This window comes from [Clostridium] citroniae WAL-17108, from assembly GCF_000233455.1.
GTDB classification, from domain to species: domain Bacteria; phylum Bacillota; class Clostridia; order Lachnospirales; family Lachnospiraceae; genus Enterocloster; species Enterocloster citroniae.
In genome coordinates this window covers 1843119-1900789 of record NZ_JH376420.1, presented here as the reverse complement: position 1 = coordinate 1900789, position 57671 = coordinate 1843119, and the positions used below count along the sequence as shown (strand labels likewise).

General features: G+C 51.6%; 54 protein-coding genes (1 of these 54 only partly in view). 43 read left to right on the top strand and 11 right to left on the bottom strand.

Features of this window, described 5'->3' with window-relative positions; genetic code table 11:
- Nucleotides 1-165: 165 nt before the first annotated feature.
- Nucleotides 166-2379 (top strand): PTS sugar transporter subunit IIABC, encoded by a 2214-nt coding sequence (locus tag HMPREF9469_RS08565; protein WP_007861004.1) that lies wholly within the window; start codon nucleotides 166-168, stop codon nucleotides 2377-2379.
- Between the two features lie 113 nt (nucleotides 2380-2492).
- On the top strand, nucleotides 2493-3311 hold the full coding sequence (locus tag HMPREF9469_RS08560; protein ID WP_007861002.1) for a PRD domain-containing protein: 819 nt from the start codon (nucleotides 2493-2495) through the stop codon (nucleotides 3309-3311).
- 16 nt (nucleotides 3312-3327) lie between these two features.
- Here the strand turns inward: HMPREF9469_RS08560 and HMPREF9469_RS08555 are convergent, their stop codons facing one another.
- From HMPREF9469_RS08555 to HMPREF9469_RS08535, 5 genes are all read right to left on the bottom strand, one after another.
- Nucleotides 3328-4209, bottom strand: coding sequence for a DMT family transporter (locus HMPREF9469_RS08555; protein WP_007860999.1), 882 nt, complete (start codon nucleotides 4207-4209; stop codon nucleotides 3328-3330).
- Nucleotides 4199-5065, bottom strand: a complete 867-nt coding sequence (locus HMPREF9469_RS08550; protein ID WP_007860997.1) for an AraC family ligand binding domain-containing protein — start codon at nucleotides 5063-5065, stop codon at nucleotides 4199-4201. The genes HMPREF9469_RS08555 and HMPREF9469_RS08550 overlap by 11 nt, the downstream gene beginning before the upstream one ends.
- A 427-nt stretch (nucleotides 5066-5492) precedes the next feature.
- The gene (locus tag HMPREF9469_RS08545) at nucleotides 5493-6437 is read right to left on the bottom strand and encodes an ABC transporter substrate-binding protein (RefSeq protein ID WP_007860995.1); all 945 of its coding nucleotides are present in this window, start codon (nucleotides 6435-6437) and stop codon (nucleotides 5493-5495) included.
- Complete coding sequence (locus HMPREF9469_RS08540; RefSeq protein WP_007860993.1) at nucleotides 6434-7180, bottom strand: ATP-binding cassette domain-containing protein; 747 nt, start codon at nucleotides 7178-7180, stop codon at nucleotides 6434-6436. Before HMPREF9469_RS08540 ends, HMPREF9469_RS08545 begins: the two co-directional genes overlap by 4 nt.
- Nucleotides 7180-7881 carry a GTP-binding protein gene (locus HMPREF9469_RS08535; protein ID WP_007860991.1) on the bottom strand — a complete coding sequence of 234 codons (702 nt, stop codon included), beginning with the start codon at nucleotides 7879-7881 and terminating at the stop codon, nucleotides 7180-7182. Before HMPREF9469_RS08535 ends, HMPREF9469_RS08540 begins: the two co-directional genes overlap by 1 nt.
- 197 nt (nucleotides 7882-8078) lie before the next feature.
- Here HMPREF9469_RS08535 and HMPREF9469_RS08530 point away from each other — a divergent pair, with 197 nt between their 5' ends.
- The 19 genes from HMPREF9469_RS08530 (at nucleotide 8079) to HMPREF9469_RS08440 (ending at nucleotide 27857) form a co-directional block, all read left to right on the top strand.
- Complete coding sequence (locus HMPREF9469_RS08530; RefSeq protein ID WP_007860990.1) at nucleotides 8079-8741, top strand: Crp/Fnr family transcriptional regulator; 663 nt, start codon at nucleotides 8079-8081, stop codon at nucleotides 8739-8741.
- 46 nt (nucleotides 8742-8787) lie between these two features.
- Nucleotides 8788-9543 (top strand): nucleotide-binding protein, encoded by a 756-nt coding sequence (locus tag HMPREF9469_RS08525; RefSeq protein WP_007860988.1) that lies wholly within the window; start codon nucleotides 8788-8790, stop codon nucleotides 9541-9543.
- Entirely contained in the window at nucleotides 9540-10796 is a 1257-nt protein-coding gene (locus HMPREF9469_RS08520; RefSeq protein ID WP_007860986.1) for a nitrogenase component 1, read from the top strand. Before HMPREF9469_RS08525 ends, HMPREF9469_RS08520 begins: the two co-directional genes overlap by 4 nt.
- Nucleotide 10797: 1 nt before the next feature.
- Nucleotides 10798-12009 (top strand): nitrogenase component 1, encoded by a 1212-nt coding sequence (locus HMPREF9469_RS08515; protein WP_007860985.1) that lies wholly within the window; start codon nucleotides 10798-10800, stop codon nucleotides 12007-12009.
- A gap of 80 nt (nucleotides 12010-12089) precedes the next feature.
- Entirely contained in the window at nucleotides 12090-13259 is a 1170-nt protein-coding gene (locus HMPREF9469_RS08510) for an ABC transporter substrate-binding protein (protein ID WP_007860984.1), read from the top strand.
- 15 nt (nucleotides 13260-13274) lie between these two features.
- A complete protein-coding gene (locus HMPREF9469_RS08505) occupies nucleotides 13275-14288 on the top strand; it encodes a FecCD family ABC transporter permease (RefSeq protein WP_007860983.1) in 1014 nt (337 codons plus the stop codon).
- Nucleotides 14285-15094 (top strand): ABC transporter ATP-binding protein, encoded by an 810-nt coding sequence (locus tag HMPREF9469_RS08500; protein WP_007860982.1) that lies wholly within the window; start codon nucleotides 14285-14287, stop codon nucleotides 15092-15094. Before HMPREF9469_RS08505 ends, HMPREF9469_RS08500 begins: the two co-directional genes overlap by 4 nt.
- 95 nt (nucleotides 15095-15189) lie before the next feature.
- Nucleotides 15190-15951 carry an SDR family NAD(P)-dependent oxidoreductase gene (locus HMPREF9469_RS08495; protein WP_007860981.1) on the top strand — a complete coding sequence of 254 codons (762 nt, stop codon included), beginning with the start codon at nucleotides 15190-15192 and terminating at the stop codon, nucleotides 15949-15951.
- A 329-nt stretch (nucleotides 15952-16280) separates the two neighbouring features.
- The gene (locus HMPREF9469_RS08490; protein ID WP_007860980.1) at nucleotides 16281-17300 is read left to right on the top strand and encodes a zinc-dependent alcohol dehydrogenase; all 1020 of its coding nucleotides are present in this window, start codon (nucleotides 16281-16283) and stop codon (nucleotides 17298-17300) included.
- A gap of 25 nt (nucleotides 17301-17325) precedes the next feature.
- Nucleotides 17326-18279 carry a C-terminal binding protein gene (locus tag HMPREF9469_RS08485; protein WP_007860979.1) on the top strand — a complete coding sequence of 318 codons (954 nt, stop codon included), beginning with the start codon at nucleotides 17326-17328 and terminating at the stop codon, nucleotides 18277-18279.
- Between the two features lie 186 nt (nucleotides 18280-18465).
- Nucleotides 18466-19308, top strand: coding sequence for an IclR family transcriptional regulator (locus HMPREF9469_RS08480; RefSeq protein ID WP_007860977.1), 843 nt, complete (start codon nucleotides 18466-18468; stop codon nucleotides 19306-19308).
- Between the two features lie 71 nt (nucleotides 19309-19379).
- Nucleotides 19380-21587, top strand: coding sequence for a DNA topoisomerase III (locus HMPREF9469_RS08475; protein ID WP_007860969.1), 2208 nt, complete (start codon nucleotides 19380-19382; stop codon nucleotides 21585-21587).
- 242 nt (nucleotides 21588-21829) lie between these two features.
- Complete coding sequence (locus HMPREF9469_RS08470) at nucleotides 21830-22039, top strand: FeoA family protein (RefSeq protein ID WP_040415764.1); 210 nt, start codon at nucleotides 21830-21832, stop codon at nucleotides 22037-22039.
- A gap of 84 nt (nucleotides 22040-22123) precedes the next feature.
- Nucleotides 22124-24328, top strand: coding sequence for a ferrous iron transport protein B (feoB, locus tag HMPREF9469_RS08465; protein WP_007860965.1), 2205 nt, complete (start codon nucleotides 22124-22126; stop codon nucleotides 24326-24328).
- An 84-nt stretch (nucleotides 24329-24412) separates the two neighbouring features.
- Nucleotides 24413-24682, top strand: coding sequence for a Fur family transcriptional regulator (locus HMPREF9469_RS08460; protein WP_007860964.1), 270 nt, complete (start codon nucleotides 24413-24415; stop codon nucleotides 24680-24682).
- Nucleotides 24683-25034: 352 nt separating this feature from the next.
- Entirely contained in the window at nucleotides 25035-25499 is a 465-nt protein-coding gene (locus HMPREF9469_RS08455) for a hypothetical protein (RefSeq protein WP_007860963.1), read from the top strand.
- A 124-nt stretch (nucleotides 25500-25623) separates the two neighbouring features.
- On the top strand, nucleotides 25624-26289 hold the full coding sequence (locus HMPREF9469_RS08450; RefSeq protein ID WP_007860961.1) for a YkgJ family cysteine cluster protein: 666 nt from the start codon (nucleotides 25624-25626) through the stop codon (nucleotides 26287-26289).
- Nucleotides 26290-26367: 78 nt separating this feature from the next.
- Nucleotides 26368-26907: a nitroreductase family protein gene (locus HMPREF9469_RS08445; protein WP_007860958.1), complete on the top strand. Its 540-nt coding sequence runs from the start codon at nucleotides 26368-26370 to the stop codon at nucleotides 26905-26907.
- A gap of 20 nt (nucleotides 26908-26927) precedes the next feature.
- Nucleotides 26928-27857, top strand: coding sequence for a ketopantoate reductase family protein (locus tag HMPREF9469_RS08440; RefSeq protein ID WP_007860956.1), 930 nt, complete (start codon nucleotides 26928-26930; stop codon nucleotides 27855-27857).
- Between the two features lie 19 nt (nucleotides 27858-27876).
- On the opposite strand, the gene HMPREF9469_RS08435 is transcribed toward HMPREF9469_RS08440, so the two are convergent.
- Nucleotides 27877-28311 carry an SGNH/GDSL hydrolase family protein gene (locus HMPREF9469_RS08435; protein WP_007860951.1) on the bottom strand — a complete coding sequence of 145 codons (435 nt, stop codon included), beginning with the start codon at nucleotides 28309-28311 and terminating at the stop codon, nucleotides 27877-27879.
- A 335-nt stretch (nucleotides 28312-28646) separates the two neighbouring features.
- Between HMPREF9469_RS08435 and HMPREF9469_RS08430 the strand changes: the two genes are divergently transcribed.
- Complete coding sequence (locus tag HMPREF9469_RS08430; protein WP_007860949.1) at nucleotides 28647-29546, top strand: hypothetical protein; 900 nt, start codon at nucleotides 28647-28649, stop codon at nucleotides 29544-29546.
- 38 nt (nucleotides 29547-29584) lie between these two features.
- Entirely contained in the window at nucleotides 29585-29941 is a 357-nt protein-coding gene (locus tag HMPREF9469_RS08425) for an arsenate reductase family protein (protein WP_007860948.1), read from the top strand.
- 130 nt (nucleotides 29942-30071) lie between these two features.
- Here the strand turns inward: HMPREF9469_RS08425 and pdaA are convergent, their stop codons facing one another.
- The 4 genes from pdaA to HMPREF9469_RS08405 all read right to left on the bottom strand — a co-directional run bounded on the left by pdaA (nucleotide 30072) and on the right by HMPREF9469_RS08405 (nucleotide 33402).
- Complete coding sequence (pdaA, locus tag HMPREF9469_RS08420; protein ID WP_040415204.1) at nucleotides 30072-30929, bottom strand: delta-lactam-biosynthetic de-N-acetylase; 858 nt, start codon at nucleotides 30927-30929, stop codon at nucleotides 30072-30074.
- A gap of 99 nt (nucleotides 30930-31028) precedes the next feature.
- Complete coding sequence (locus tag HMPREF9469_RS08415) at nucleotides 31029-31574, bottom strand: GNAT family N-acetyltransferase (protein WP_007860946.1); 546 nt, start codon at nucleotides 31572-31574, stop codon at nucleotides 31029-31031.
- A gap of 61 nt (nucleotides 31575-31635) precedes the next feature.
- The gene (locus HMPREF9469_RS08410; RefSeq protein WP_007860938.1) at nucleotides 31636-32058 is read right to left on the bottom strand and encodes a DUF2000 domain-containing protein; all 423 of its coding nucleotides are present in this window, start codon (nucleotides 32056-32058) and stop codon (nucleotides 31636-31638) included.
- A gap of 318 nt (nucleotides 32059-32376) precedes the next feature.
- Entirely contained in the window at nucleotides 32377-33402 is a 1026-nt protein-coding gene (locus HMPREF9469_RS08405) for a LacI family DNA-binding transcriptional regulator (RefSeq protein WP_007860937.1), read from the bottom strand.
- Nucleotides 33403-33804: 402 nt separating this feature from the next.
- On the opposite strand from HMPREF9469_RS08405, the gene HMPREF9469_RS08400 reads away from it, so the two are divergent.
- The 13 genes from HMPREF9469_RS08400 (at nucleotide 33805) to HMPREF9469_RS08340 (ending at nucleotide 48853) form a co-directional block, all read left to right on the top strand.
- Entirely contained in the window at nucleotides 33805-35160 is a 1356-nt protein-coding gene (locus HMPREF9469_RS08400) for an ABC transporter substrate-binding protein (protein WP_007860934.1), read from the top strand.
- Nucleotides 35161-35271: 111 nt separating this feature from the next.
- Nucleotides 35272-36144 carry a carbohydrate ABC transporter permease gene (locus HMPREF9469_RS08395; protein ID WP_040415200.1) on the top strand — a complete coding sequence of 291 codons (873 nt, stop codon included), beginning with the start codon at nucleotides 35272-35274 and terminating at the stop codon, nucleotides 36142-36144.
- Between the two features lie 12 nt (nucleotides 36145-36156).
- On the top strand, nucleotides 36157-36984 hold the full coding sequence (locus HMPREF9469_RS08390; RefSeq protein ID WP_007860930.1) for a carbohydrate ABC transporter permease: 828 nt from the start codon (nucleotides 36157-36159) through the stop codon (nucleotides 36982-36984).
- A 73-nt stretch (nucleotides 36985-37057) separates the two neighbouring features.
- A complete protein-coding gene (locus tag HMPREF9469_RS08385; RefSeq protein WP_007860929.1) occupies nucleotides 37058-37963 on the top strand; it encodes a nucleoside hydrolase in 906 nt (301 codons plus the stop codon).
- 49 nt (nucleotides 37964-38012) lie between these two features.
- Entirely contained in the window at nucleotides 38013-39413 is a 1401-nt protein-coding gene (locus tag HMPREF9469_RS08380) for an L-fucose/L-arabinose isomerase family protein (protein WP_007860928.1), read from the top strand.
- 70 nt (nucleotides 39414-39483) lie between these two features.
- A complete protein-coding gene (locus HMPREF9469_RS08375) occupies nucleotides 39484-40317 on the top strand; it encodes a transketolase (protein WP_007860927.1) in 834 nt (277 codons plus the stop codon).
- Nucleotides 40314-41258, top strand: coding sequence for a transketolase family protein (locus HMPREF9469_RS08370; RefSeq protein WP_007860926.1), 945 nt, complete (start codon nucleotides 40314-40316; stop codon nucleotides 41256-41258). Before HMPREF9469_RS08375 ends, HMPREF9469_RS08370 begins: the two co-directional genes overlap by 4 nt.
- A 4-nt stretch (nucleotides 41259-41262) precedes the next feature.
- Nucleotides 41263-42762 carry an FGGY-family carbohydrate kinase gene (locus tag HMPREF9469_RS08365; protein ID WP_007860925.1) on the top strand — a complete coding sequence of 500 codons (1500 nt, stop codon included), beginning with the start codon at nucleotides 41263-41265 and terminating at the stop codon, nucleotides 42760-42762.
- 404 nt (nucleotides 42763-43166) lie between these two features.
- On the top strand, nucleotides 43167-44153 hold the full coding sequence (locus tag HMPREF9469_RS08360) for a LacI family DNA-binding transcriptional regulator (protein WP_007860924.1): 987 nt from the start codon (nucleotides 43167-43169) through the stop codon (nucleotides 44151-44153).
- Between the two features lie 72 nt (nucleotides 44154-44225).
- Nucleotides 44226-45620 carry an ABC transporter substrate-binding protein gene (locus tag HMPREF9469_RS08355; RefSeq protein ID WP_007860923.1) on the top strand — a complete coding sequence of 465 codons (1395 nt, stop codon included), beginning with the start codon at nucleotides 44226-44228 and terminating at the stop codon, nucleotides 45618-45620.
- A 78-nt stretch (nucleotides 45621-45698) separates the two neighbouring features.
- Nucleotides 45699-46577 carry a carbohydrate ABC transporter permease gene (locus HMPREF9469_RS08350; RefSeq protein ID WP_007860922.1) on the top strand — a complete coding sequence of 293 codons (879 nt, stop codon included), beginning with the start codon at nucleotides 45699-45701 and terminating at the stop codon, nucleotides 46575-46577.
- A 2-nt stretch (nucleotides 46578-46579) separates the two neighbouring features.
- Nucleotides 46580-47446, top strand: coding sequence for a carbohydrate ABC transporter permease (locus HMPREF9469_RS08345; RefSeq protein ID WP_007860920.1), 867 nt, complete (start codon nucleotides 46580-46582; stop codon nucleotides 47444-47446).
- Nucleotides 47447-47491: 45 nt separating this feature from the next.
- Nucleotides 47492-48853, top strand: coding sequence for a glycoside hydrolase family 32 protein (locus HMPREF9469_RS08340; RefSeq protein WP_007860918.1), 1362 nt, complete (start codon nucleotides 47492-47494; stop codon nucleotides 48851-48853).
- Nucleotides 48854-48899: 46 nt separating this feature from the next.
- Here HMPREF9469_RS08340 and HMPREF9469_RS08335 read toward each other — a convergent pair whose 3' ends face one another.
- The gene (locus tag HMPREF9469_RS08335) at nucleotides 48900-50837 is read right to left on the bottom strand and encodes a sigma 54-interacting transcriptional regulator (RefSeq protein ID WP_007860916.1); all 1938 of its coding nucleotides are present in this window, start codon (nucleotides 50835-50837) and stop codon (nucleotides 48900-48902) included.
- A gap of 213 nt (nucleotides 50838-51050) precedes the next feature.
- Here HMPREF9469_RS08335 and alr point away from each other — a divergent pair, with 213 nt between their 5' ends.
- From alr to HMPREF9469_RS08300, 7 genes are all read left to right on the top strand, one after another.
- Nucleotides 51051-52265: an alanine racemase gene (alr, locus tag HMPREF9469_RS08330; protein WP_007860914.1), complete on the top strand. Its 1215-nt coding sequence runs from the start codon at nucleotides 51051-51053 to the stop codon at nucleotides 52263-52265.
- A 5-nt stretch (nucleotides 52266-52270) separates the two neighbouring features.
- Nucleotides 52271-53500: a dicarboxylate/amino acid:cation symporter gene (locus HMPREF9469_RS08325; RefSeq protein ID WP_007860906.1), complete on the top strand. Its 1230-nt coding sequence runs from the start codon at nucleotides 52271-52273 to the stop codon at nucleotides 53498-53500.
- 252 nt (nucleotides 53501-53752) lie between these two features.
- Nucleotides 53753-54919: an aminotransferase class V-fold PLP-dependent enzyme gene (locus HMPREF9469_RS08320; protein WP_007860904.1), complete on the top strand. Its 1167-nt coding sequence runs from the start codon at nucleotides 53753-53755 to the stop codon at nucleotides 54917-54919.
- Nucleotides 54920-54925: 6 nt separating this feature from the next.
- Nucleotides 54926-55414 carry a RidA family protein gene (locus tag HMPREF9469_RS08315; RefSeq protein ID WP_007860903.1) on the top strand — a complete coding sequence of 163 codons (489 nt, stop codon included), beginning with the start codon at nucleotides 54926-54928 and terminating at the stop codon, nucleotides 55412-55414.
- Between the two features lie 114 nt (nucleotides 55415-55528).
- Nucleotides 55529-56755: a dicarboxylate/amino acid:cation symporter gene (locus HMPREF9469_RS08310; protein WP_007860902.1), complete on the top strand. Its 1227-nt coding sequence runs from the start codon at nucleotides 55529-55531 to the stop codon at nucleotides 56753-56755.
- Between the two features lie 65 nt (nucleotides 56756-56820).
- Nucleotides 56821-57495, top strand: a complete 675-nt coding sequence (locus HMPREF9469_RS08305; RefSeq protein WP_007860901.1) for a 4-carboxy-4-hydroxy-2-oxoadipate aldolase/oxaloacetate decarboxylase — start codon at nucleotides 56821-56823, stop codon at nucleotides 57493-57495.
- Nucleotides 57496-57504: 9 nt separating this feature from the next.
- On the top strand, nucleotides 57505-57671 hold the start of the coding sequence (locus HMPREF9469_RS08300; RefSeq protein ID WP_007860900.1) for an RraA family protein. 487 nt of this gene lie beyond the right edge of the window; 167 of the gene's 654 nt are visible here — the first part of the coding sequence; the start codon lies at nucleotides 57505-57507; the stop codon falls past the right edge of the window.

Sequence of the window (57671 nt, the reverse complement as noted above, 5' to 3'; positions counted from 1 at the left end):
TTTGCATGTGCGGATCATGTGATGTGTATGGGTAATGCTTTGTGTGGTCAATACTGTACATATCGGGTGCCGCCCATACTGCCGGCAGCAGGAAGGTTATGGCTGATGCCTGTATGATCAGGACACGGAATAAAGAAAGAATGAAAAAAGACAGGAGAATGGAAAATGAAAGACAGGATATTTGGTGTACTTCAGCGGGTGGGCCGCAGCTTTATGCTTCCCATTGCAGTACTGCCCGTGGCCGGGCTGCTTTTGGGGATCGGCAGTTCTTTTACCAATGAGACAACCATTGCAACCTATGGACTGCAGGGAATCTTGGGAAGCGGAACCATGTTAAACGCTCTTTTGGTTATTATGAGCAAGGCCGGAAGCGTTATTTTTGACAACCTGCCCATTATCTTTGCGGTGGGAGTTGCCATTGGTATGGCAAAGGCGGAGAAAGAGGTGGCAGCCCTTTCAGCCATGATCGCATTTCTGGTTATGCACGTATCCATCAATGGGGTGCTTACCATCACGGGCAAGGTATTGCCGGACGGAAGTGTTGCGGCGGATGTGCTGGAGGGAACGGTTGCCAGCGTGTTTGGGATGCAGACGCTCCAGATGGGGGTGTTCGGAGGCATTATCGTGGGCCTGGGTGTGGCGGCGCTTCACAACAGGTATCACAAGATCGTGCTCCCAAATGCACTTTCCTTCTTTGGCGGTTCCAGGTTCATACCCATTATCTCCACCGTGGTATATGTGGGAGTGGGAATCCTTATGTATTTTATATGGCCGGCCGTACAGAACGGGATCTATGCCCTGGGAGGCCTGGTAACGGGGACCGGTTATCTGGGAACCCTGATCTTCGGAATCGTCAAGCGCTCCCTGATCCCCTTTGGACTGCACCATGTGTTCTATATGCCCTTCTGGCAGACCGCCGTGGGGGGTACCATGGTGGTGGACGGGAATCTGATCCAGGGCGGGCAGAATATATTCTTTGCCCAGCTGGCATCCCCGGATGTGGTACATTTCAGTGCGGACGCAACACGGTACTTTTCCGGTGAGTTTATTTTTATGATATTCGGCCTGCCGGGCGCTGCCCTTGCCATGTACAGATGCGCAAAGCCGGAGCGGAAAAAGGCAGCGGGCGGGCTTCTGCTCTCAGCGGCCCTGACCTGTATGCTCACCGGTATCACGGAGCCCATTGAATTTTCTTTCCTGTTTGTAGCGCCCATGCTGTTTGTAGTGCAGGTGATCCTGGCCGGAAGCGCGTATATGATCGCCCATATCCTGAACATCGCGGTGGGGCTGACATTTTCAGGAGGCTTCCTGGACCTGCTCATATTCGGCATCCTTCAGGGAAATGCAAAGACCAGCTGGATAAGGATCCTGCCTGTGGGCGTGATCTATTTCCTTTTATATTATTTTATCTTCAGTTTCCTGATCAAGAAGTTTGACCTGAAGACACCGGGCAGGGAGGAAGAAGATGAGGAGACAAAGCTGTACACCAAAGCGGACGTCAATGCCAGAAAGTCTGCAGGTGCAGGGGATGGCGGCAAAGCCGGAGAGGATGAGGACCAGGCCAGCGCAGCCATTGCAAGAGGTCTGGGAGGAGCCGGTAATATCACTTCTGTGGACTGCTGTGCCACCCGTCTGCGGTGCTCTGTGGATACCCCGGAGCTGGTGAATGAGAAGCTGTTAAAGGCCACCGGAGCGGTGGGAGTAATCAAAAAGGGCCAGGGCATACAGGTGATCTACGGGCCTAACGTGACGGTGATCAAAGCCAATCTGGAGCATTATCTGGAGCATGCGCCAAAGATAAAGGAGACGGCTCTTTACGGCGGCAGTGAAAACAATGGCGGTAAGGACAGCGTGAAGCATGACGGGGAAGGCGGCAGCCCGGACCGGACGCCGGATGCAGGCCCTGATCAGGACAACATTCCACACACAGGCCGCCGCATTCTTCTTTCTCCATTTAACGGAACAGCGGCCCCCATTACGGAGGCTCCGGATGAGGCATTTGCCAGCAGGGCCATGGGGGATGGATACATGGTCATTCCCTCGGACGGCCAGGTGGTAGCCCCCGAGGACTGTGAGGTGGTGTTTGTGTTCCCGTCCAAGCATGCCATTGGCCTTAGGAATGCCCAGGGCATGGAGTATCTGATCCATGTGGGCGTGGATACGGTAAAACTTGACGGCAAGGGATTTGAAACCTTTGTCACGGACGGACAAAAGGTGGAAAAGGGCCATAAGCTGATGGAGTTTGACCTGGAATTTATCAGGAAACACGCGGCTTCAGACGCATGTATGACAGTGTTTACCGGCCTGAAGGAAGGGCAGGAGATCCACATGGAAAAAACTGGAGATGTAAAGGCACTGGAAGAAATCGCCTGGTACTGATGGCCAGATCATAAAAATCCTTCCTGCAAGTAGATGTTTTCATGGATTTTATGTATAATGGAAGCTGAGATGAGTACGAAATAAAAGGATCGGTCCTGTCAGGGAGGATTTTTATGTACCGAGTAATAAAGGTTTTAAATAATAATGGATTATTGGTTCTGGACGGGGAATCCGGCCGGGAAGTCATTCTTCTGGGAAACGGCATTGGATTTGGGCATAAGACCGGTGAGCGGATGGAATCTCCCGGGGAGGCGAAGCGGTATGAGCTGGTGAGCAGACAGGCATCGGCCCTGCAGCAGGTGAACAGCATAGACCCTGTGTTCATTGAGGCTGCGGGCAGGATCATTGAGGCGGCCGAGTCTGCCATGGGTCCTTTAAGCCACGATATCCTGATCCCCATGGCGGACCATATTGCCCTGGCCGTAAGCCGGGCAAGGGAGAACAGGGAGCTGCCCAATCCCTTTAAGTATGATATAAAGGCGCTCTTTGCCGGGGAATACCAGGCCGCCACGGAGGGAATCGGGATCATAAAGGAACTGGCAGGAGTCAGTATATCCGAGGATGAGGTGGGGTATATTACCCTGCACATCCACGCCGGGCTTTCCAGGGAGAATGTGGCAGCAGCCATGGAGGTCGCCAGGCTGGTGCAGGACAGCATCCGTTTGATTGAGAAAGAGATGGACTTCGGCCTGGCTTCGGACACCCTGGGATATAACCGGCTTGTGAGCCATATCCGCTATATGATAGCCCGGACAAGAAAAGGGGAGCGGGCCAATCTGGATATGGAGGACTATGCAAAGAAAAGTTTCCCCAGGACCTATGAGGCGGCAGACCATGTCTGCCAAAATATGGAACAGCGTCTGGGCGTTAAAGTGGCGCCGGAGGAGAGGGGATTTCTGGCCATACATATCCAGCGGGTCATGCAGGCGTAGAAGCTGACTGCGCGCTCTAGGACCTGCGCTCCGACAAAAAGAGTCCTGCCAGCGTGAGCAGGATGCCGCAGACAGCGGTTATGGTCACGGGCTCTTTTAATATGATGGCGGAGCTGACCGTGGTAATGACCGGAACCATGTAGATATACACGCTGGTCCTTACGGAACCCAGCAGCTTTACGGCCAGGTTCCAGGTGACAAAGCACAGGGCGGATGCGCCCAGCCCCAGGAACAAAAGGTTGCAGAGGTTCAGGGGATTTATGATCCGGTCCAGGGTAACATGAAAGTCCATGATTAGGATTGCGGGAACCATGAATAAAATTCCATAAAAGAATGTGCGCCTTGTGGTCTGTATCGTGCCGTAGCCAAGGGCGCTTATTTTTTTTGTCAGGGTGGAATAGACGGCCCATATGACAGCGGCAGCCACTGCCAGGACATCACCCACGGGGTTGATGGACAGGGCCGCGCTGCTTCCGAAGCTGATGAAGCAGATGCCTGCCATGGCCAGAAGAAAGCCTGTAAAAAAGCGCTTTCCCGGCCTGGATCCGCCCAGGAACAGGCAGTTGAGGATCGCTGTAAAAAAGGGTGCAATGCTGATGATGACGCCCACGTTGGATGCCAGTGTAAAGGTGAGGGCGATATTTTCCAGGAGATAGTACATGGTGATGCCGCACAGGCCTGCTGCTGCAAAGAGATATTCCTGTTTCCGGGAATCCAGGACAAGGTTTCCGGGACACACCATCCACAGGGCCAGGTATCCGATGATAAAACGGATAAACAGGATCTCCACAGGGGAAAAGGATCTTAAAAGCACCTTGGTGGAAATAAAGGTGGTCCCCCAGATCAGGATGGTGACAAATGCGGCCAGATGGCCGGCGGGTGTTTTTTCATAGTTCATGACGCGGCTCCTTTTCCGGCTTGGCCGGTTCTGATGGATCTGAAAATATTTTTTGATATTGTCTGGGTGTCAGCCCGATGAATTCCTTAAAAAAGTTGGTAAAGTGGCTCTGGTCCGAAAAGCCTGCCATGGCAGCAGCGTCCACGGGCGGGATCCCCTGCTCCAGGAAATGCTTGGCCTTGTCCAGGCGTATGGTCTGGAGATAACGGTAGGGGGAGACGCCCACCTGTTTGGTAAAAGACCGCAGCAGGTAGGATTTGCCGAAGGTAGTCATCTCAGTAAGCTCATCCAGGGAGATATTTTCTGAGAAATGCTCCTCCATATAAGTACACAGGGACTGGATCTGCGGGTTGGGACGGGATACGGCTTCCTCATCAAAGGGGGAGGCGTATTCCTGAAGGACCTGTTCCAGAAGAAAGAACATGGTCTCTTCCTTTTCAAACCTGGCCGCATGCCTGAGAATGGAATCATAAAGAGTGGCCACGGACCGGGCGATCTCGCTTCGGTAAACCACATTTTGTGTGAAATAAGGTTTAAAGTCTTTTCCGGTGATCTCCTTAACAAACCGCTCCATCACCTGGGGATTGATGTTCACGGCACGGTAATCCAGGGGCTCCCCGTCCAGCGGTCCGCAGCAGTGGTTGTCCCTGGGATTAAACAAAAGCAGATCCCCGGTACTCACATCATATTCCTGGTTCTTGCACCAGAGATGACGCTTTCCTCCCTCAATAAACCCAATGACGTAGAAATCATGAAAATGGTTGGGGAATTTCTGTACGATTCCGCTCAGCTGATAGGCTTCTATTTCCAAGTCGCGGTCATAGTGCACATGGCGCTGTTCTTGTTCCTGTAACATTTGATGTTCCTCCTGACGTAATCTGATCTGCTGTGAATACCGGCGCTATGGGCTATGATGAGTGTCCCGCAGCTTCAGGCAGTGTCCCGCGGCTATGACGGGGGGTATCATGGCTATGGCGGGCGTATCACGGCTACGGGTAAGTGTATCACGGTTTGGACGGGATTTCTTGTATGATATGACACTTGTATGTTGAATCCGCCTTGGCCGATGGGGGACAGCCCAGGCCGTTGGATTGTATAAAAAAGGGATGCCCGGGGCATCCGGGAATCCCTTTTTGTGGCTGCTGTTATGTTGACGATACCGTAGATCATGCACCAGAGCGTGGCTGAACATTGGGTTCTGACAGCTGTACCTTCCGCCATTGTTCCATTGTACCAGAATTTTCTGTATTATGCCAGCTTGGTCCCGGGCGGCGAAACTATCTTCAGGCCGATGTCGCTGTCTCCGTGCCCAGGCAGTTTCGATACAGCTCATAAAAGGATCCGGCGGTCAGGGTTTCCAGGAAGCCGGGAGAGGGAAGGCGCAGGAGACCTGAATCAGACATCCAGATATCCTTGGGACTTTGGGGACTGCAGCTGATCAGGCAGCCGTTATTCACATAGAAATGACTGATCTGTGGAGCCCGGAGCGCATTGATCACAGTTAAGGCGGCATCCTCCGGTATGGTCTTCCTGGCGCATATGTATGAGGGCACGGCCACGGCTCCGTCTGCGGGCCAGAATGCCTTTTTCTGCCTGCCGTCCGCACGGAGCGCATACACGGAGGGGACTAGTGCCAGGGCGGCTTCCCCTGTCCGCACACTCTGAAATGCCTGTATGGGCATGTGGGTCACGGTGCAGTTGGACAGAAAACGTCTGGCATTGTCCGGTCCGCAGGATTCCCAGATGGTCTTTACCACGGTCTTGGCCGCGGAATTTTCCACACCCCCAAAGGTCAGAGGGTATCCCTCCTTTACCAGCTGGTCCAGACAGATGGAATTGCTGCCTCCGAATTTACGGCTGTCCGCAAAAAACACCAGAGGGATTGCCAAATAGGGCAGGAGGCAGTCACTGCGGTGCAGCCGGCGGACACATTCCGCCTGTTTTACAGGCAGGCAGTTCGCCAGGGGGTGCAGGCCTGACTCTGCGAGACGGATGTAGATCCTCTGGTCCTCAAAGACCTCCAAATCAGCGGACACCACAATATCGGGAAGGATTGCTTCCGGCTCCATCAGGTATTCGGACATATGGTGGGAATATCCCAGACCAAAACAGCGGACATTGAGGTCAATCCCCTTTTGTCTGAGATCGGACCGGATCCGGTCTAAAAAAACAAGCTCCTGCCTGTGCAGGATACAGATATTATTCCAGTAGAGTTGGATCTTGATCATATAAGGGTTTCTCCTTTCCGCAGTCTGGACTGCAGGAGCATCTGCTCCTCATACACCTGGTCCAGACGGGCAAACAGCCGGGTCTCCTCAGGGGTGCGTGCAAGCACGGCCCGGACAGCCCCGTTATCCATAATGATCCTTTTGCGGGCCATCAGGGCCGTGTGCGGGTCATGGGTGACGATGAGCACCAGCTTTTTACTGTTTGTGAGCAGGTGCAGGGCTTTTTTCTTGTCGATCCCGGCATTTTCTATTTCATCGATCAGTATTACCGGACTGTCACACACCAGCGCAATGTCGGCAATCATCAGTGCCCGGCTCTGCCCCCCGCTGAGCAGGTTCAGGTGGTCAGAGGAAAACACAGGTTCCGGTGTGATGGTATTGGCCATGTCCAGAATTTGTTTGGGCATCAGGCCGGTTTGATCCCGGCAGCGGCAGTGAAGAGCCAGAAAGTCCATCACCGTCAGGTCCAGCACAAACCGCATACTCTGGGAGAGATGGGCCACAAGCCGGCCGGAGACGGACTGGCGGCTTCCAAATGGCACGGCTTTGCCGTCTAAGAGGATACGCCTTCCGGTTGGGGATTCCCCGTTTACCAGCTGTTCGATATCCTTGATCAGTCTGCTTTTGCCTGACCCCGTGTTGCCTGCCACCGCGCACAGATCTCCGGGTCCCAGGACCAAAGGGGCAAATGCTTCCGGCCTTTGATCCTTTCCGCGGCCGGGATGGATGGTTAACTGGTTCATCACAATACCTCCTGAAAGTCGATTTTCCCCACCACACCCTGCTGGAAGGAGCTGCCCACCCTCTGTTCCCCTACGCAGTAGGAGCAGACACCGGCCGGCATGGTGTGGCGCAGGCAGTCATGTTCAAAGCCCGCGCTGTCAGGAAGGGACAGCAGCCAGTCCCCCAGGAATTCTACACCGTAGCCTGCCAGTGCATCCACGGGAAAGATCCTGGCGCCTGGATTCAGCTCCTTCAGGTTCCAGTGTATGATCTCCAGTTCAGCCTGGGATACCATATCGGTTTTGGTTGGGACGATAAAATCCGCCTGAAGCAGCATGGGACCCAGCTGCCCGGGAGCGCGGCAGCTGGCCGTGCAGTCCAGGATGCAGCCTGCAATGGAATGAACCGTGGCAGGGGAGCACCGGTGGCAGAGACCGGCTGTCTCAATAAAGAGAAGACTGCAGTTTTGCCGGTCGGCATAATCCCACAGTTCCGGCAGATTGGACACCAGAAAGTGGTCGGGACAGATGTCCCGGCTGATTCCTGAGACTGCCGGGATCCCCATGCTTTGATAGAGCGCTGCATCCTCTGTCATCAGGCAGTCGATCTTGCAGACCATGGGGGATTCCCCTTTCTCCCGCATATAGGGAAGGAGGGTGCGGAGCACGGACGTCTTTCCCACAGCAGATGAGCCGGAGAAAAGAATGGTTTTCTGGGGCATGTCAGGTACCTTCTTTCATTTTTAATTGGAAAACAGCATACCAGAAGGCATGGATTCCGTCAGTATCAGGTGAGACCTTATAGAGAATTTTTTTTCTTGATATTTAAATGGCGGTATGTTACTATTTTGGTTAGTTTAAACTAATTAGAGTAAATCATAACTAACCCATATCGCACTCTATAAGGAGGGGAGGACCAATGTGCCAGGAAGAAATCCAGGAGGCGGTTTGTGCCTCTTCCCTGCTCCGTGACAGCGGGCTTTCCGCTGACTGTATGAAGGTGAGGAAATGTCACAAAGGGCAGATCATCAGTGACAGGCAGAAAGGGCAGGAAATTCTGGGACTCGTTGTTTCGGGCCGGGTGGATGTGTACAGCATTGCCCTGGACGGGCGCGAGATCCTGCTTTCGCAGTTAAAAAGAGGGGATTGCTTCGGGATCATCAACCTGTTTACGGATACGGAGCTTCCCACGGTCTTAAGATGCCGCAGCGACACCACGCTTTTGATGATCCCAAAATCAAAGCTGATCGAGGCAATGGAAGCCAACGGATCCCTGGCGATCCGCTATGCGGGCGTCTGTAATCGGAAAATGCAGTTCTTGATCCGCCGCATTGAATTTCTTACAATGCAGTCGGGCAGGAAAAAGCTGATTCAATACCTGCTGATGCAGCCGGAATGCCATGGGGAAGTATGTCTGGAGGAATCCAGGGAGGAACTGGCATCCGTACTGGGAATCAGCCGCGCTTCCTTGTTCAGGGAGCTGGCCCTGCTCCAGAACCGGGAACTGATCAGCCAGGAGCACGGGAGGATCAGGATATTGGACCGGAAGGAACTGGAAGACATACTGTATTGCTGCAGCTGACCTGCAAAGATGTTTCTATAACAATGAAGGGACAATGAGGAAAACCATGAAGAAGATAGCAATTTACGGAAAAGGCGGAATTGGAAAATCCACCACCACATCCAATCTGTCCGCGGCTCTGGCAGCCCGGGGCCTGCGCGTTATGCAGATCGGGTGTGATCCCAAGGCTGATTCCACGAAAAACCTGATGGCGGGAAAAAAGATACCCACCGTACTTGACCAGATACGTCAGAAAGAAGAGGCGGTGAGCCTGGAGGATATTGCATTTCGGGGATATGGAAATATTGTGTGCGTGGAATCAGGGGGGCCCACCCCCGGGATCGGATGTGCGGGAAGAGGCATCATTACTGCCTTTGAAAAACTGGAGGAATTGGAAGCATATGAGGTGTTCCGGCCGGATGTTGTTTTTTATGATGTGCTGGGGGATGTGGTCTGCGGAGGATTTGCCATGCCCATACGGGGCGGGTATGCGGACCATGTGATGATCGTCACATCCGGGGAGATGATGGCTCTGTTTGCGGCTGACAATATTGCCCACGCCATCCGCAATTTCGGGAAAAGGGGTTACGCAAAGCTGGCAGGCTTTATCCAGAACTCCAGAAATGTGGAGGGGGAGGACGAGCGGGTGCGCCTGGCGGCGGAGGAGAACGGAACAGGGATCCTCCACATCGTGCCCCGGGACCGGTCGGTACAGCTGGCGGAAAACCAGGGCATGACAGTGATAGAGGCATATCCGGACAGCCCTATGGCAGCCTGCTACCAGGCGCTGGCCGATAAGGTACTGGAGGTGACGGGAGTATGAGCTGCTGCTTTGAAAATACCCTTCACTATTCTTCCCCGGGTCACGGAGACTGGGGCGTTGTGAGGATCGGGATGCTGGCGCCGGAAAGCGTACAGCTGTTTGTATGTCCCAGTGCCTGCGGAAGGCATGGGGCAATAGGGGCCATGAAACAGGGGCTGAAGGACCGCCTTTTTTACCTGTATGTCAGCCAGAGCGATATTGTGGATGGATATGACCCGCTGATACCGGAGGCTGTAAAGAATGTGCTGGAGGCCCTGAAAAAACAGCCAAAGGTATTTTTTATCTTTGTGAGCTGCCTGGACGATCTCATCGGGACAGACCACGAGGCACTGCTGGAGGAGCTGGGAAACAGTTATCCCGGCATACAGTTTCGGGTCTGCCACATGAATCCCATTTCCCTGGGGTCCAAAACACCGCCTCCCGTATCCATCCAGAATAATCTGTACAGCCTTCTGGAGCCGGCACAGGACCGGGACAGCGGAGTAAACGCAGTGGGAAACCTGGAGCCGGTTGCCCTGTCCAGTGAACTTTACCCCTTCCTTAATACATACGGAGCCGGAGAACTGCGCCACATTTCCAGGTACACTGTATATGAACAGTACCAGGAGATGAGCAGAAGCAGGGCCAACCTTGTGATTGGGCCGCCCGGAAGGCAGGCCGCCGGGCAGATGGAGGAACGCCTGGGGATTCCCTGGGTCTTTATTCCGGTATCCTATGATATGGAAGAGATTGAGGGGGGCTATGCCAGGCTGAAGCAATTGCTTGCCCCGGATGCGGAGGACTGCTTTGACTTTGCCCCGGCCAGGGAACGGGCTTTAAAAGCAGTGGAGAGGGCGCGGCGGAGGGTGGGGGATATTCCTGTCATCATTGATGCCTCCGCCACGGTCCAGCCCTTTGGCATGGCAAAAGCGCTCCTTACTTACGGATTTCAGGTGACACGGGTGGAAGCCCAGGATTGTATGCCCTTTGACAGGGAACATATGGAATGGCTGGTACGGAATCATCCCAAGGTGGAGATCTGCCAGCCTGAACATCACCGCGCCGTGCTGTTTTCCCGCAGGCTGGAGTACAGCCTGGGAATCGGTGTGGAAGGGGCGTACCTGGCCGGCTCCAGGCATGTGGCGGATCTGTTTAATGACGCAGGCATGTTTGGCTATGACGGGATCGTCAGGCTCATGGGGCTAATGGAAGGCGCAATGGAGGCTGAGGTGGATTTGGAACAGATGATTAATGGATACGGATTGGTGGTGTGATATGGCTAAATTATCAATATGGCTTCCTCCCTTTTCCCCGGATTATTCCGGAGTTTCAGCGGTTCTCTTTGACCTGGACACGGTGACGGCAATGCATGATGCCTCGGGCTGTACGGGAAATTACACGGGGTATGATGATCCCAGGTGGTATGGCTCCCGATCCGGAATTTTCTGTTCCGGGCTCAGGCAGATGGATGCGGTGCTGGGGGATGATGAAAAACTTATGGAAAAGATGGAGGCGGCCGCAAAGGACTTAAAGCCGGATCTCCTGGCCCTGGTGGGAAGCCCGGTGCCCATGGTGATCGGGGCGGATCTGAAAGGGATCGCATATGAACTGGAGGAACGGACCGGGATTCCCGGTTTTGGCTTTGACACTACAGGCACGGCGTATTATGACAGGGGAGCCTTCCTGGCAGCCAGGGAATTGCTGGACCGGTTTGCGCAACCCGGGGAAATGCAGCAGGGCCGGGTGAATATTCTGGGCGCCCTTCCCATGGATTTTGGGGACGGAGAAAATATCAGCTGCCTTAAGACTTGTCTTAAACAGAATGGGTACGAGACAGGCCTGTGCCTGGCAATGGATTACAGCCTGGAGGATCTAAAAAAGGCCGCTAATGCCCAGGTCAATCTGGCGGTATCCAGATTTGGTTACCTGACTGCCCTGTATATGGAGCGAAGGTTCCACATCCCCTATCTTTGCGGTTTTCCGGTGGGGGAAAAGGGACAGGAGGATTGGCTGTCCGCTGTAAAAAGGGTGGCACAGACCGGCAGGACGGAAATGCTCTGGGAGGCGGATACATCCGTGGCTGACGCTGCATCCGCGACCGGCAGTTCCGCCCGCGTTCTGATCATAGGGGAACAGGTGATGTCGGACTCCATCAGGTATGCCCTGAACAGGGACTTTGGATTCACGTCCGTGACAGTGGGGTGTCTGTATGGAATGGAGCAGGCGCTGGCATCCCCCGGAGATATGGACCTTGGGGACGAGGGCCGGATCAGGGCGGCGGTTAACAGCCCGGACTATGAGATGATCATAGCTGACCCTTTCATCCAGCCTCTTTTGGAGGAGGGCTCAGACAAACAGTTTTTACCCATTGCCCAGTACGCGATATCCAGCAAACTGGGAGTGGAATACAGTGCCTGCGTTGCAGGCGTACATTTTAACCAATGGATGTGCGCTCGGAGTCTCCCCGGAACCCGTCTTTGGGGCTGATGTTCCGCCGGCCCCACACAGATCGGTCTGGGTGCCGGGAGATTCCAAGAGTACACATAGTTTCAAGGGAGGATAAACAAATGATCAAACGAAATGCAGTGACAGCCGCCTTGCTGGCGGCAGGTATGGCAATATCTCTCATTGGCTGTGGTTCGGGTGCGGCAGGAACCGCTTCCGTCCAGGACACCCAGGCCCGGGAAACGGTCCTGGACCATTCTCCGGACCAGTCCCCGGAGGGAGAGACGCGTATTGTGGTGGACCACACGGGAAGGGAGATTGAGATTCCGGCAGAGATCAACCGCATTGTCATCTCGTCCCTCCTGCCCCTTCCCTCCGTGTACAGCCTGTTTGAGGGCTCGGCGGAGAAGCTGGTGGGCATCCATCCGTCTTCCATGGCAGCGGCGGAGAATTCGATCCTGCCCAAGGTGGTGCCTGACATACTGGATGTAAACACGGATTTCCTTCAGGGAGGGGAGCTGAATATTGAGGAACTGCTGAACCTGAAGCCGGATGTGGTGTTCTACAGTGCCAACAATACGGAAGAATACGAAAAACTGGCGGCGGCAGGCATACCTGCGGTTGGGTTTTCCACCTCCAACTGGGACTTTGACTGTGTGGCAACCTTTGAAAACTGGGTAAAGCTCCTGGGTGAGGTACTGGGCCAGGAAGATAAGGCGGCCGGGATCGCGGATTATGGACACCAGGTATATGACGAGGTACAGGCTGTGCTAAATGGAGCAGGGGACATAGAAAAGCCAAGGGTATTGATCCTGTTTAATTACGCAAACGGGGTGATCAAAACCTCGGGCAGCAATTTCTTTGGACAGTACTGGATCGAGTCCACCGGTGGCATCAATGTGGCCGCGGACCTGACCGGAACGCCTGAGATCAACATGGAACAAATCTATGAGTGGGATCCCGATATCATATATATTACAAATTTCAGCCCCTATCTTCCTGAGGACCTGTATGACAACACCATTGAAGGCCATGACTGGAGCAGTGTGAAGGCGGTAAAAGAAGGAAAGGTCTACAAGTTCCCTCTGGGCATGTACCGCTGGTTCCCGCCTGCATCAGACACACCGCTGGTATTAAGGTGGCTGGCACAGAAAAACCAGCCCCAGCTGTTTGCGGATGTGGACATGGAACAGGAAGTGCGCACATACTATGAGCGTTTTTACAATGTGGCGCTGTCGGACGAGGACATCACACAGATCTTTAACCCGGCCAGGGAAGCGGCAGGGAACTAAATGCAGGAGCCTGGTATGGAGAAAATAAAAAAGAAACACAACCTGATGAGCCTTGTCATATTCCTTTTGCCCATTGCGGTAACTATTATCTGTATTGGAATCGGAAGGTATCATATATCGCCTCTGGAATCCCTGCAGATATTAGTGTCGCCCCTCACCGGGCAGGAGGTGGATCCCCAGGGCTGGTCCGTGGTTTATCATGTGAGGCTGCCCAGAATCATGCTGGCCCTTGTGGCCGGCATGGGCCTGTCTATATCAGGCGCGTCCTTCCAGGCACTGTTTTCCAATCCCTTAGCTACCCCGGATACGCTGGGGGTGGCCACGGGTGCATCCTTTGGCGCGGTGCTGGCCCTTTTGTTTACCAGAAATGTGTTCGTGGTGCAGCTGGCAGCCCTGGCCATGGGATTGGCAGCCCTGGCAGGAACCTGCATGATCAGCAGGCTCAATGGAAAAAGCAGTATCCTTATGGTGGTTTTGGGAGGAATGGTGGTGTCATCCCTGTTCCAGGCCCTGGTATCCCTGGTAAAGTATGTGGCTGATCCGGACGAGGACCTGCCTGCCATCACATACTGGCTGATGGGAAGCATGTCCAGGGCCACCTATCAGGGGCTGGCAGTGGGGATCCCGCTGATCTTACTGGGCGTGGCGCTTTTGTTCCTGCTGCGGTGGAGGCTTAACATCCTGTCCCTTCAGGAGGATGAAACCAGGGCCCTGGGAATCGATGTCAGAAAACTGCGGATAATGGTCATGGCAGCTTCCACCCTGGTGACCGCATCCTGCGTTTCACTGTGCGGGCAGGTGGGATGGGTGGGACTTCTGATCCCCCATGTGGCCAGAATGCTCTACGGAAGCGATAACCGCAAGATCATTCCGGTGAGCATGGGTCTGGGCTCTGCCTTTATGGTGGTGATCGACACAGCGTCCAGGGCGGCCACGGCCGCGGAGATACCGGTGTCCATACTGACGGCCATTATAGGCGCGCCCTTTTTTATCATACTTTTACGCAGGACAGGAGGTGCCAGACTGTGAGATTTGAGGTAAGGAACGGAAATTTCGGATACGGGGCATCCCAGGTCCTTCACCAGGTGTCCTTTGACCTGGAGGGGAATCAGGTCCTGGCAGTGCTGGGGCCCAACGGCGTGGGAAAGACCACCCTTTTAAAATGTATGATGGGTCTGCTGAAGTGGGACTCCGGGGAAAGCCGGATCGATGGCGTTCCCATGAATACACTGAAACATTCTGAAATATGGAAACGGATCGCCTATGTTCCCCAGTCAAAGGGAATATCCTTGTCCTACACGGCCCTGGAAATGGTGGTCATGGGACGGTCGGCCCGCCTGGGGCTTTTTGCCCAGCCCTCAAGGGAGGATATGGAGGTGGCAAAAGCATCCATGGAGGAGGTGGGCATTACCTTTCTTATGGATAAACCCTGCAGCCAGATGAGCGGAGGAGAGCTTCAGATGGTCCTTATTGCCAGGGCACTCTGTACACAGCCGGAAATGCTCATCTTGGATGAGCCTGAATCCAATCTGGATTTTAAGAACCAGCTGGTCATTCTGGATATGATCAGGCAGCTGTCCTCCAACCGGGGCATAGGAGCCATTATCAACACCCATTATCCGGCCCATGCCTTAAAAATCGCGGACAAAGCGCTGATATTAAACCGGGACAAAAGCAGCTTTTACGGGGGAGCGGGGGAGACGATTACGGAGGACAATATGAAGAAAGCGTTTGCAGTGGAGGTAAAAATCGCGGATTACTACTATGAAGATGTGAATTACCCCAATGTGATACCCATCCGGGCCTTCAGCCCCATGAGCTCCCATTCACTGTAAAAGCCCTTGATTTTTACAGAAAAAGATGTTACTCTTAGTTTAACATTTCACACACAACCGGCTCCTGAACCACACACATCCAGGAGGGTAAAAGAATGAATTTATTTGATCTTACAGGCAGGAAAGCAATTGTAACAGGCGGAACCAGAGGGCTGGGCCACGGCATGGCCGAGGGTCTGATGGAGGTTGGAGCCGAAGTGGTTATATTCGGCAGTTCCGAGAAAGTACATGATGTGGCCACACAGTTCTGTGACCGCGGATTTAAGTGCCATGGCATTGCGGTGGATCTGGGGGACAGTCAGGCCAGGGCAGATGCATTTGCTGAAGCAGTGAGCGCCATGGGCGGCCTTGACATCCTGGTGAACTGTGCCGGCATCCAGAGACGTCATAAGAGTGAGGAATTCCCGCTTTCAGATTGGGAAGCAGTTATGAATGTGAACCTGACAGCACCCTTTGAACTGTGCCAGATGGCGGCCAGGGAATTTATGGCCAAGGAGAAACCGGGAAAGATCATTAACATTTCCTCCATGCTGGCATTTTTCGGCGGCTTTACCGTGCCTGCATATGCTGCATCCAAGGGAGCTGTTACCCAGATGACCAAGGCGTTCTGTAATGAGTGGGCAAGCAGGAATATCAATGTAAACTGCATTGCACCCGGCTATATGGACACGGAGATGAACACAGCGCTGACAGACCCGTCCAATCCAAGATATACGGAGATCACAAACCGCATACCTGCACACCGCTGGGGAACCCCGGAGGATATGAAGGGGGCTGTTATTTTCCTTGCATCCCCTGCATCCGACTATCTGAACGGAGCCGTGATCCCGGTGGACGGAGGATATCTGGTTAAGTAAGAAGTTTACAGTTTTATACATATTATGGAATAGTATACCAACACCGCATCTGGTTTATCCGGATGCGGTGTATTTTTTTGCTAAAGCAGCAGGAATTATATTGACATCATAGGTAAAATGTGATTAAATTAATTCATAAGATAAAAAACAGGAACATTGTTCCGAATAACGGAACAAAAGCCGGTTGTAAAGTGTGAATGTGTGAAATGTGTGAGTTAAGCCAAGAAAGGCCAAAGTAAAAATTAAGCAAAGCCAAAGTGAAAACAAAGCAAAGCCAAAGTGAAAACCAAGTAAAAACATGTGCAGCGGAGTAAGGAGGATTACAGATTATGAAGACATTAGTATATGCAGCGCCAGAGAAAGTGGAAGTCCGTGATATGCCGGTACCGGAGCCAAAGGAAGGGCAGGTAAGGATTCGGGTATCATACTGCGGTATCTGCGGGTCTGATATTGGTATTTTTGCAGGCAAGCATCCCCGGGCAAAGGCTCCCCTGGTGCTGGGCCATGAATTTATCGGAACCATTGAATCCATCAATGGAGGAAGCGGCCGGTTTAAGGTGGGCGACAGGGTATCCCCATACCCCCTTCTCTCCTGCGGACACTGTTTTGCATGTAAGACAGGCATTCCCCATGTATGCCAGACCTTAAAGCTGATCGGCATTGATGTTGACGGGGGTATTGCGGAGTACGTGACCTGTGACGAGAATGTATTGTTTAAGATCGATGATGAAGTTTCCGACAAGGCAGCTGCAGTGATCGAGCCTCTGGCAGTGATCGTCCGCACCATGCACCAGGCGCGTTTCCAGACCAGGGATACAACAGCCATCATCGGAGCAGGCCCCATCGGCATTCTGACAGGTATCGTGTTAAAGCACGCAGGCGCTTCCAGGATCATTATCTCCGATGTGGATGAGGCAAGGCTGGCCATGTGCAGGGAATTTGGTTTTGAGACAGTGAATGTAAAGAACGAGAGCATGGTCGATTATGTGAATAAGGCCACAGACCATGTGGGCGTGGATGTGGTGTTCGAGTGCAGCGGTTCCGAACCGTCAGCCCTGGAGGTCACAAAGCTCTGCCGCATTGGCGGCATGATCTGTCTCACCGGTGTACATAAGGTTCCCCATGCAGTTAATCTGCAGGATGTGAACTTCAAGGAGCAGACCCTGGTGGGAAGCCGTGTTTACACACTGCGTGAGTTCGGCCAGGCCGTGGAGTACGCAAAGGAGATCGCTCCTGAGCTGGAGAAGATCGTTACACACATAGTTCCGCTGGCAGAGTCTGAGAAGGTATTTGATCTGATCAAAGATCCTTCAGAGATGACAGTGAAGGTTTTGGTTGACTGCAGATAAGGATTCATAACTAGGAGGAAAGACCATGAAGATCATTGTAACCGATTGTGATCACGACAATATGATCCAGGAGGAGGAAGTGTTCGGCAAAGCCGGAATGACCTATACTCATCTTGCGTGTAAGACAGAGGATGACCTGATCGAACAGGCCAAGGGCGGGGAGATCATGATGACCCAGTATGGTCCCTTCAGCCGCCGGGTGATGGAGGCCTTAAGGCCGGAACTGAAGCTGATCCTCAGATACGGTGTCGGAGTGAATACCATTGACCTGGAGGCGGCGACCCAGCTGGGTGTGCAGGTATGTAATGTGCCTGACTACGGCATGAACGAAGTGGCCGACCAGGCCATGGGTATGATGCTGGGCCTGGCGCGCAAGATCTGCGAGATGAATGACTGCACCAAGCACAAGACCTGGAATTATACGGAGGCTATTCCGGTGCACAGGATCCCCGGGTCTACCGTGGGGATTGTGGGCTTTGGAAGGATCGGCCGCACCTTTGCAAAGAGGATGATGGGCTTTGACTGCAGGCGGATCGCATGTGATCCCGTATACGAGGAGGGAAGCGTCCATGAGGGAGTGGAGATCGTGACACTGGATACCCTGCTTAAGGAATCGGACATGATCTCCGTTCACTGCCCCCTGCTTCCTGAGACCATGAACATGATCAACATGGAGGCGTTTAAGAAAATGAAGCCCACGGCATACCTGGTCAACACAGCCAGGGGAGGGATCGTCAACGAGGGGGACCTGTTGACCGCCCTTCAGGAAAAGATGATCGCAGGGGCTGCCCTGGACGTGGTTTCAGAGGAACCCATGGAAGTGGGAGCCGCCCTGTTTGAGTTTGATAATTTCCTGTGCAGTCCTCACATGGCATGGTATTCCCAGGAATCAGCCCTGGAATTAAAGCGCAAGATCGCAGAGGAAGCAGTTCGCTTTGCAAAGGGAGAGCCTGTGATGTATCCGGTGAATCATCTGTAGCATGCCGCGGGACACCAGACCGCAATGCTGCAGTCTGCAATGCAGCATGCTGCGGTACACCGGTCCATAGTATAATAAAACAAAACAAAATGGCCCGTGCATGGGCCGCATCAAAAAGGGTGCCGCGCCAGCGGTGCCCTTTTTTAACGGAGCGTGTTTGAATTGCACCGGAATCGGAACTGTGTTATGATACTGAATGAATATCAAATACCGGGCCGCCCAGGCAGGGCCGGGACAGAATACGGAGCGGGACAGAATATGGCAAGGGAAACAATACAGTCCGTTGAGCGGACATTTCAGGTAATAGAGCTTTTGGCGGAAAAGGGTGCCATGGGGGTGCGGGAGATCGGCCATGAGACAGGCCTTCATTCCACTGTGGTGCACCGGGTGCTGGGTACCCTGGTGGATATGGGGTATGCAGACCAGGAAGCTGAGACCGGGAGATACCTTCTCACCTACAAAATGCTGGCAGTGGGCAACTGTATCCAGGAGCGCAACAGCGCGGTAAAGCTGGCCCATCCATATCTGGCCGCATTGTCGGAGGAGTGCAGGGAGACCGTACACTTTGTGGAGCGGGCGGGAACCAACATCAGGTACATTGATAAGATTACACCCACGGCCAACATGTTTGCCACCGGTTCCCATGTGGGCCTGGAATTTCCGCTGGCCGGAACAGCGGTGGGCAAGGCCATACTGGCGGAACTGTCTGAGGAGGAAGTAAAGGCAGTATGGCAGGACAGCCATATTGTGCAGTACACGGCCCATACCATCTGCGACCTGGACCGGCTTCTGAGCGAACTTAAGGATACCAGGAAAACAGGGTTTGCCTATGACAGGGAAGAGCGGGAAGCAGGACTGTTCTGCGTGGGCGTCAGTGTGCCGGACTACAGGGGGATGTACAATTATGGGATCAGCATCTCCGCTCCCCTTGCCAGGATGCAGGACGAGCGTCTGGAGGAAGTAAAGCAAAAGCTTTGGGATACAAGGGAAAGAATCACCAGTATCATAGGCGCCAGAAGAAAGGGATGAGCATTAAAAGGGGAAAGAGGATGGGGCGGCTGAAACATAGATCAAAAATAGAAGTATAGGAGTCAGGAAAGATGAAATCACTTGTAATCGCGGAAAAACCATCCGTTGCCCGGGATATTGCCCGGGTATTGAAATGCGGTAAGAACCAGAACGGAGCTATTGAGGGGGACCGCTATATCGTCACATGGGGACTGGGCCATCTGGTCACCCTGGCGGATCCGGAGGATTATGACAAAAAATATAAGGAGTGGAAGATGGAGGACCTGCCCATGCTTCCGGATGTGTTTAAGCTGGAGGTGATCGGGCAGACCGCCAAGCAGTACCATGCGGTGAAAACCCAGATCCACAGAAAGGATGTGGGGCTCATCATCATTGCCACAGACGCAGGGAGGGAGGGGGAACTGGTTGCCCGGCTGATCCTGAAAAAAGCGGGCAGCAATAAGCCCATAAAGCGGCTGTGGATCTCATCTGTCACGGACAAGGCCATCAGGGAGGGATTCGCCAACCTGAAGGACGGGAAGGAGTATGACAGCCTCTATGATGCGGCCATGTGCAGGGCCGAGGCGGACTGGATGGTGGGTATCAACGCCACCAGGGCATTGACCTGCAAGTACAACGCCCAGCTTTCCTGCGGGCGTGTCCAGACCCCTACCCTGGCCATGATCGCAAAGCGGGAGGCGGATATCCGCAGCTTTGTGCCCAAACCCTTCTACGGCCTGCAGGCAAAGGGGGATGGGCTGACCCTCACATGGCAGAACCAGGCATCGGGAAGCTTCTGTACTTTTGACAGGGACCTGGCCCAAAACATTTTGGAGAACCTGAAAGGGGAGACGGGAGTGGTGTCCCAGGTGAAGCGAACCCCGAAAAAGACATTTGCCCCCCTGCTCTACGACCTGACGGAGCTTCAGCGGGATGCCAACAGACGGTTCGATTATTCCGCCAAGGAGACATTAAATATCATGCAGCGCCTGTATGAGAACCATAAGGTGCTGACTTATCCCAGAACGGATTCCAGGTACCTGAGCAGCGATATCATCCCTACGCTGAAGGAACGGCTTAAGGCCTGCGCCGTAGGACCATACCGCGCCCTTGCAGGCAGGCTTGCCATGCAGGCTTTGCCGGCCAAGCCCTTTTTTGTGGACAACTCAAAGGTATCTGACCACCATGCCATCATTCCCACGGAACAGTTTGTACAGCTGGACCACATGACCATTGATGAGCGCCGTATTTATGATCTGGTGGTGCGCAGGTTCCTGGCAGTGATGTATCCGCCCTTTGAGTATGAGCAGACCAGTGTGAGTGTGCAGATTGGCGGGGAGAGTTTTATTGCCAGGGGTAAGATTGTGAAGGAGCAGGGCTGGAAGGCGGCCTATGACAATGGGGCCGAGGGGGAGTCCCAGGATGATGAGGAGACGGCGGAAGGGGTGCCGGTAAAGGAACAGCAGCTTCCCGACCTGAAAAAGGGGGACAGGGTCGCGGTCCTTTCCCTGTCCATGACAGAGGGAAAGACAAAACCTCCGGCACCGTTTAACGAGGCCACTCTGCTCTCGGCAATGGAGAATCCGGTGGCCTACATGGAGTCCAGGGACAAGGCCATGGCAAAGACACTGGGGGAGACTGGGGGATTGGGAACCGTTGCCACCAGGGCGGATATTATTGAAAAATTGTTTTCCAGTTTTCTCCTTGAAAAGAGGGGAAAGGACATTTATCTCACATCCAAGGCCAAGCAGCTGCTGGAGTTGGTGCCCGAGGATCTGAAAAAGCCGGAGCTTACCGCCGACTGGGAGATGAAGCTGTCAAGGATTGCCAAAGGGAATCTGAAGCGCGGGGCCTTTATGTCTGATATCCGTGTCTATTCCCAGGCGCTGATCGGCCAGATCAGGGCAGGGGAGGGCAGCTTCCGCCACGATAATCTGACCAACACAAAATGTCCGGTGTGCGGAAAGCGGATGCTGGCCGTAAAAGGAAAGAACAGTGAGATGCTGGTGTGCCAGGACCGGGAGTGCGGCCACAGGGAAACGATCTCCCGCACCTCCAATGCACGCTGCCCGGTATGCCATAAGAAGATGGAATTAAGAGGCAAGGGGGAGGGACAGATTTTTGTGTGCAGATGCGGGCACAAGGAAAAGCTTTCCGCCTTCCAGGACAGGAGAAAAAAGGAAGGGGCAGGTGTGTCCAAACGGGATGTGGCAAACTATTTGAACCAGCAGAATAAAGAGGCCAAAGAACCGGTTAATAATGCATTTGCCCAGGCATTGTCAGGGATCAAGCTGGATTAGAAACTGAAAAAATTTCTTGACAATTCAGTTAGCAGATGCTAATCTATATATGCAGTTAGGAGAACCTAATTTCTCCTGCTGCATATTTTAGCATATATGTTCGTTTATATGGTTAGCTTCAGGTACGCCCCGGCGTATGTGTGCCCGGCGCACGTCATGCTTAGCATGACATACTGCATACGCGCGCCTTAAGCAGTCTGCCGGAGGTAGGGATGAACTTACTGAGCAAAGGAGTGATCATGATGCCTTTAACAATGGCCAGTGTTGGCGAGGTCGTATCGATCATACGGATTGGCGGCAAAGAGGAAGTAAAGCGTCATCTGGAGTCCATGGGATTTGTACCCGGTACCCACATTACAGTGATATCTGTAAACAACGGCAATGTGATCGTGGGAATCAAGGAATCCCGGGTTGCGATCAGTAAGGAGATGGCCAATAAGATCATGGTTTAGATCCGCGCGGTACATATGAAAGAACATTTTTTATTACATATGAGTTAGTTGAAACTAATACATAGTCCGAAGGAGAGTATGGAAATGTCGATAAAGATAGCGCTGGCCGGCAACCCCAACTGCGGAAAGACCACACTGTTTAACGCCTTGACGGGTTCCAACCAGTTTGTGGGAAACTGGCCCGGAGTTACGGTGGAGAAAAAGGAGGGAAGGTTAAAGGGAAACAAAGATGTGACCATTGTAGACCTTCCGGGAATCTATTCCCTGTCACCCTACACCCTGGAGGAAGTGGTGGCACGGAATTACCTGATCAATGAACGGCCGGACGCCATACTGAACATTGTGGACGGGACCAACCTGGAGCGAAACCTGTACCTTTCCACCCAGCTGATCGAGCTGGGGATCGGAATGGTCATAGCTGTGAATATGATGGATATCCTGGAAAAGAAGGGCGATACCATTGATGTGAAAGCCCTGGAACGGAACCTGGGATGTCCGGTTGTGGAGATTTCAGCCCTGAAAGGCGCAGGTGTGTCCAGGGCCGCGGCAAAGGTAGTGGAGATTGCCAAGTCAGGGGAACCTGAACCGGAGGAAGTATTTTCAGGTGCAGGAATCCCCTTTATGCCGGTCCGCCGCTTCAGCGAGGATATGGAAGCCGTGCTGGAGGAGATTGAGCGTTACCTGGATGATGAGATTCCGGAAAACCAGAAACGTTTCTATGCGGTGAAGCTGTTTGAGAGGGATGAGAAGATCGCTGTCCAGATGCACCGGGTACCCAATGTGGAGGCCATTATCAAACGGGCTGAGGACGCCATGGATGATGATGCACAGAGTATCATGACCAATGAGCGCTATACGTATATCGCGTCCATGATCGGACAATGTCACAGTACAAAAAGAGGACGGGAACTAAGTGTTTCCGACCGGATCGACCACATTGTGACCAACCGCTGGCTGGCTCTTCCCATCTTTGCTGCGGTGATGTGGCTTGTCTACTACGTGTCGGTTACCACGGTTGGAACCTGGGCCACGGACTGGGCCAATGACGGGGTGTTTGGAGAAGGATTCGCGCTGTTTGGTCTGGAAGTGCCCGGCATACCGGTGGTGGTGGGGAATTTCCTGGAGACAGTGGGCTGCGCTCCCTGGCTTTCCAGCCTGATACTGGACGGGATTGTGGCAGGCGTTGGCGCTGTGCTGGGATTTGTGCCCCAGATGCTGGTGCTCTTTATCTTTTTGGCATTCCTGGAATCCTGCGGATACATGGCCAGGGTCGCCTTTATCATGGACCGTATTTTCCGGAAGTTCGGTCTTTCCGGTAAGTCCTTTATCCCCATGCTTATCGGCACGGGATGCGGTGTGCCGGGCATTATGGCAAGCCGCACCATTGAAAATGACAGGGACAGGAAGATGACCATCATGACCACCACGTTCATCCCGTGCGGCGCAAAGCTTCCCATCATCGCGCTGTTTGCAGGCGCATTGTTTGGCGGCGCTTCCTGGGTGGCGCCAAGCGCGTATTTTGTGGGGATTGCGGCCGTCATCTGTACCGGTATTATCCTGAAAAAGACAAGAATGTTCGCAGGGGACCCGGCCCCATTTGTCATGGAACTTCCGGCCTACCATCTGCCCACGGTTTCCAATGTGCTCAGAAGCATGTGGGAACGGGGGTGGTCCTTTATCAAAAAAGCCGGTACGGTTATTCTTTTATCCACCATGTTTATCTGGTTCACGTCCAGCTTCGGCATTGTGGAGGGACGGTTTGGGATGGCGGAGGACCTATCCCAGGGATTTCTGGCTAATATCGGAAGCGCCATTGCCTGGATTTTCACGCCTCTGGGATGGGGGAACTGGCAGGCGGCAGTGGCAGCCATCACAGGCCTTGTGGCAAAGGAAAATGTGGTGGGGACCCTGGGGATCCTTTACGGGTTTGCCGAGGTGTCCGAGGACGGGGCTGAGATATGGAGTACACTGGCCGGCAGCTTTACAACAGTGAGCGCCTACTCGTTCCTGGTGTTTAACCTTTTATGCGCTCCCTGCTTTGCGGCAATGGGAGCCATCAAACGAGAGATGAACAATCCAAAATGGACCTGGTTTGCAATTGGTTATCAAACCGGTCTGGCATATGTTTCATCCCTGTGTATCTACCAGCTGGGTACATTCATTACCACGGGTGACTTTGGGATCGGAACAGCGGCGGCACTGGCAATGCTGGTATTATTCATATATCTGCTGGTCCGTCCTCACAGGGAAAGCAAGATGTTAATTGTTAACGCAGGTGCAAATGCCTGACAGCCGGGACCGGACCCCGGGTATGTCCCGGGCATATGCTCCGGGGCCCGGAACCGGCAGAATTCAGAAGGAGGTAATTCTTATATGTGGCAGAAGGAACAGGTCATCCATGAACTTCAGAAAAGCGGCAGACGGGTAACGAAACAGCGGGAGATACTTCTGGAAATTATTCTGGATGGTACATGGAACTGCTGCAAGGAGATATACTATGAAGCGATCAAGAAGGACCCATCCATCGGACTGGCAACCGTGTACCGGATGGTAGGGACTCTGGAGGAAATCGGTGTGCTCACCAGGAGTTACCGCTACTGCCTTCCCGCAAGGGAACCGGAGAGCGGTCAGCTGGGAGCTTAGAAAAGGAATATGGCAGGAGGGACAATGGCCGGAAACGGGCTGTCCCTCTTTTTTATATCATAAGAAATTCATCTGGGATCCCCGGTGATACCAAAAACGTTCTCCGGGGGTCGCACTGCGGCGGAAGGGAAGATGCCGCTGAAGCGGCCCGCCGCAGGCGGAGAATCCTGCGGGCAGAATTCTTTATTCTAAGGACCAGAGGGTCAAGGAGATTGAGCAGGAGGCGGCAGCCCTGGTCCTGGTACGGGAACTGTGCGGCGAAATCAGGGACCGGGAATGGAAGTTTGATACACTGGACCCGGGATTCCTGGATCTCAGGTTCAGGGAAATGAAGATGACAGGAGGTTCTTTTATGAAGAAAGACAGAATTGATAAATGGTGCAGGATCAGGGATCTGGCATTCCTGTTCTGTTTTGTGTGTATTGTATCCATGATCATGTTTCCCATCAACAGCATTTTGGGGTTACATGTGCCCAAGGGGATACTCACCGTATGGACGGCGGTCATAGGGATTTCACCCTTTCCGGCACTGATCCTGCGGGCCGTCACGGCCAGAAGAGCCAGATGGGATGTGCCGGATCTAAACCGGATCCTGCCAGACAGCGGAAGCATGTTAAAGGAGGTGGAGCGGGGTAAGGGGAAGGGGTATGAAACCGCAAAACAGTTTAACCAGGTGTGCCTGCTATCCCTCCTTGTGCTGCCCATAAACCGTATGCTGGGTATCACGCTGCCGGTATGGGTCATGGGAATCTGGACGGCGGTGGCGGCAGGATCCGCGGTCACACTGATGGTCATGAAAAACAGAGCCCCCCGGTGAACCGGGAAAAAGAATCGAAAAACCACAGTTGCGCCGGGATGGAAAAGAATGGTATACTTACAGCATACATGGCTGTACAGGTATCATCATACCGGTAAATTAAATGAAGCGAGAGGATTTTGTTATGGAGCGCAATGTCAGTCTGGAAGAGATATCAGACGGAAAACGATATGAGGGCAATGATCTGGTAAAAGCAGACTGCGGTGACTGTGAGGGATGTTCGGCCTGCTGCCAAGGCATGGGAAGTTCCATTCTTTTGGATCCCTATGACATAAAGCGTATGGAGGAAGGGCTGTGCATGGATTTTAACCAGTTGATGGCGGGCCACATTGAGCTGAATGTGGTGGATCATGTTATTCTCCCCAACCTGAAGATGACTGGAAGCGGGGAGAGGTGCAGTTTTCTGGACGGACATGGCAGGTGCAGCATCCATCCGTACCGTCCCGGCTTTTGCAGGCTGTTTCCACTGGGAAGGGTATACGAGGACCGTTCCTTCCGGTATTTTCTGCAGATCCACGAATGTCCCAGGGAGAACCGGACCAAGGTCAAGGTACGCAAGTGGGTGGATACACCGGACTTCAAGTCCTATGAACGGTTTGTGGCGGACTGGCATTATTTCCTCAAGGACCTGGGAGAGCGGCTGAAGGAAAATGGAAACCAGGAAACCATAAAAGCCGTGAACATGTATGTGCTGAACCAGTTTTATGTCACGCCCTACAAGGCAGGGGAAGATTTTTATCCCCAGTTTTACCGGCGGCTGGAAGCAGCCGCAGCCATTGCAGCTGTTTGATGTTCAGCATTGGAACGCTGCTTCTGAGGGCCGCACCCTGTTGGGGCGGGCATGGATCAAAACAAGGAGGATGGATAAATGGATCTGGATATGATATTAAAAGAGAGAAGAAGTATACGCAAATTCAGGGAAGGGGCCGCGGTGGACCCGGCCCTGGTGAAGGAGATGCTGCAGGCCGCTGTCCAGGCACCGTCCTGGAAAAATTCTCAGACAGCCAGATATTATGTGGTCATGTCCAAAGAGATGTTAGGCAAGGTAAAGGCATCCTGCCTTCCGGAATTTAATCAGAAAAACTGCAAGGATGCCCCTGTGCTGATCGTCACTGCATTTGTAAAAAACCATTCCGGCCATGACAACCAGGGGAACCCGGTCAATGAAGTGGGCAATGGATGGGGCTGCTATGACCTGGGCCTCCACGACAGCTATCTGATACTGAAGGCAAAGGATCTGGGACTGGATACCCTGATCATGGGAATACGTGACGCGGATGCCCTGAGGGAGCTTCTGGACATAGGCCAGGACCAGGAGGTGGTGTCTGTCATTGCCGTGGGATACAGGGATATTGACCCGGCAGGGCCTGGCAGGAAGGGTCTGGACGAGACCGCACGCTTCTATTAAAGGATGGAGGATTGATTTATATGGACAGGATCAGGCGGGTATCCATTGTGGGAATGGGAGCCCTGGGTATTTTATACGGGGATTTTTTTGCAGGGACCCTGGGGCAGGAGCAGGTGACGTTCCTGGCTGACAGTGACAGGGTGAAGAATTATAAGGATCATCCGGTATACTGTAATGACAGGGAATGGAGGTTTCAGGTTCAGGACGGGGCGGTGCCGGATTCCAGGGGAGCGGCGCAGCTGATACTATTTGCCGTTAAGGCCACGGCATTGGAGGCAGCGGCCCGGGCTGTTAAAAACCAGGTGGGGAAGGATACGATCATACTGTCCGTGCTCAACGGCATCAGCAGCGAGGAAGTTATTGGCCACATCCTTGGGAGGGAGCATATGCTGTACTGTGTGGCCCAGGGCATGGATGCGGTGAAGCTGGGAAACCGGCTTACATACTCCCATATGGGAGAGATCTGCATCGGCATACCTGAGTCCGAGGCGGAAAAGGAGCCCCTTTTGAAAAAGGTCACAGACCTGTTTGATGAGACAGGGCTGCCCTACACAAGGGAAGCCGATATTCTGCGCCGTCTCTGGTGTAAATGGATGCTTAACGTGGGGGTGAACCAGGCTGTTATGGTGGCTGAGGGAACCTATGGGACCGTGCAGAAGCCGGGCAAAGAGCGGCATATGATGATGGATGCAATGGCAGAGGTAGTGGCCCTGGCGGAAAAGGAGAACATACAGGTGACAGGAGAGGATCTGCAAAGCTATGTGGACCTGGTGGATACCCTGAATCCGGAGGGAATGCCCTCCATGCGTCAGGATGGTCTGGCGCACAGGCGGTCCGAGGTGGAGTTTTTTGCAGGCACAGTGATCCGGAAAGCAGAAAAGCACGGACTGGATGTGCCGGTGAACCGGGAACTGTACCAAAGGATCACAGAGATGGAGAAGGCATATTAGGCTTCAGGAATGGTTTATATCATAAAAGGGACAGGAGCATGGGAAATGCCGCCGTATGGGCAGTGGTTCCCGGCCCCCTGTCCCTGATCATTTTGGGGTGATTGATTCCACCTATATGCATCCATCTGGGCGTTACAGTGGACGCATCTAAGAACATACAGCCCTGAACTTTGGCAACCTCCTCATACAGTGGGGAAAGGCTGCGGGATTTGGCCGGAGCCGTGAGGCCAAAGCTGGCATATGGGCAGTGGACCATGTCCTCGCCGATATAGACCGGTGAAACGATCAGGACCTGGGGGATCTTGTATCCCGGGCCGTAGTCCATATGCTGCATCATGCAGCAAAGGCGTTCCATCCCACGCCGTGGTGCGTCCGCCCATTCCCTTCTGGATGACATAGTATTCGGGACCTGACAGGACCTGCAGGCGTCCGGGCCACCGGGTATTCCAGGCATGGCGGCCTCCCTTGGGATTGGTGCCGAAGGTATTGGAATCCCCAAAACAGAGAAGATTGATCATGAACAATGCCTCCTTATTTTTTGCTGATTCCTATGATATTACAAGTGATAGTAAAATGCAGGGATTTATGATAAAATATACAAAATATCAACTCCCGGAGTCTCCCAGGCACCCATCTTTACGGCTGATTTCCCGCCAGCCGCACACAAATTTATTCAACGTACACACCGTGTACGCCTCATAAATTTATGCACAGCTGACAAAAAATCATCTCGCAAATCTGAGTACCAGGAGACTCCGAGAGTACACAAAACTGTAACAGGAGGAAACAATGAAAAATCTGCCTAAGGAGTTTTTTGGGAGGACGGCGCGGGCTATACTGTTTATCGGCCTTGTGGTTGTATTTTGTACCACTGTGTCAAGCGCAGGCATGTTCCTGGCATCCAGGTTCGGACTTACCCAGTCCAGGGAGCAGGTTCCCCTGACCGCTCTATCCATTGGACGGGACGGGGAGGTTAAACTGCCCCAGAGAGGGAAGATGGTAGAGGGAAATGGATGGAAGCTGAGAAATTCCAGGGACATATACACGCTGACACTGGATAATGCAGTGATCGAGGAAGCGGAGGAGGGGGAAGCACGGGCGGCTGTCTGCATTTCCGGGGATCTGATCATGGAACTGAGGGAAGGCAGCGGAAACTGGATACACTCTGAGGGGGTGGGGATATTGGCGGACTCCGGAACCCTGGTCATCCGGGGAAACGGCAGCCTGGAGATCAGCGCGGGACAGACCGGCATTGACGCAGCGGATCTGGAGCTGGCCGGAAAGGAGAGCGTGATCCGGGCTGAGGCTGAGGATGGGATCGGAATACGGGCCGCATCACTGGCTGTGGATGAAGGTCTGGGACAGCTGAAGGTCAGTGGAAATTCAGGGGCGGTGATCACGGCAAAGCCGGAACCGGCGTCTCCGGATCTCCGGATCCATAAGGATGTGCAGATCACCCCTCAGTCCACAGGAATCAGGGAGTTTAAGAGCACTTTTATAGGCGGCAAAAGCGGCAAAGATGGTAAGGATGGCAGAGATGTCAGGGATGGAGCCGGTGAGAAGGAAGCTGAAGGGGAAAAGATCCGCTATAATGTGAAGACCTTTTCCTCGGAAGCCTCGGTGGCCTATGATGAGGGGACAGGCTGCTTTGCGGGGGCAAAAAAGGAGATCACCCTTACGGGAAAATAATAAAAATAAAAGTAAATGCAAGAAAGGAACATGAGATCATGAATATGACCGTATTATGCTATAAGAAATGCAGTACATGCCAGAAGGCGTTAAAATGGCTGGATGCCAACGGGATCCAATACCAGGAGCGCCCCATCAAGGAAGAGCATCCAAGTGAGGCTGAGCTGAAAGCATGGTATGAGAAGAGCGGGCTGCCACTGAAGAAGTTCTTTAATACAAGCGGCAATCTTTATAAGGAAATGGCGCTTAAGGACAAACTTCCCCAGATGAGCGAGGAAGAGCAGCTGGCACTTCTGGCAACCGATGGAATGCTGGTCAAACGCCCTCTGGTGGTGGCGGATGATTTTGTACTCACCGGGTTTAAGGAAGGCGAGTGGAAGGAAAAGATGATGTAGGGACCAAAAACGGGCCGTCAAAGGAAGAGAAGATCCTTCCTCTGGCGGCTCTTTTTTGGAGAGTGTTTATTGTAATCAGTTTGAATGCGGAAATATCTGGGAAATCTGCGCCTGAGGCGCAAAGGTAATACTATTGGGCCGCCACCAGGTCATCCAGGGAACCGAAGCGGTAACCCATTTCCTCCCATTTGGTCAGAAGTTCATCCAGGATCTGGGCGTTGGTCTTGGAAGTACTGTGCAAAAGGACAACAGCGCCGGGGTGAATGCGTCCTAACAGCTTTTTAAATGCTTCCTCCTTGGAGGGCTGCTTATCTTCATACCAGTCAACATAGGCAAGACTCCAGAAAAATGTCCTGTATCCCATGTCGTTTGCCATTTTCAGGTTGCTCTCACTGTACTTGCCCTGGGGCGGGCGGTAGTATTTTTTCATGGGCTGGCCTGTGGTCTGCTGGAACAGGGTTTCCAGGTCATTTAACTCTTTTTCAAAGCTCTCCTTGGTGGAGATCTTAGACATATCCGGGTGGTGGAAGGTGTGGTTTCCCACGGTGTGGCCTTCCGCTACCATGCGCTTTACCAGATCCGGGCTGGTTTCCAAATAGTTGCCCACCAGGAAAAAGGTGGCGGGTACATTGTGCTTTTTTAACGCATCCAGGATCGTGGCAGTGTTGCCGTTTTCATAACCCGCATCAAAGGTGAGGTAGATCACCTTATCCTGGGTATTCTGGCAATAGTATGAATTAAACTGCTTCAGGTAATCTGCAGTGGCATTTCCCACAGGCGTCTGGCCCTCAACCGGAAAGCTTAAGCCCCAGTTCCCATCGGCCGATGCAGCCGCCGCCTCCGGGGTATTGGCATAGTTTGCGGTCTGGAGCCCCCTGTTGTACTCCACCACCTGGGCGGTGAGACGTCCGGCGCAGAATGCCAGGACAAATAGCAGGGTGGTCCGCAGCAGTTTTTTCATAGGGAGTCTTCTGAGTTTGTTTTTCATTCTGATCGGTTTCCATTTCAGAAGTGTTTAGTTAAGTATATCGGAATAGGGGATGTATCATTCCTGGAAAGGGAAATTAATATTTGGAAACCGTTACCCTCAGTGGGCAAGGGCGTGTGTGCCCTTGTCCACTGAGGGGATGATCCGTTTGTACATGATGCTGCGGGGAAGGGAGCCGTACTTCTGCGTGGTGGTTACAACCTTATAGCCCAGGTTCAGGAAATTGTTAAGACTGTAGGTGTTGTCCGGGTGAACAGTCCCCATGAGATGGCAGAAGGAGGTGGCGGACAGGTAAGTCTCGCCGTGGGCCATCAGGCCATACTGAAGGCGGCGGCCCCGAAACCGGGGCAGCACGGCCAGGGAATCCATGTAAGCCACGTTCAGGAGTTCCTTTTCATCCAGGTCCATATAGTGCCCCAGGCTGGTATCCGTAAGACCGGGATAATGAATAATAAAAAATGCGCCCACCTGTCCGTCCTCCACTGCCTTAAAGACAATGCCCTTGGCGGGATCCTCTATGTGTTCCCTCACATACTCTTCGGTATCAATGCAATACCAATCCTTGTGTTCCAGAAGGGAATAGGCAAGGTTCATGATGCGGAAAATCTCCCCTGTATCCTCCGGTCCTGCTTTTAAAAATTCCACTGTGCGTACCTCCCTGGCGTTGATTATAATAAAAATATAGTATCATGCCACGCTGGATTTGTCATCTCAGCAGGGGAAGATTGCCGGTCAGTTTGTTTACCAGTTTCTTGCTTCCGCAGATTCCAATACCCAGATACTGGAATTCCTTTTCCTCTGCAAGGGAAGCCTTGCGGATAAATTCGTCATAGGTCTTACAGCTCTGGGCCACATCGGAAAAATCCACCACCATTAAATCAGAAAAATCCGGTTCATAAAGCTGCTCCCGGATCGTGCGGATCCGGTCCCTGTCCGCTTTCAGGATAGGTACGGGAAATTCAATGATCCCAAGATGTTCGTACCCGCTTTTATCCAGGACATCAGGTCCCACTGTTTCCGGCATATATTTTCCCAATGTAATGCCCATGATCCCCGCTGTATTTGCAATGATGCCAAGGGGAAGGTCCTGATCCATTACCATAACGCATTTTCTGTTCTGCATGTCCATGTGTGATTGCTCCTTTTTACTTTCAATAATAATGGTTTGTAATACGTAATGCTTCAAGGCATATGTTACCATGGGAACGAAAATGTTTCTTGCAGGATATGACACCTGGATGAGCGGCGAGATTTCTAGTAAGGCTCTTTCGTAGGGTTCTTTAGTAGGGATCCAAGTAACTGGGCGACTTATTGATCGTCAGCCGGGCCTGAAGGAACCTTTGGGTTCCCATCTATTTTGTTATGCCTAAAAAAGTGGATCAAAAAACATCCCTGTCAGAATAGTTAAGGCTGTAAAAACCTTGCTTCTAACAGGGATGTTTGGTCTCTATCCTTTAACGGTACGGATACTCTGGCGCTCTACCAGGGACGTGCGTATCTCAATGGTAAGGATCTCACGGCTGTTGCTGTTGATCTTTTCCAGGAGCCGTTTGACGGCCTGTACGCCCATCTGGTGCTTTGGCACATGCATGGTGGTGAGAGGGGGATCCATGAGTTCGCACATAGGCATGTCGTCAATGCCGATGATGGAGATGTCCTCGGGGATACGGTATCCCTTTTCCTTTAATGCGCGCATGGCGGATAAGGCAATGATGTCATTGTCGGCAAAGAACGCTGTGGGCATTACCGGGTCATGGCTCAGTATTTCCTTCATCTCACTGTAGGCGCCGTCCACGGTGGGAGTCAGCTTGTACTCGTGCTCCGTGGGAATGTGCAGCCCGTTTCTGCGAAGTTCCCTGTGGTATCCGTCTTTTCTCTCTGAAAAGTTATTGATATGGCATGCGGAATGGAGATATCCGATGTTGGTGTGGCCGCTGTGGATCAGCTGTTTGGTGGCGCATCCGGCAGCCTGTTTGTTATTGATCACAATGGTGTCCAGGGCGATCTCGTTAAACGCACTGTCTAACAGCACGGTGGGGCATCCCAGGGATGTGAATACGGAGGCGTCTGCCAGGGCCATCTCCGTGGCCAGCAGCAAAAGCCCCTTGCATTCTTTGGAATGGATCAGCGGCAGAGTGGTGGAGAGGTCGCTTCCTTCATTAAAATACGCAATCTGAAGATTGTATCCACTGCTCTTGCAGGACTGCTCTATGCCTTCGATCAGCTGTGAAAAGAAGGGGGTATCACCCACTACCTTTCCGTGCTTTTTAAATATGACAAAGTAAATGAAGTCAATGGTCTGTGGTTTATATCCGTAGGCGGGTGACAGGGAACCCAGTTCTATCATTTTGTCAAGAACCAGTTTCCTTGTGCTTTCGCTGATCCCAGGCTTGTTGTTTAAGACCATGGAAACAGTGGAGGGGGATATGCCCAGCAAATGTGCCAGATCTTTGGCTTTGATCGTCTTGTTCATGGGAAACTCCTATCTAGTGCTGCCCGGCACTCATATATTGCTCTGTGTCTTCTTAATATAGCATCATTATAAAAGATGTGGGGGGATTCGTCAATAGAAATTCAATAAAATTTAATAAATAATTTAATAAATTTAAATGGAGAAATTCAATCGAGAATGTTGGTGTACAAAGTTAACAAAAAAATATCACAATATTAATGCAATATATCCATTGAAAAATGGGTAAAATTGATATAAACTATCGATAAGTTCAATTAAAAAATTTAAAATTGAGAAAATATTGAAATAAAAGTCAAATTTAATTCAATTAAATTTAGTAAAAAATTTAACATTAATATGGAAAGTAAGGAATGTAAGACAGATAATGTTAAAATTTTAATAAAAACAAAGGAGAAGAGAAGCATGAAAAAAAGATTATTGAGTTTATTGGTCTGTGCGGGGATGGTAGGCAGTATGCTGACAGGATGCGGCGGCTCAGGAGGAGCGTCAGGGGGAACCCAGGGAGGGACCACCCAGGCGGCTTCCGCCCAGGCTGGAACGGAGGCAGGCACCAAAGGACAGGAAGCTTCGGGGGAAGCGGTGGAACTGACCTTCTGGTCCATGGCCCAGAGAAAAGATTTTGAGGACAAGATCATTGCCGCATTTACAGAGAAGAATCCGCAGATCAAGATCACACCCACCTACTATTCAACAGACGATATCAAGGCAAACCTGAAGGTGGCGGCATCTTCGGGCACCTTACCGGATATGTGGTACAACTGGGGCGGGAGCCTGGCAAGTTATTATCCGGCCAACGGGCTTACATATGACTTTACGGAATACGCAAAGGAACACAATTGGGATGACAAATATCTGGCTTCCTCACTGGAACTGTGTACACTGGAAGGACAGCTCAGCGGCATTCCCCAGAGCGTTGCCATGATGAACCTGTGGTACAGGCAGGACATTTTTAAACAGTTTAACCTGGAGGTTCCAAAGACCTTTGAGGAGCTGGAAACAGTGTGTGAGACACTGAAAGCGGGCGGGGTTATTCCCTTTGCTACCGGCGGACAGTACGGATGGCACGTAATGAGATATATCCAGGACCTTTTGGAATATTACGGCGGAGCCGAGGAGCATGACGGACTGAACAATATGACCACTGACTGGGGAACATCCGAGGCAGTGACAAAGGCATTTGCTAAGTTTAAGGAGTGGACGGACAAGGGATATTTCAATGAAGGCTTCCTGACCGAGGATCCCAATGACTGCAGGATGTACCTGTACAACGGCACCTGTGCCATGATCATTGACAGTCCCACCATGGCTTCCCAGATCCTGAACGCGGAGCAGGATACCAGCTTATACAGCTTTTTTGCTTTTCCAACCGAATCCAACGGGGACGGAAGCGGACGTATGGCAGCCTATGTGAAGATGACCCAGGTAAATAAAAATGTAACTGACGCGCAGCTGGATGCAATTGTAAAATTCTGGGATTTCTATTACAGCGCGGATGAGAATCCTGAATTCTCTAATATTGAGCAGCCCATCGCCCTAAAGGGGGCTCAGCTTCCTGAGTCACTGGCCATTGCGGACGGCGTTATGGAACTGATGGATGCCTGCGGTATCTATACACAGATGGATCAGGCCCTGCCTGCCCAGGTGGCGGACCAGATGTTTGCGGCACAGGATAATGTGGTGATCGGAAACATGAAACCGGAAGAAGTGGGGGCAAGTGTGCAGACTGCCATCCAGTCTTATCTTGCAGAGAATCAGTAAAAGAGAGGTCAGGAGCTGTGCCTTATGTGCACTGTAAGGCACAGCCTCACCTTCAGGGGCGTGTTTGAAGACCCATTCCCGTCCCGGCTATGCATCAGAAGGAGGTATTCCTTGAAACAGAAAAAAATAGATATAAAGGCTTACTTGTTTTTGCTACCGGCATTTGTTATTTTCAGTTCCGTGGTGATCGTACCCACTTTGTATTCCTTTTACCTGAGTTTTTTTTCCTGGAATGGGATTGGGGAAAAGAAATTTGTGGCATTTAAGAATTATGTAAATCTGTTTACACTGGATCCGGTATTTATCACAGCTTTAAAGAACAACTTTATCTGGATCCTTCTGACCGTTCTTTTCACCGTGACCATGTCCCTGCTGCTGGCAGTGGTGTTAAACCGCTCTTTTAAGGGAAGGGTGGTATACAGGGCCATTTTCTATGTGCCCTATATGCTCTCATGGGTTGTGGTAGGCGTTATCTGGAAATGGATGTATAACCCCAATATGGGATTTATCAATGAATTCCTGAAAGTCATTGGCCTGGGAAACCTGAAGGTGGCCTGGCTCTCAGAGCCTAAGATCGCTCTTTACTGTGTATATTTTGCTGCTCTCTGGCAGGGGATCGGCCAGCCCATGATCCTTTTCCTGTCCGGGCTCCAGACCATTCCCGGGGATGTGCTGGAAGCGGCAACCATTGACGGGGCCGGCAAGGTGAAAGCCTTTATCCATATTACGGTTCCCATGCTGAAAGAGACATTTGTTGTTGTTTTTGCAACATTGATTATAGCAGCCATGAAAGTGTACGATATCATCAAGGTAATGACAGGCGGCGGGCCGGGAAATGCCACGGAGACCCTGGCAACCTACATGTATTCCCAGACGTTTATGTACAACAACTTCGGCAAGGGCAGCGCCATTGCCAGCGCCATGTTCCTGATGATGATCTTTATCATTGTGCCATATGTGATCTACACTGCCAAGGAAGACTAAGGGGGAACGGGAATGAAGAAGAAAAGAAAGCAAATCATTTTTTATATTCTGCTTACATTGCTGGCCCTGCTCTGGATGGCTCCCGTGGTCACTGTGTTTATCACAGCCCTAAAGTCACAGGGGGATTTCTATTCCGGGAACAGCCTGTTTTCCCTGCCGGACCAGTTAAAGTGGTCCAATTTCACAGATGCTTGGACCAAGGGACGGCTGGGCACCTACATGAAGAACGGCCTTATCATCTGCCTGCTGAAGGTCCCTCTGGGCATTCTGGTGGAATCCCTGGCTGCATTTGCGATCACACGTCTGAACATTAAACACAAGACAGCCATCTTTGTATTTTTCCTTCTGGGCATGATGCTGCCTCATCAGATGGCCCTGATCCCATTAAACCGTGCATTTTCCAATTACAATCTGATCAACAACTATGCGGGCCTGTTTGTGGTGTACACGGGGTTTGGTATCGGGTACGGCATACTGGTGCTGAGAGGATTTATGAGGTCCATTCCAAAGGACCTGGACGAAGCCGCTTACATAGACGGATGCGGTAAGCTGCGTTTGTACTATAATATCATACTTCCCATTACAAAGCCTGCCATTGCAACCGTATTTATCGTGGATTTCCTGAATACATGGAACGAATTCCTGTTACAGAGTATTTTGATCACCAGCGATTCACTGAGGACAGTGCCCAATGGCCTGATGAGCTTTATTGGGGAGTATGGAACGGATTACGGCCTGCTGAACGCAGGTGTGCTGATTTCCATCGTACCTGTGCTGGTGGTATACCTGTCCTTCCAGAAATACTTTGTGGAAGGAATGGCCGGAGCGGTAAAACAATAGGAGCCGGAAGACGGAAGCCCGGCCAACAGGAGATGCAAAGCATTGAAAAAACAAACATGAAAAGGAGAATATTATGGTTTATAACAATTATCATTTCAGGATACCCGAGGGTAAGATGGTCAGGCTGATCGTGAATACAGATGCCAAGAATGAGGCGGATGACCAGTATGCCATTGTCCATGCGCTGCTCAGCCCCAAGTTTGACAACCGGGGGATCATTGCCGCCCATTTCGGCAATGAGAAAAGTCCCCACAGCATGGAGGACAGCTATGACGAGGTCCTGAAAATGCTGGATCTCATGGATTTTCCAAGGGATCTGGCATACAAAGGGGCGGACCGCCGGCTGCCGGATGAGAAGACGCCTGTGGAATCCCAGGGGGCAAGGCTGATCATTGAGGAAGCCATGAAGGAGTCGGACATGCCGCTGTACGTGATCTTTCTGGGACCCCTTACGGATATGGCGTCCGCTTATCTGATGGAGCCCAGGATCGCGGGGCGCCTTACCTGTATCTGGATCGGAGGAGGCAAATATCCGGAAGGCGGGTATGAATACAATCTGAACAATGATATTAGATCAGCCCGGGTGGTGATGAACTCAGACATGCCTGTATGGCAGATTCCCAGAAATGTATACAGCCAGGTGATCGTTTCACTGGCGGAGCTGGAGTACAAGGTCCGTCCCTGCGGGGAGCTGGGCAGGTATCTGTTTGACCAGCTGGAAGAGCATGGGCACACATCCTTTGCCAGGGCAACCGCAAGGACCGGGGAATACTGGTGCCTGGGAGACTCGCCGGCAGTGGGGGTACTGCTGTTTGCCCATATGTTTGATTATGACTGGGTCCAGGCGCCCCTGATCACGGATAATATGACCTATGCAAAGAACAGCCAGAACCGCCCCATCCGGGTGTACAACCGTGTGGATCACAGGTTTATTCTGGAAGATTTCTATGCAAAACTGGCGCTGTTTACAAATAAGTAACAGTTACAAATAATCCATTAAATAATCCATGACAATGAGGTGAGACAGGATGAATAGTATAAAAATCGGATTTGCACCCACCAGAAGAAGCATTTTCAGCGCGCCGGATGCGATCAAGTATGCAGGGCTTACCAGAAAACGCCTGGAGGAGCTGGGAGTAGAGTTCGTGGATATCACGGATATCAATGGGGAGGGACTGCTCTATGACGAGGGGGACCGGCTGGAAATAGAGGAAAAGTTTCGCAGGGAAGGGATTGACGGACTGTTTTTCCCGCACTGTAATTTCGGCACCGAGTATGTGGTGGCCAGAATGGCCCGGGATCTAAACGTTCCCGTCCTTCTCTGGGGGCCGAGGGATGAGCGGCCGGATGAAAACGGGATCCGCCTCAGGGACAGCCAGTGCGGCCTGTTTGCCACAGGAAAGGTGCTGCGCAGATTCCGGGTGCCCTTTACCTATATGACCAACTGCCGCCTGGAGGATGCCGAGTTTGAGCGGGGGATCAGGGATTTCCTGGCTGTCTGTAATGTGGTCAGGGTGTTCAGGAACACCAGGATCCTCCAGATCGCTCCCAGGCCCTTTGACTTCTGGTCCACCATGTGCAACGAGGGGGAACTTCTGGAAAAATTCAATATCCAGCTGGCGCCCATTCCCATGCCCGAGCTTACGGCTCAGGTGAAGCTGGCCAAAGAGGAGGGCGGAGAAGTAAAGCGCGTGATGGAATACTGCCGCCAGACCATGGATGTGAAGGTCAAGGAGGAGGAACTGGAAAATATAGCCGCCATGAAGGTGGCCATGAAACGCCTTGCGGTAAAATACGGCTGCAATGCAGTGGCCATCCAGTGCTGGAATGCCCTTCAGGGCGAGCTGGGCATCATGCCCTGCGCGGCCAATTCCCTGTTAAACGAGGAGGGGCTGCCGGTGGTGTGCGAGACGGACATACACGGCGCCATCACGGCGGTTATGGTGGAGGCGGCTGCCATGGACGGGACCAGAGGGTTCTTTGCCGACTGGACCGTGCGCCATCCGGACAATGAAAACGGGGAACTGCTTCAGCACTGTGGTCCCTGGCCCATTTCCGTGGCCCAGGAAAAGCCGGTGATCGGATATCCGCTGGCATTTGACCATCCGGGAGCAGTGGAGGCCCTGGCCAAATACGGGGATGTGACGCTGGCCAGATTTGACGGGGACAACGGCGAGTATTCCATGCTCATGGGAAATGCAAAGGGGATCGAAGGCCCCTACACAAAGGGCACCTACCTGTGGGTGGAGGTGGAAAACTTAAAACGTCTGGAGGATAAGCTGGTATGCGGTCCCTATATCCACCACTGTGTGGGAATCCATAAAAAGGTGGTCCCGGTGCTCTATGAGGCATGTAAGTATATCGGTGTGAAACCGGATCTGTATGACCCGATCGAGGAAGAGGTAAAGGCGTATATCCGAGGGGAATAAGGTTGGAACACAAAGCCCGTCCTGACGGAAAGCAATTTTCAAACACGCTCTAATACAGGAGGTATGATAGATGGATGATTTATCAGTAATGGCTTATGAAATGCGAAAGGATGTGCTGGATATGATCTGCCGGGCCGGGACCGGACATATCGGAGGCGATTTCAGCGTGATGGAGATCCTGACAGACCTGTATTTCAGGCAGATGAACATTTCGCCGGAGCTTATGGATGACCGGGACAGGGATCGTTTTGTCCTGAGCAAAGGGCATTCCGTGGAAAGCTATTATGCGGTTCTGGCCAGAAAAGGATTTTTTGACATAGAGGAGGTAAAAGCCAGGTTCTCGGCTTTTAATTCCCCGTACATAGGCCATCCAAACAATAAGCTTCCAGGCATTGAAATGAACTCCGGTTCCCTGGGCCACGGGCTTCCTGTCTGCGTGGGCATGGCCCTGGCAGGGAAAATGGATCAGAGGGACTACCGGGTGTACACGGTGATGGGGGACGGTGAACTGGCGGAAGGCTCCGTGTGGGAAGGCGTGATGGCGGCATCCCATTATAAACTGGATAACCTGTGCGCTGTAGTGGATCGAAACCGGCTCCAGATATCCGGCCCCACCGAGGAGATCATGCACCATGATGACCTGGGACAGCGGTTTTCCAGCTTTGGCTGGCATGTGGTGACAGCTGACGGGAATGATATCCCCTCCCTGGACTGGGCCTTTGGAGAAGCCAGGCAGCAGAAAGGACAGCCCACGGTTGTGATCGCCAACACCATCAAGGGATGCGGGGTGTCCTTTATGGAGAACCAGGCGGGCTGGCACCACCGGGTGCCTACGGATGAGGAGCATCAGGCAGCTGTGAGGGAACTGGATGAAAAGGTGAAAGGAGGCGGAATCTGTATATGAATAAGGTTGCAAACCGTCAAGTGATATGCCAGGTTCTCTGTGAGGAAGCAAAAAAAGACAGGGATATCGTGGTATTGTGCAGTGATTCAAGAGGTTCGGCTTCCCTGGCGCCTTTTGCAAAGGAATACCCCAACCAGTTTGTGGAGACAGGGATCGCGGAACAGGATCTGGTGGGGATCGCAGCAGGGCTGGCAAGGAGTGGGAAAAAGTCCTTTGCAGCGTCACCGGCCTGTTTTCTCTCCACCAGGAGCCTGGAGCAGGCAAAGGTGGACGTGGCATATTCCAATACCAATGTAAAGCTCATAGGCATCAGCGGAGGCATCAGTTATGGAGCGTTGGGGATGAGCCATCACTCTGCCCAGGATATTGCGGGAATGGCGTCCATCCCCAATATGAGGGTGTACCTGCCCAGCGACCGCCACCAGACAGCCTGCCTTGTGAAGGCGCTGCTAAAGGATGAGAAGCCTGCCTATATACGGGTGGGCAGGAATGCGGTGGAGGATGTGTATGAGGAGGGAAAGGTTTCCTTTGTGATGGACCGGGCTAATGTGCTGAACCGGCAGGAACAGGGGGCGGATGTACTGATCGTGGCCTGCGGTGAAATGGTGCGTCCTTCCCTGGATGCGGTTTCCTGTCTGGCAGAGGAGGGAATCCGGGCAGAGGTGATTGACATGTACTGTGTAAAACCCCTTGACACATCCACCCTTTTAAAAGAGGCAGGAAAAGCCCGGGCAGTGGTGACAGTGGAAGAACACTCGCCCTTTGGCGGCCTTGGCTCCATGGTAAGTCAGGCAGTGGCAGGCCATTGCCCTAAAAAGGTGATAAACCTGTCCCTGCCGGACAGTCCGGTGGTGTCCGGAACATCCAGGGAAGTTTTTGATTATTACGGACTGAATGCAGCGGGGATCACGGCTGCGGCAAAGGAAGCGCTTGAGAGGTAATGGAATGGAACATGAAACAAAGTATATGCTTTCCGTGGACCAGAGCACCCAGGGAACCAAGGCACTGATATTTGACCGGTCAGGGAAGATGATCCAAAGGCATGACATCCAGCACCGCCAGATCGTGGACGGGAACGGATGGGTGGAGCACGATCTGGAGGAAATCTGGGAAAATACAAAGGCGGCTGTGAAATGGGTGATGGAAGAGGCCGGGATTTTGCCGGGACAGATCGTTGGACTGGGGATCAGCAACCAGAGGGAGACGGTAGCTGCCTGGAACCGGAAAACGGGCAAGCCCATTTTCCACGGAATTGTATGGCAGTGCCCCCGGGGGGAACAGATCTGCGAAGGGGTCAAGGCACAGGGGTATTCCGCAATGATCAAAGACCGGACCGGATTGGAGCTGTCCCCTTATTTTTCAGCCAGCAAGCTGGCATGGATCTTTCAAAATGTACCGGAAGCAGGTCCTTTGGCGGAAAAGGGGGACCTGTGCTGCGGGACCATAGATTCCTGGCTGGTTTTCAAACTCACCCAGGGGGCTGAGTTTAAAACAGATTACTCAAACGCATCCAGGACCCAGCTTTTAAACCTTTGCTCCCTCACATGGGACAGGGAGATCTGCCGTATATTCGGCATCCCTGTGTCATGCCTGCCTAAAATCTGTGATTCAGACGCCATATTCGGAAAGACCCGCATGGAGGGGCTGTTTGATGAGGCGATCCCCATCAGCTGCGTCATGGGGGATTCTCACGGCGCCTTATTCGGCCAGGGATGCCTTGAGCCGGGAATGGCCAAAGCCACATACGGAACAGGTTCATCGGTTATGATGAATGTAGGTGATGCACCTGTGTTCAGCAATCAGGGTCTGGCTGCATCATTGGCCTGGTCCAGGGGAGGGAAGGTCCAGTACGTGCTGGAGGGCAATATCAATTACACAGGGGCTGTCATTACCTGGCTGCAGAAGCAGCTGGGGCTGATTGAACATGCCTCTGAAACGGAAGGTCTGGCCCTTAAGGCAAATCCCAGGGACAGGACGTATATTGTCCCTGCATTCACAGGACTGGGGGCTCCGTATTACAACAGCGATGCCACGGCCCTGATTACCGGGGTTACACGGATGACGGGAAAACCCGAGCTGGTAAAAGCCGCCCTGGACTGCATCGCCTACCAGATCCAGGATGTGCTGGTATTAATGGACCGGGAGTTTGGAAAAGGAACCGGCAGAGGCATTGCCGCCCTGAGAGTGGACGGCGGTCCTACGAGAAACCGGTATCTGATGCAGTTCCAGTCAGATGTTCTGGGAATACCGGTGGAGGTGCCTGGGGATGAGGAGCTTTCCGGCATTGGTGTGGCCTATATGGCCGGGATCCGGTTGGGCTTCTATGACATTACAGACCTGTTTGGGGATTCCGGAAGAGAGCGCTATGTTCCCCGGATGGACCAGGAGGTAAGGCGGGAAAAGATATTGGGGTGGAAGAAGGCCGTGGAGCGGACGGTGCTTTGACGGGGCTCAATGGTTAGTAAGAATGAATGGTTAGTGAGAATAAGTGGTGATTTAAACTGCACGATTTAGTGATGATCGTGCAGTTGTTTTTTGTATTGGATCCTATTTACACATAGCCGGAGAAACAACCGGAAAAATATCATATAAATTATTTTACACATATCTTGAAAAGTAAAATAATTGTGATATAATTATATGGAAAATATGTGGATAATCCGGTGAAACCACCTGCATTTCCCTGGTAGAGAGATAATTATCTCTAAATTTACGGATAAATCCATATAAAACACTTGACAATACGGATAAAATAAAATATAATTATCTTATAAATTTAAAATAATTATACGCAAATATAGAGATAATTATTTTAAATAACATCCCGTATTGTTCTATAAGGAGGAAAAATGAGCAATATTAAGGATGTAGCAAAGCTGGCCGGTGTGTCAGTGCCGACCGTTTACAAAGTATTTAGCAGTAATCAATATGCAAGTCCTACAGTAGAAGAAAAGGTGATGAAAGCAGCCAGGGAATTGGGATATGTCCACAAGGCGGCGCAGAAAGGAAATACGGAGAAAACCATAGCGGTCATCATTGATGATATTACCAATCCCTTTTACGGCGCCATGGTCAATGAGATCAGAAAGGGCCTGAACCGGTACGGACATCATCTGATCACCATATCCAATGCGGAAAGCTGGGAGCAGGAGGGGAAGGATATACAGGCGCTGATGGAATGTAAGGCGGACGCCCTGATCTTTGTTCCTGCCCTGGGAGAACCACAGCAGGCCGTGAACCGGCTGATCGCCCAGAACTATCCGCTGCTCCAGCTGTTTCGGCCCTTGTATCCGGATATTGATACCATACTCATCGATGATGAGCTGGGAGCATATCTGGCAGTGAAACATCTGCTCCAGAGCGGACACAGGAGGATCATGCTGATCACCCGTTCCAACCCCCTTTTGGTCAAACGCGAGGAGGGATATGCCAGGGCATATCAGGAATTGGGTATCCCCATGGATGAACAGTGTATCTGCCTTATGACTTATGTGGATAATATTAAGGAAATGCTGAAAACCAGGATACGGGAGATCGAACCCACGGCGATCCTGTCAGTGGGGGAGAGGCTCAGTGTGAGTACGGTCCAGGCCCTGCGTGAGATGAACCGCAAGGTTCCTGATGACGTAAGCCTCATTGTCTATGATGACCTGGCCTGGACCGCGGCATTTGACATCAGCGCCGTGTCCCACTCCTTTGAGGCCATTGGAAACCTTGCGTCCGAGCTGATCATGGAACGGCTCAAAGAGTCGGACACAGGGGAGCGCAAGCCCCCGGCAAGGCTGGTTCTGGATCCAAAGCTGGTGACACGCAATTCAGTAAAAATACTTCTATAATGATACTTTTAAAAATACTTCTATGAAGGTACTTCTGTAGGATACATGCAAAGAGGAAGGGAAGGATCAGACATGAAAAAAAGATGGGGGATATTACTGGGAATAACAGGTATGGCGATGGCAGCGCTGCTTACGGGCTGCAAAGGAACAGGGGAGGCCAAGGCTCCCGGGGGAGCCGGGGGAGAGACCTCTGTGGAAACTTCTGCGGCAGGACTGTCGGGGGATAAGACAGGAGATGCGGCAGCGGGCGCGGCAGGGGAAGGGCAGATCACATTTACATTTGCCGAGCATGTGGCAAACATTGAACAGCAGGCTCCCCAGGTTTACGGGGTGGTGCAGGAGTATATGAAGCTGCATCCCAATGTGACCATTGAACTGACCGGGGCCAGTGCGGATGACCTGACAAGAAACATCCAGATGGCTGCCCAGAGCAACACGCTGCCGGACCTGTTCTGGATCCGCCAGCCCGTGGCTGTGGAGATGGCAAAAGCCGGATATCTGGCAGACCTGTCCGAGGATATTTTAAATGACCGGGAACTGACGGACACGTTTCTTCCCCATGTCCTGGATTCCCTGAAGATTGACGGAAAGCTCTATGGGATACCATGTGAGCTGCAGTCCAATGGCTTTTGGGTCAACAAGGCCATTTTGGACCAATACGGCCTTGAGATGCCTGTTACCTATGAGGATTTCATCTCATGCTGCACTGTACTAAAAGAAAATGGCATCATTCCCGTGGCACAGGGAGGAAAGGACGTGTTTACTGCCTGGGCCTGGGAAAACGCCCATTGCAGATATGGTTTCTATGACCATATTGACGGAATTATCGCGGGCACGGACAAGTGGAGCAATCCGGATTATCTGAAATTTTACCAGAAGCTTTCCGATATGAGGGATGCGGGCGTGTTTTCTGAGAATGCTAAGAATACGGATTATGCCCTGTCCGTGGAACAGTTTTTGTCAGGGCAGGCAGCCATGCTCAATTCCGGTGTCTGGGACACCAAAAAATTTGATCAGAGCGATCTGGCAAAGGATATCTATTACTGGTGGGGACCAACCTTTGAGGATGGAGTGGGGGAACAGGAGGTTTCCATGAAAGCGCCTGCCCATCCATACGTGGTATCTGCGTGCCTTAAGGAGGAGGAACCTGAAAAGTACGCGGCTGTGATCGATTTCCTTAAATTCTATTATGGCAAACAGGGAACGGAGATCATTGCAAAGGATAACCAGAGTATTCCGGTTACACGTTATGAGGGGGAGATCGATGCAGAGACATACCCTGTTTTTGCAAGGGTGATCACAATGATGAATGATGACTGGGAGAGCCCGGCAGTGTGTCCGGATATGTATATCTCAGGCCAGATCATCAATCAGTACAGGGAAAGCATCTGCGGTGTGATTAATGGGATCTATACGCCTCGGGAGGCAGTGGATTATCTGGACGGGATACAGGCAACCATTCAGTAATACACGGCAATTGAGAAACAAGGGACAGGAACGGGCCGCCAGAACAATCTGGCGGCTCTGTTAAGAAAGGACAAGATTATGCGCTGGCTCAGCAAAAAGCAATCATTTGTGATTCTTCTGGCGCCGACCCTGATTCTGTTTACGCTGTTTGTGGTGGTTCCGGTTGGGATTGCATGTTACTACAGCTTTACGAATTTTACAGGGATCGGTTCTCCCACATTTGTAGGTCTTAGTAATTATATGACTCTTTTTAAGGATAAAGTGTTTTTCCTTGCACTTAAAAATACCGGAATCGTTCTTGGTGTGTCTGCTGTCACGGTCATACCGCTGTCATTTTTGCTGGCACTATTGCTGGACCGCGCCTTTCCCGGCACAAAACTGGCAAAAGCCCTGAACTTTTCACCCAATATCATTGCGCCGATCCTGGTGGGGCTGATCTGGGTCTTTATCCTGGACCCCGGCATGGGACTGGTCAATGCCCTGCTGCGCCAGCTTGGCATGGTTTCCTTACAGCCTGAATGGATCGGGGGCAGGACGCTCACCCCTTATTCCGTGGCATTTGTCTATCTGTGGAAGGTGCTTGGATATAATGCTACGATATTTATGGCGGCGTTTAAGATGATCCCCGGCGATATCTATGAAGCGGCCAGTATTGACGGGGCGGGAGGAGCGAAGAAGCTGTGGTATATTACCATCCCCATGATAAAGCCCACCCTGCTGATCGTGACCATCCTGCTGATCACAGGCGTGTTTAAGATATTTGAAATCGTAGTGCAGCTCACCGCAGGCGGACCGAACCATTTATCCGAGCTTCTTGTTACGTATATGTATTACATGACATTCCAGTCCACCAAATACGGCTATGGCATGAGCATTGCCATTGTGACCTTCCTGCTCACAGCGGTGTTTGCCGTTATCTATATTGGTGTGACCAGAGAAAGGATAGGGGAGGAATAGACATGGGACATTCCGATAAAAAAAGCCATTATACCACCGCGGCCCGCAGGATGGACCGGATACTTAACTGCATTGTAGTAGTCATAACCGTGATGATGATCATCCCGTTTTTGTGGATCATCCTTATGTCCTTTAAGACGGATTCCGAAATATTGACAACTCCTTTTTCTTTGCCGGAGCAGTTCAGTCTGGACAATTACAAACGGGCCCTGGACATCCTGCCCTTGGGCAGCATGTATCTGAATACAATGATCATTGCCTTTTTTTCGGAGGCGATCTGCCTGGCAGCCACGTTTATGAGTTCCTATGGGCTCACAAGATTAAAATACAGATCGTCAAAACTGCAGAACGGATTATATCTTTATATCATCAGCGGCCTGATGATACCCACCTATATCCTGCTGTTTCCAATTTACAGGATCAACGTGATCCTGAAGCTGACAGGGACTTACACGGCGCTGATTCTGCCGCTGGCCGCATCATCCATCTCCTTTAATACGCTGATGTTTGTGGGATTTTTAAAATCCTTTCCATCGGAACTGGAGGAGGCTGCTGTTATTGACGGATGCGGGCTGATCAGGCTTTGCTGGTCTGTGGTAATGCCCCTAATGAAGCCGATCATGGCCACTGTGGTGATCTTTAATGTCCTGTATGTATGGAATGAGTACCCTCTTTCAGTAACCCTGATCCAGAACCCTGCCATGAGGACTATATCCATGGTGGTGTCCATGTTCCGGGGAGCGTACAGCATTGATTACAGCGGTCTGGTGGCTGGCACGATCATCATACTGATCCCCCAGCTGATCTTTTATGGGATTTTCCAGAAGTATATTGTGGGCGGCCAGACAGCGGGAGCAGTGAAAGGTTAAATACAAACTATTATATCTGAAAATAAATTTTACGGAGGAGTCGCTATGCAGCACAGACCAAAATACCATTTTTTACCTGAAAAAAACTGGATGAATGATCCCAATGGGCCCATTTTCCATGATGGGGTACATCACCTGTTTTACCAATATAATCCCACGGACTGGCACTGGGGCAATCTTCACTGGGGCCATGCCACAAGCCGGGACCTGGTCCACTGGGATCATCAGCCCATCGCCTTATATCCAGCGGTGGACCGGGGGGAGACAAACTGTTATTCCGGGTCCAGCTATATCCACGATGGAAAGATCGAACTGATCTATACAAGCGTGGGAGCGGGAGACAGAAGACAGATCGATGGCTCCGAGCAATGGGTTGCAGTGACGGATGACGGCATTACCTGGAAACAGATTCCGGAGAATCCTGTACTTACCCTGAAGGATCACGGAGGAAAGAGGCTCACCCAGTGGAGGGATCCCTTTATATTTGAATACAAGGGAAAGACGTACCTGCTGATTGCGGGGATTTCCGATGGCAGGCGGGGGGCGGTCCATATTTATACAGGGGAAGACGCCCGCCACTGGACCTATCTGGGGGAATTTTTCAGCAACAGCACGCCGACCAAGATCATCGAATGCCCCAATGTGGCGGTGTTTGGGGACAAACTGCTGTTTTTATATTCTGTGTGGAATCAGAGGGAAGTCCGCTACCATATCGGGACCATGGACGACCAGTATTGTTTTGTATCTGAGTCAAGCGGAAGGATTGATTACGGGGAATTCTTTGCCTCACAGATCTCCTTTGACGGGCAGGGAAGGACATACCTGTGGGGTTGGCTCAGGGAATTTCCACGCAGCCTGATCTATACGGACGGAGAATGGGCCGGGGTGCAGGCAATCCCCAGAGTGATCTCCCTGAATGAAAAACAGGAACTGGTGATCCGGCGTCTTCCGGAGACTGACCGGCTGAGGCGTGAATCGGAATCCATTACCCTGAGGGAATTCACCGGACGGCACGTGTTTGGGATGGAAGGCAATACGGTTGAGGTCGTGGCCAGGGTAAAGACAGATGCCCCGTTTAGCATCAGGGTGCTTGCCACCGAAGACTTAAAAGAATATACGGACATTATCATTGATCCCAGGGAAGGGACCATGGAGGTGCCGCTGCGCAGCTCAAGCCTTTTGGAGGAGGTGGACCACAACCTGTTAAAGGGGAGGTTTTGCCGGTCTGAGGACGGGGTGGTGGAAGTGGACATCCTGTTGGATTGTTCTGTTTTGGAAGTGTTTATTAATGACAACGGCTGCATCTCCCCCCGGGTTTATCCTGCACTGGATGGAAAATGCATCTCCTTTGCATCGGATGGCGTGGTGCAGGAAGCGGAACTGACCGTGTACCGTATGGAACTGTAGATTATATTGGAACTGTATTTTGATATGGGGGCGCAGGGACCGGGGATCACTGCCCCTCCTGCTGGTTTAATTTCCTCCATATGGTAGTCCTGCACACGCCCAGTTGTTCCGAGGTTCTGTTTATATTTCCCCCATTCTCCGCAAGACACCCACGGATGATCTCTAGTTCCATATCCTTTAACGGCCCTTTGTTCACGATCATCATATGGGCGTGATCCGTAACATTATCAGAGGGGCCATGTTTGACCTCATATTCATCCAGACAGACCCTGACCGGTGTGATTTTCATACTGTTTAATATAATGTACCGGTGGATCACATTCTGAAGCTCCCGTATATTTCCCTGCCATTTCCGCGTAACCAGGAACCTTATCTCCTCATCAGCCATCTTCCGGGTAATGGGAACCTTGTAGAGCCTGGAATACATCTGGGAAAAGAAGTCAATGTACTGGGGGATGTCTTCAGAGTGCTCGTTCAGATTAGGCAGATATAAATTCAATATATTCAGGCGGAAATATAAGTCTGAACGAAACTCATTGTTTTGTATCATGGCCCCGATATCTTTGTTGGCAGCGGATATAATACGGATATCAATGTAAATAGGAGTTTTGGACCCCACCCGCCGGATCTCCTTTTCCTGTACTGCGCGCAGCAGCGCGCCCTGTATTTTCATGGACAGGGAGTTGACTTCATCTAAAAACAGGGTTCCATTATGGGCAAGTTCCAGGAGGCCGGTCTTTCCACCCTTTTTTGCACCGGAAAAGGACCCTTCCTCATATCCGAATAATTCGCTTTCCAGGAGTGACTCCGGTATTGCGGCGCAGTTTACCGCCACAAAGGGCTGGGATCTGCGCTGGCTGGCATTGTGTATGCTCTGGGCAAACAGTTCCTTTCCTGTTCCGCTTTCGCCGTATATCAATATATTTGCATCCACCGTGGAGTACAGCATGGCTTTGTTGATGGTTTCTTTCATTTTATGGCTGCTGCCTATTATGTTCTGGAATGAATAGCTTGTATTTGTATTCTTTTTATGTATTTTATTGCGGAGTCTGGACTCGCTGTCTTGGATTTCCTCTGCATTTCTTATTACGATCACCAGATTCCTGCAGTGCTCATCCACGGTGATCCAGAATTTCTGGATAAAATACAGGGAGTCCCCGACCAGGGAGATACATTCATCCTGTTCCTGGTCCTCCATAAATGCTGCCAGATCCTTTATGGTAAACTGGGATGATATGTCAGACAAGGGTTTGTCCACAACCTGGGGCGTGGTCACCCCCAGCAGCTGTTCCATGGTATTGTTTATAAGGCAGACCCTGCCGTTGTGTATCATCATCAGCCCTTCGTGAAATGCATTCTGGATCTGATACAAGAGCTGCAGCTGGTTTTCTTCATAACTTTTAGAGTTGAGGATGGAACAAGCCTGGATGATCGTCTTCTTTATGGTGTCCTTGCTTGTTTTGACAAAGACAACAGGATATCCCAGGGCATGGCCCACATCCTGGCCAATGGTGCCTCCCCCTGCCACACAATCCATTCCCTGGGACTGTGCCAGGACGATCTGGGTCTCAATATCTTTCTTTGATGCATATCTGTATATGTTCAGTTCCCTGATGTTGAGCAGGTCTTTTACAAACTGCAAGTTCAGGTCCAGGTGATCATTGTCTGCCAGTAATAATCCAACCCTGTCACCGTACCGGCCCGTGCCGGCCAACGCCTCAAGGGTGTCCATCCTGCCGGGATTGGCACTGAGGATGATAATGTCCGGAAACTCCTGTTTCAGGTAGTTGGCCATGGCTCCCCGTGTTACAATTACATATGGATAGCCCTGTTCGTTAAAGATAGCCCGGATCTGCAGGGAAAGGTTTTCCGTTATGTCATGGAAATCAATAAAATCATATTGGCAGCCAAGATCCTTACATACCTCGTCCACTGTCTGAAGCATACTTTCGTACATGTTTGTTATATAGAATTTTTGCGGCATGAGGTAACTCCTCTCAATGGGTGGTTGGATGGTGGTATATTTAAACATATTATAGTTGCATATGATTAAAATTGCAACATGCCAATGGGAAAAAAGGGGGAGAAACTGGCTAAAACAGCGGATTTATTACTTGGCATGGAACTTGCTGTTATATAAAGCAGGGTGCGCACCTGATAAAACTATAAAATGGTATGAGGAAAGGATTGGGGAAGGATGTATAATTACAGTAAATATTTAACCAGATCCTGTTGGCTGGAGATCGATCTGGATGCAATTAAAAACAATTATTATGAACTGCAGAAAATGGTGGGACCGGAGATCATCGTGATGCCTGCGATCAAGGCCAATGCATATGGCCATGGTATTGTGGAGGTTGCCCGCGCCCTGGAAACATGCAAGGTAAAATACCTGGCTTCCGGAGTTTTGCATGAGGCTGTCAAGCTAAGAAAAAACGGGATCAAATCCCCCATCATGCTGTTTGTCGGAAACAACATTGAGGAAGTTGCCGACCTGTATGTCAGATATGACCTGATGCCTACTGTGAGCAGCATTTCCCAGGTAAAAGCCATATCAGAAGCAGCGGGAAACAAAACAATGAAGGTATTTCTGCCCGTTGAAACAGGCCGCGGCCGCCTTGGTATTAATGCAGAAGAACTGGCTGATTTTGTAAAGCAGGTCCTTGCATATAAAAATATTGACATAGTGGGCATGTACAGCCATATGTCCTGTCCGGACTGGCCGGATAAGGAGTCGTTCTCACAATGGCAGTATGATCGTTTTGTTGGAGCGATCCGGGCAGTTGAGGCATTGGGTGTCAAGCCGGAGTTTTTGCAGATCGCCAATTCAAACGGCAGTATTTCGCGGCCTGACATGAGACTTACAGGAATCTGCCCCGGACAAAGCATGTGGGGGTATTCGACCATAGAACGAAGGGAGCCGGCGCCTGATCTGAAGCCGGCCATCAAAGCCTGGAAGAGTAAGCTTCTGTGTGTGAAAGATACCATTGGAGGAAAGTTTGGGGAAGGGTTTGCCGCAGTTAAGCTGGACCGTCCCATGCGTATCGGCGTTATGGCCGGAGGAATGTATGACGGTATCAGCCCTCACCAGGCCAATGGGGGATATGTTCTGATCCGGGGAAAAAAGATCCCGGTGGCAAGTTCCATCTGCGTGGAACATACAATTCTGGACCTGACGGACTGCCCAGAGGCTGAAATCGGTGATGAGGTGGTGATCCTTGGAACCCAGGGGGACTATGAAATTACTATTCAGGATCTGATGGCCAGATGGAAGAAGTCTGTTCCGGAATTTTTGGTTTCATTAAATTACAGTATACCAAGGGTTTATTTTGAAGAGGGAAAGCCCCAGAGGGTAGTGTGTATGGACGAATCCCAGGAGATTGTTGAAGCCGGATCTGAAAAGGAGGGATAATGACCATGCTGAAAAAGATAAAGCTTAGCAATTCTGTTCTTGTTTTTCTGGCAATGATCCTGGGCAGCATTGCAGGTCTGCTGATCGGACCTGGGGCAGCCTCCATCGGATTTATCGGAACCATTTGGCTGAATATGATGAAAATGTTCCTGGTTCCTGTTGTTATTTTTGTTATGGTGAATGGGATCACAAGCATGGATGATCCGGCGATGCTGGGACGTCTGGGCATCCGTATCCTGTTCATATATACCTGCACCACCCTGATCGCAACCTGCATTGCAATCCCGGTGGCCGTATTTCTAAGGCCCGGCAATGGGTTTGTGTTTGAGAATACCAATGCTGTTATGGAGGTGAGCCAGATGCCTTCATTCACTGAATTCTGCAAGGGATTATTTTCAACCAATGTGTTTGAGTCTTTTACGGATGCCAATATGCTTCAGGTTCTGGTCATATCGGTCATCATAGGAATCGCTATTGTATTTATTAAATCAGATGAACAGAGAAAAAGCATCACTGCCTGGTTTGAGATGATGTACAATCTGTCCATGGCGATCATTAAAATTGTGATGGCTGTGGCTCCCATCGGTGTTTTCTGTCTGATGGCATCCACCATGGGCCAGTACGGCGTGGAGTTTTTAGCCACAATTTCAAAGCTTGTGGGAACATACTATGTGGCGGGTATCATTCACTTTATACTGATCGTGGTGGGATTGCCTACCCTCTCCGGCTACGGGCCCATACGGTTTATTAAGAGTGTAAGCGACACCATTGTCACCGCGGCCAGTACCTGCAGCAGTGCGGCGACCATACCTACAAACCTGCGTGTGGCGACAGATAAACTGAATATACCCAAACCCATTGCTAATTTCTGTATACCCCTGGGGGCGCAGATCAACCAGGACGGAGCCGCCATACTGACGGCTGTCGTCATGATCTTCTGCGCGCAGGCCATTGGCCTGGAACTTACCTTTGCCCAGATGATCCAGATGGTACTGCTGACCACGCTGGTTTCCGCCGGTGCTGCGGCGGTTCCCGGAGGCGGCATTGTGAGGCTGATGATCGTGGGCGCTGCATTTAACCTTCCCATGGAATTGATCGCCATTGTAGGCTCCTTCTACCGTCTGTTTGATATGGGCGCCACTGCGATCAGTACGGTGGGGGATGCGTCCGCAACCCTGTTCCTGTACCGGCTGGAAGAAAGAAGAAACAAAAAAGGAAAGGAAGTTACGATATAAATTGATGCGGGCCGTCATAGAGGTCTGTGATAAGAGATAAGGGGCTGCCCGGAATATTTGACAAATGTCAGGTGTTCCGGGCGGCCTTTTTAATGATGCAGGAAAACGGATCCTGATAAAACTGGAGCGGTATGGATTGTCACAGGGCCGGTTTTTTCGGGCACACCGGCCGGATAAACCGTGAGCACACGGTTATGATAGCGGATATAATAAAATCACAGATCAATAAGAACTTTGATGGAGGGGAAGTACATGGAATTAAAAGAAAAATTTAAACAGGAGAGGGAGTATTATCCGGCCCTTGCCCATTGGACGTATCTGGACCATGCGTCCGGCGGCCTGTATCCCAGCTACAGTACACAGGCGATGAAAGCGTATCTGGATGACATGTCTGAAAACAGCATGACATTCCGGGAATTTACGGAGACCTGGGACTTTGCGGATGAGATGCGCGGCATTGTTGCGCAAATGTTCCACTGCAAAAGCGATGAGGTCATGTATGGCCTTAGTTCTACATGGCTGTTTAATATTTTCATAAACGGTATCGGGATGAAGGAAGGGGATAATATTATTACCACTGCCAATTCCCACGCATCTGTCCCATATATCATGCTGAATAAGATGCAGGATGGAGTGGAAGTCCGTTTTGTGCATCCCAGGGAAGGAGTCACGGAACCGGAGGATATCTATAGACTGGTGGACGAGCATACGCGTGCAATCTGTCTTTGCTACGTGGAGAATACATACGGCTTTAAACATGATTTAAAAGTGTATGGAGAGTTCTGCCGGAAAAATGATATATGGTTTGCCGTGGATGCAACACAGGCAGCCGGTGCCATGAAGATCGATGTGGAGGAAATGAAGATTGATTTCCTGACAACATCCTCCTATAAATGGCTTTGCTGTATTCTTGGCATCGGCTTTGCATATATCAGCAAGCGGCTGCAGAAGTGCCTGAAGCTTGTGGACACTGGATGGAGCTGCTCCGTTGACCGGTGGCATAAGGATACGGAGCATCCGGTGATCAGTGAAGATGCAAGGCGGTTTGAGTGCGGAGGCATCAGCGTGGTGGGCCTGAAAGGTGTGTCAAAGACCATCAGCAGGTATAACGAGCTGGGGGCAGATGATGTGGAGCAATACTGCCTTTCCCTGGTCGATTACCTTTATGACCGTGTGGAAAAGGAACTGAAAAAGACAAGAATATATGGTAACTTTAAAAAGGAAAACCGTTCCAGCATCGTCACCCTAGCAATGCCCGCGGAGTGGGGGATGACAGATGAAAAGGCGGCCAAAAGCGGTATCCGCGCCCATTGTCCGGCTGAAGGGCTTCTCAGGGTAGGGTTTCATTTCTATAATAACACAGAGGATGTGGACCGGTTGGTGGATTTCCTGAAAACTTGTGAGCAAGGGGAGGAGTAAGGACAGATGGCAGTCAGTGCAAAAGAGCGGCTTAAGGAGCTTGGGATCGTATTGCCGCAGGTCAGCAGACCCAGCGGTTCCTATATACCGGCAGCAGCGTCAGGTTATCTGCTGTTTACTGCAGGACAGGTTCCAAGGGTCAATGGTATTGTGAAACACAAGGGAAAGGTGGGGGAGGACAGCACTCTTGAGGATGCTTACGCGGGAGCCAGGATCTGCGCGGTCAACTGCCTGGCAGCCATTGAACAGGCAGTGGGAAGTCTGGATCATGTGGCCCGGATCCTTAAGGTAAACGGATATATCAACGCTGCTCCCGGATTTACGCAGAATCCCAAAGTTCTGGACGGCGCTTCCGACCTGTTGTTAGAGGTGTTTGGAAATGCCGGACAGCATGCCAGGAGCGCCATCGGAGTGCAGGCATTGCCGGACAATGCGGTGGTGGAAGTGGAGATGACCGTGCTGTTGAAGGGACCTTGTGAGTATCCGGCGGTCTGAGAACGTAAGGGCTGGTGAACGCGCCGGACCGGGGAGCGCGCCGGATTAGAGGGATGCGCCGGACCGGGGGAAATGCCGGTCTGTAAGAGAGTGCAAAACATAGGAGGGAACAATATGTGGAAACTGTATAAGAGGGTGCCATTGGTATATAAACTGATGTGCGGAATGGTCCTTGGGGTGGTGTGCGGCATTCTTTTTGGTGAAAGAATGCAGGCATTTGAAATTTTCGGAACTCTTTTTTTGAATCTTTTGAAAATGGCGTGCGTGCCGTTGATATTCTTTAACCTTGTCTCTGGAATCTCATCACTGGATGGACCTGAGGTGTTTGGGCGCATTGGTGTGAAATCCCTGGCTTATTACGGCCTGACAACCATATTTGCAGCAGTGGTAGGGGTAGGAGGCGGCCTGCTATTAAGACCTGGGGCCGGGTTGGTCCTCACTGAGTCATACCAGGGGGAGATTGCTGAAGTTCCGGGTATGCTGGACACGCTGGTGGGCATGGTGCCCTCCAATATTTTTTCAGCCCTGGCCAACACAAAGCTGGACCAGGTGGTGGTGTTTTCTGTTTTTGCCGGCATAGCTGTCCTTATGATGGAAAAAGAGGACAAGAACATGCTGTTTAAGGCGTTTAACGCATTTGCAAGACTGTTTAACAAAATGGTCGCCATTGTTATGGGATACGCGCCCATTGGCGTCTTTGCGCTGATCGGTTCAACTGTGGGTAAGTATGGCGCCGCCATGTTCGGGCCTGCAATGAAATACATTGCGGCAGTGGCAGTCTGCATGCTGGTGCATTTCTGCATTTACTTTGTGATCCTGTTTATCATGACAGGAAAGACGCCTTTGGATTTCCTGAAAAAGACCTTTGCCCTGATCGCTACCACATGCAGCACTTCTTCCAGCGTTGCCTCTGTGCCGGTTAATATGGAGTGCGCCAAGAATTTGGGGTGCAGCCAGGCAATCTATGGTTTTACCATTCCCCTGGGTTCCCAGATGAACAAAGACGGGCAGGCGATCATGCTGACCATATCGCTATTGTTTGCGGCTCAGGCAGCAGGGGTGACCTTTGGTTTCAGTGAACTGGTCAAAGCGATCCTCATCGCGCTGCTTTTAACAACCGGTTCCGGCGGGATCCCGGGAGGCGGACTGGTGACCATTGCAATTATCATTGATACATTTTCTATGCCCACGGAAGCGGTTGCCATCATTTCAGGCGTGTTCTTTATCATCGACCTTCTGAATACCACTATGAACTGCTATGGGGATTTGGTGGGAACCTATATTGTGGACTATACGGAAAAAAAGAGGCAGGCAAAAGTAGCGAAGGCTGTTGCACATTAGTGTATTCCCGGAGATTCCCGGAGTACACTTAAAGCCTGCAAATAAAAAAAGGAGGAAAGGGAAGGATGAAGAAAGATGTGATAAGACTGCGTCCGCTGATCAGTGATGAAATTTTGGAAAAACTCAGCCGTCAGGATGTGGCAACGGTTCATGAAGCCATGGGACAACGTGGAGCCATGACACATAACATACGGCCCATACGCCAGGGGATGAAATTATGCGGACGGGCGCTGACTGTTAAGTGCCATGCAGGCGATAATCTTATGCTGATCAAGGCTGTCAGCATGGCCCAAAAGGATGATGTGATCGTTGCGGATATGGGTCCTCTGGCGGATAACGGACCATTTGGGGAGGTGCTTGGAGTGGACTGCCAAAGCCATGGCGTCAACGGGTTGGTGGTGACCTGCGGAGTGCGTGATACAGAGGCATTGAGCAGCATGGATTTCCCGGTATTTTCAGGAGGGGTAAGTGTGTTTGGAACTTCAAAGGCTGTAAAGGGAACCATTAACCACCCTGTTGTTGTGGGAGGGGTGCTGGTCCATCCCGGGGATGTTATCCTGGGAGATTGGGATGGGATCGCAGTCATCCCCTGTGAGGAAGCGGCAGAGGTTTTAAGACTGGCGGATATGCGCAGGGAAAAGGAAAAGGGCGTCATGGAACGCCTGCGCAGAGGCGAGTCATTGTTTGATATATATGGTTACCAGGAAACATTCCAGGCATTAGGAGTGATTGAAGAATAGGGGGAATTGATGATGACGGATACAATTGTTGAACGTGTAAGAAAACTGGATACCACCAGCATTTCCGATGCCATGGATAAGCTGGGGATCGAGTGCTGCGGGTATCATATAAAGCCGGTCAGCACCGGGCTTAAGATCTGCGGCAGGGCATTTACGGTCCATTACGTGCCCTGCGG

Coding starts and splice junctions, on each gene's coding strand:
- HMPREF9469_RS08565 (WP_007861004.1), top strand. CDS start 166: ATGAAAGACAGGATATTTGGTGTACTTCAGCGGGTGGGCCGCAGCTTT.
- HMPREF9469_RS08560 (WP_007861002.1), top strand. CDS start 2,493: ATGTACCGAGTAATAAAGGTTTTAAATAATAATGGATTATTGGTTCTG.
- HMPREF9469_RS08555 (WP_007860999.1), bottom strand. CDS start 4,209: ATGAACTATGAAAAAACACCCGCCGGCCATCTGGCCGCATTTGTCACC.
- HMPREF9469_RS08550 (WP_007860997.1), bottom strand. CDS start 5,065: ATGTTACAGGAACAAGAACAGCGCCATGTGCACTATGACCGCGACTTG.
- HMPREF9469_RS08545 (WP_007860995.1), bottom strand. CDS start 6,437: ATGATCAAGATCCAACTCTACTGGAATAATATCTGTATCCTGCACAGG.
- HMPREF9469_RS08540 (WP_007860993.1), bottom strand. CDS start 7,180: ATGAACCAGTTAACCATCCATCCCGGCCGCGGAAAGGATCAAAGGCCG.
- HMPREF9469_RS08535 (WP_007860991.1), bottom strand. CDS start 7,881: ATGCCCCAGAAAACCATTCTTTTCTCCGGCTCATCTGCTGTGGGAAAG.
- HMPREF9469_RS08530 (WP_007860990.1), top strand. CDS start 8,079: ATGTGCCAGGAAGAAATCCAGGAGGCGGTTTGTGCCTCTTCCCTGCTC.
- HMPREF9469_RS08525 (WP_007860988.1), top strand. CDS start 8,788: ATGAAGAAGATAGCAATTTACGGAAAAGGCGGAATTGGAAAATCCACC.
- HMPREF9469_RS08520 (WP_007860986.1), top strand. CDS start 9,540: ATGAGCTGCTGCTTTGAAAATACCCTTCACTATTCTTCCCCGGGTCAC.
- HMPREF9469_RS08515 (WP_007860985.1), top strand. CDS start 10,798: ATGGCTAAATTATCAATATGGCTTCCTCCCTTTTCCCCGGATTATTCC.
- HMPREF9469_RS08510 (WP_007860984.1), top strand. CDS start 12,090: ATGATCAAACGAAATGCAGTGACAGCCGCCTTGCTGGCGGCAGGTATG.
- HMPREF9469_RS08505 (WP_007860983.1), top strand. CDS start 13,275: ATGGAGAAAATAAAAAAGAAACACAACCTGATGAGCCTTGTCATATTC.
- HMPREF9469_RS08495 (WP_007860981.1), top strand. CDS start 15,190: ATGAATTTATTTGATCTTACAGGCAGGAAAGCAATTGTAACAGGCGGA.
- HMPREF9469_RS08490 (WP_007860980.1), top strand. CDS start 16,281: ATGAAGACATTAGTATATGCAGCGCCAGAGAAAGTGGAAGTCCGTGAT.
- HMPREF9469_RS08485 (WP_007860979.1), top strand. CDS start 17,326: ATGAAGATCATTGTAACCGATTGTGATCACGACAATATGATCCAGGAG.
- HMPREF9469_RS08480 (WP_007860977.1), top strand. CDS start 18,466: ATGATACTGAATGAATATCAAATACCGGGCCGCCCAGGCAGGGCCGGG.
- HMPREF9469_RS08475 (WP_007860969.1), top strand. CDS start 19,380: ATGAAATCACTTGTAATCGCGGAAAAACCATCCGTTGCCCGGGATATT.
- HMPREF9469_RS08470 (WP_040415764.1), top strand. CDS start 21,830: ATGCCTTTAACAATGGCCAGTGTTGGCGAGGTCGTATCGATCATACGG.
- feoB (WP_007860965.1), top strand. CDS start 22,124: ATGTCGATAAAGATAGCGCTGGCCGGCAACCCCAACTGCGGAAAGACC.
- HMPREF9469_RS08460 (WP_007860964.1), top strand. CDS start 24,413: ATGTGGCAGAAGGAACAGGTCATCCATGAACTTCAGAAAAGCGGCAGA.
- HMPREF9469_RS08455 (WP_007860963.1), top strand. CDS start 25,035: ATGAAGAAAGACAGAATTGATAAATGGTGCAGGATCAGGGATCTGGCA.
- HMPREF9469_RS08450 (WP_007860961.1), top strand. CDS start 25,624: ATGGAGCGCAATGTCAGTCTGGAAGAGATATCAGACGGAAAACGATAT.
- HMPREF9469_RS08445 (WP_007860958.1), top strand. CDS start 26,368: ATGGATCTGGATATGATATTAAAAGAGAGAAGAAGTATACGCAAATTC.
- HMPREF9469_RS08440 (WP_007860956.1), top strand. CDS start 26,928: ATGGACAGGATCAGGCGGGTATCCATTGTGGGAATGGGAGCCCTGGGT.
- HMPREF9469_RS08435 (WP_007860951.1), bottom strand. CDS start 28,311: ATGCCTGGAATACCCGGTGGCCCGGACGCCTGCAGGTCCTGTCAGGTC.
- HMPREF9469_RS08430 (WP_007860949.1), top strand. CDS start 28,647: ATGAAAAATCTGCCTAAGGAGTTTTTTGGGAGGACGGCGCGGGCTATA.
- HMPREF9469_RS08425 (WP_007860948.1), top strand. CDS start 29,585: ATGAATATGACCGTATTATGCTATAAGAAATGCAGTACATGCCAGAAG.
- pdaA (WP_040415204.1), bottom strand. CDS start 30,929: ATGAAAAACAAACTCAGAAGACTCCCTATGAAAAAACTGCTGCGGACC.
- HMPREF9469_RS08410 (WP_007860938.1), bottom strand. CDS start 32,058: ATGGACATGCAGAACAGAAAATGCGTTATGGTAATGGATCAGGACCTT.
- HMPREF9469_RS08405 (WP_007860937.1), bottom strand. CDS start 33,402: ATGAACAAGACGATCAAAGCCAAAGATCTGGCACATTTGCTGGGCATA.
- HMPREF9469_RS08400 (WP_007860934.1), top strand. CDS start 33,805: ATGAAAAAAAGATTATTGAGTTTATTGGTCTGTGCGGGGATGGTAGGC.
- HMPREF9469_RS08390 (WP_007860930.1), top strand. CDS start 36,157: ATGAAGAAGAAAAGAAAGCAAATCATTTTTTATATTCTGCTTACATTG.
- HMPREF9469_RS08385 (WP_007860929.1), top strand. CDS start 37,058: ATGGTTTATAACAATTATCATTTCAGGATACCCGAGGGTAAGATGGTC.
- HMPREF9469_RS08380 (WP_007860928.1), top strand. CDS start 38,013: ATGAATAGTATAAAAATCGGATTTGCACCCACCAGAAGAAGCATTTTC.
- HMPREF9469_RS08375 (WP_007860927.1), top strand. CDS start 39,484: ATGGATGATTTATCAGTAATGGCTTATGAAATGCGAAAGGATGTGCTG.
- HMPREF9469_RS08370 (WP_007860926.1), top strand. CDS start 40,314: ATGAATAAGGTTGCAAACCGTCAAGTGATATGCCAGGTTCTCTGTGAG.
- HMPREF9469_RS08365 (WP_007860925.1), top strand. CDS start 41,263: ATGGAACATGAAACAAAGTATATGCTTTCCGTGGACCAGAGCACCCAG.
- HMPREF9469_RS08360 (WP_007860924.1), top strand. CDS start 43,167: ATGAGCAATATTAAGGATGTAGCAAAGCTGGCCGGTGTGTCAGTGCCG.
- HMPREF9469_RS08355 (WP_007860923.1), top strand. CDS start 44,226: ATGAAAAAAAGATGGGGGATATTACTGGGAATAACAGGTATGGCGATG.
- HMPREF9469_RS08350 (WP_007860922.1), top strand. CDS start 45,699: ATGCGCTGGCTCAGCAAAAAGCAATCATTTGTGATTCTTCTGGCGCCG.
- HMPREF9469_RS08345 (WP_007860920.1), top strand. CDS start 46,580: ATGGGACATTCCGATAAAAAAAGCCATTATACCACCGCGGCCCGCAGG.
- HMPREF9469_RS08340 (WP_007860918.1), top strand. CDS start 47,492: ATGCAGCACAGACCAAAATACCATTTTTTACCTGAAAAAAACTGGATG.
- HMPREF9469_RS08335 (WP_007860916.1), bottom strand. CDS start 50,837: ATGCCGCAAAAATTCTATATAACAAACATGTACGAAAGTATGCTTCAG.
- alr (WP_007860914.1), top strand. CDS start 51,051: ATGTATAATTACAGTAAATATTTAACCAGATCCTGTTGGCTGGAGATC.
- HMPREF9469_RS08325 (WP_007860906.1), top strand. CDS start 52,271: ATGCTGAAAAAGATAAAGCTTAGCAATTCTGTTCTTGTTTTTCTGGCA.
- HMPREF9469_RS08320 (WP_007860904.1), top strand. CDS start 53,753: ATGGAATTAAAAGAAAAATTTAAACAGGAGAGGGAGTATTATCCGGCC.
- HMPREF9469_RS08315 (WP_007860903.1), top strand. CDS start 54,926: ATGGCAGTCAGTGCAAAAGAGCGGCTTAAGGAGCTTGGGATCGTATTG.
- HMPREF9469_RS08310 (WP_007860902.1), top strand. CDS start 55,529: ATGTGGAAACTGTATAAGAGGGTGCCATTGGTATATAAACTGATGTGC.
- HMPREF9469_RS08305 (WP_007860901.1), top strand. CDS start 56,821: ATGAAGAAAGATGTGATAAGACTGCGTCCGCTGATCAGTGATGAAATT.